The organism is Pseudoalteromonas sp. NZS71, from assembly GCF_015864715.1.
GTDB lineage: Bacteria > Pseudomonadota > Gammaproteobacteria > Enterobacterales > Alteromonadaceae > Pseudoalteromonas > Pseudoalteromonas arctica.
The window spans coordinates 1-57,552 of the sequence record NZ_JADYWS010000030.1 but is presented as its reverse complement, the minus strand read 5'-3'; the positions used below and the strand labels follow the sequence as shown (position 1 = coordinate 57,552).

Below are 57,552 nucleotides of genomic sequence, written 5' to 3'. Positions count from 1 at the left end.
ACTTGGATTTGAAACGCCTGCAAAATTGATGCAGGATCACTTGGCGGCTAAAGCCGCCTAAACGTTATGCACTTCAGATTTGAATCCGCGTATTTAATTAACCTGAGCTCTGGTTGAGATAGATTTATTATCCAGAGTTCAGGTTAACTAGTTAAAGTGTATAACTAAAACTTAGTTTTGCATTACGCTCTTCCCCTGGCATACCACCTAAAAACATTGCTTTTGAGTAATATTTTTTGTTAAACAAATTATTTAAGTTTAACTGCATATGCCATTTATCCGTTGTATACGATACCGCTGTATCGTAAGTCGTGTAACTTGGTACGTAACCATCAGGAATCGAGAACGAACTTGAATTAGTACTTCTGTTATCTACAAATGTAATACCACCACTTATATTTACAGCTTCAGGTAAGTTAAACATATCCGCGTAGTAGGTTACCCATGTACTTGCTGTTACGTAAGGCACACCTTTTTGGCGTGTGTCGTAACTGCTGCTGTTAGGATTACTTTTGTCACGTGCATCTTGATAAATACCGTTTACGTTTACTTTCCATTTATCATTTAAGTAAGCGTTTAAATCAAGTTCAATACCTGTTGTTTCTTCTTTACCATCATAATAGCTTTCAGGTACATTTGAGCCTGATGTTAAAGCGTCATAAAGCGGATTTGCGTATTCTAAATTAGTACGAGAGCTTTCGAATATAACAACAGAAGCTAGTAGTTGATCATCAAACGCTTTAAATCTAAAACCTAAATCGTTACTCATTGATTCAGAATCTTCTCTGTCTGCTTCATTACCCGCAACTGAGCCTAATACACTATACGCTGTACGGCCTTTTGAATGATTTACAAATACAGATAAATCTTCAGATGGCTGGTACGTTGCACCCAGGTTATACGTTAAGCCTGAATCTGATGTACTCGCTTCAGGTGTAGGCTCTGCACGGCTTGAGCTATAGCGCTCATCTACACCAAAGTGCTCGTAAGTTTGCTCAATTCGGTTATATGCTACACCAATACGCGTTGTAAGCTCTTCAGTAAGATAACCAACATGTTGAATGCCTAAGCCCCATGCTTGTACTTTTTTATTGTAGTCGCTGGTTTTAAGTGGATCGAAGTCATCAAAGCTGCCAGATGGCCAATTTGGTTCTCTTATATCGTAAATATACGGCAATGAACCTTGGTACGTTACATCACCAGCATCGTTTGTGAGTACGTAATCTTGATCCCATATTGAGAATTGTTTAAAACGAATATCTCTATCTTCGTAGTTTGCGTTAACAAGCAATTCGTTATCTACGTCGCCTAACATAAAGTCATAACGTAAATCTAAAAAGTACTGCCATGATTTTTCATCTGCTTCTACTTGGCGGTATTCTTGGCGGCGTGCTGCATACGGGTAAAGTACACCGTCTTCAACTAACGGAGCACGTGGGTCATTATTTATAATTCCATCACGAGTAGAGTAAACGTAGTTATAAGCACCTGTTTGGCGTGCAAAACTTGATGTGTAGTTACGGTACTGTAGCTGCTGGTTTAAAAACAAATCGTCAGTAATGTAATAGTTATGCGTTAATTTAAAACGCAGTTCTTCACCTTCGTTAGCATCAGCCATTGGTGAAATAATACCATTTGTGCCAAAGCTATAAGGTGTTAATCCATCAGATGAAGATAGCGAATTAGCAAGTTGGTCGCGTTGTGCATCACTTAACTGTACGCCGCTTCCTGTCGGATCGTTTACTAAATCGGCACCGGTTACTTCACCCGCGCTTAAACCATTTGCAGTTTCTGCATTGTAAATACGAATAGGGTGACCAATAGAATCAACCGCTATTTCATCTTTTATATATGCTGCAGAAAGCATGATGTTTTGTCTGTCGTTTAGCACGTATTTAAGCGAGGTATAAATTTCGTCGCGATCTTCTTTTAAATCGCGAAAGCCGTCACTTGACGCTGTTTTAGCCATTACACGATAGGCCAAGTCATCTGTTATAGCGTTAGTGCTATCAAACGATAATGAATAGCTATCCCACTGGCCAAGCTCAGCCGATACTTTGTGTTTCTCTTCAAATTCTGGCTTTTTCTCTATTAGGTTAATTACGCCACCCGCACTACCAATGCCATATAAACCTGTTGCTGGGCCTTTTAAAACCTCAACAGATTCAACATTTGTAAGTGAACGAGTTGGGTTAAATGTATTACCCAGGCCTGCACCACCATACATACCATCGTAGGTGTAGTTTGCATCTAAACCACGAATTACTAAGTTATCACCAATACCGTAGTTATTACCTGCTTGTGTTAAACCACTTACGTTTCTAACTAAATCTTGTAGGCTATCTACACCTTGAGATTCAATAAGTTCACGGTCAATAATCACAACCGGTGCAGGTGTTTCCATTAAAGACATGTCTGATTTAGTAGCAAGACCTGAGCTCATCACCACGCGGTTTTGTTTTTCGTATACGCTGATGCGTTCAATATCAGCATCAACTTGTGTATTTTGGGCAAATGCCATATTTGCATTTAAACAAGCAAGAGTAATAAGAGAGTACTTAAACGTTTTCATAGAGTGATAACTATTCGCGTTATTGAATTTGCGCGAATGATAATGGTTATTGTTTTTAAAGTGAATAGAAAGTTCATTTTATTTGATTAAATAAAACTGTTCGAATAATTAATAAACAAAACCAAGCCTAATAAAGGTACGGTGTACATTTTATAGGATATTTGAGATGGGTGAGGGGTTTATTAAGGCTAAGTAAGCTCAGCCTTAATAGCGTGTATTTACAATTGGTTTTTATAAACAACACCTGCTTTCATTACGAAGGGTACTGACTCTAAGGTTTTAATGTTTTTAAGAGGGTTTGCTTTTACAGCAATTATATCAGCTGCAAATCCGGTTTTAATTTGTCCTAACTGAGTATCCATTTTTAATAACTTAGCGCTATTAATCGTGGATGCTTGAATTGCTTGTAGTTCTGTCATGCCAAATTCAACCATTCGGCTAAACTGTTTTGCATTATCTCCGTGCGGGTAAATTGCTGCATCGGTACCGAACACCATTTTAACGCCCGCTTTTACAGCACGGTTAAAGCTATCACGTTGCCTTTTTGATACTTGGCGTTCTTTATTTAGGTTTTCTTCGTCAACACCATTTTGCTCGCCATAAGTTAGCGTGTATTCGGTGTTATAAATATCCATAGAAAGCCAAGTTCCATGCTCTTTGGCAAGGGCTATGGCCTCGTCATCTAAAAAGCTGGCGTGCTCTACGCTATCAACACCTGCTTTAATGGCCGTTTTAATCCCACTTGTACCGTGTGCATGAGCTGCAACAGGTAAATCTCGCATATGGGCTTCATCAACGATGGCTTTCATTTCTTCAAAAGAATACTGCTGTGCACCTACTTTAGTCCCTTTTGAAAATACTCCACCTGTGGCGCAAAACTTAATAGCGTTTGCCCCGTATTTAATGTTTTCGCGTACTTTTATACGCGCAGCCCATGGACCGTCTGCGACGCCACTTGAAGTATATTTAAGCTCAGGAGGTAGGCGGTTGTTATCACAGTGCCCGCCGGTAATTCCGAGTGATGGCCCCGAAGCCCAAATACGAGGGCCAACTATGTCACCCGCATTTATGCCGTCACGCACCGCTATAACGCTGTAACCTTCTGCGCCAACATTACGAACTGTTGTAAATCCGGCTTCTAAGGTTCTTTTAGCAAAATGAGCCGCTTTAATTGCCATTCTAGGAACTGACTGGCCTAAACGTTCACTGCGTGGAACGGTCGGATCGCTTGTTAAATGCACATGCATATCCATTAAACCTGGCATAAGGGTTAAATCAAGTAGTTGAATATGTTCATCATCTTTAGTCAGCGTTGGTTTTTTATTTTGTTCAATGTTTGTAATTACGCCATCATCAATAGTAATCAAGGGCGATTTAATGAGCGTGCCATCTTCCACATTAACCATGGCTTTAGCCGATAGGTATGTAACGGCATGGGCATTAAAAGTAGTTAAACACAGTAAGGCAATAGAGGTGCTGAGTAGTTGTTTTTTCATTTTATTTTTCTTTTAAATCATATTTGAATTAATAGAAATGTAACAAGCTCAGATAAAAGTGCAAATTTAATACGATGAACGCAATCTATCGTAATTACTTTATTAAGTAAGGCTTAATGCGCATAATCAAAAAACGATATTAAAAAGGATTATCATGAAATCAATTAAATTAGCATTAGTTGCCAGTGGCGTTATGTTTGCTTTAAGTGGCTGTATGAATACTGAGCTTAGTACACACACTAATACCAGTGCGCAGTCAAACACCGTTAACGCATCGGCAGGTATTGTTTCAGAGCTTTCGGCAGAGCAACAGCTCGATGTACTTGTTGCACAGTATTACGATGAATCGCTTACATATAGCCCCATCAGCGCAACGTATAATGGTCGTAATGAGTTTAACGATCAATTTACGCCTGTGATTTCAAAAGAAAATAGAGCTAAAAAAGCGGCTTTTTATAAAAAATATCAACAGCGTTTAAACTTTATAGATAAAGCACAGTTAACAGGGCAGTCGCTTTTAAGTTTTGAAATATTAGAGCGCGACCTTGCACTTAAATTAGAAGGCATGCAGTTTCCTGATTATTTACTACCAATTAACCAAATGGCGGGTGCGCATAACACCTTTGCAGGTTTTGGTTCAGGTCAAAGTGCTCAGCCGTTTAATAGCGTTGAAGATTACACGACTTTTATGTCGCGCAGCGAAGGTTTTGTAAAATGGCTAGCTAGTGTAGAGCGTTCAATGGCGCAAGGCATTAAACTAGGTATTACGTTACCAAAACCACTTGCTGAAAAACTGCAGCCACAATTTGCAGCTCATGTAGTTAAAAATGCCGAGGACTCACTATTTTGGGGACCAATTAAAAAATTACCAGAATCGTTTAGCGCACAGCAAAAGCAAAAAATTACAGCGCAGTATCGTGAATTGATTATGCAGCACTTAGTACCGGCTTATAGAAGCATGAGTGACTTTTTAGCTAATCAGTATATTCCTAATAGCCGAGAAAGCGTTGGTTATAGTGACTTACCAAACGGTAAAGCATGGTACGAATACCAAATTAAGAAAAACACGACGCTTAGCTTATCTGCAGATGAAATTCATGACATTGGTTTAAGTGAAGTGTCGCGTATTTTAAGCGAAATGAAAAAAGTAAAAGAAATCGTAGGCTTTAAAGGTGAGTTATCTGAATTTTTTGACCATTTACGCGATTCAGATGAATTTTACTACGACACGCCCGAGGAGTTAATTGCGGCATATGAAAACGTTAAGAAAAAAATAGACGCGCGCTTACCTCTGCTTTTTAACATCGCCCCCAAAGCACCTTACGTTGTAAAAGCTGTTGAAGCATACAGAGCGCAGTCTGCAGCAGGTGCATCATATGCATCTCCGGCGCCTGATGGCTCTCGCCCTGGTATTTTTTATATCAATGCTTATAACTTAAAAGCGCAGCCTAAATTTTTACTCGAAACTTTATCGATTCACGAAGCAGCCCCAGGTCATCACTTTCAAATAGCACTTCAGCAAGAAATAGAGGGCTTACCTGATTTTCGCAAATTTGGTGGTTACACTGTGTTTGCAGAAGGTTGGGCGCTTTATGCAGAAAGCTTAGGCAAAGAGCTAGGTTTATTTACCGACCCTTATATGTGGTACGGACGTTTATCGGATGAGCAATTACGCGCTATGCGTTTAGTGCTTGATACTGGTTTTCATGCAAAAGGGTGGACGCGTCAACAAGGTATAGACTACATGCTTGCAAATTCGTCTATGGCTAAAAGTGACGTAATTGCTGAAGTAGAGCGCTATATAGCATGGCCAGGCCAAGCGCTTTCTTACAAGTTAGGGCAATTTAAAATTCAAGAATTACGTGATTTTTCTAAAAAAGAACTCGGCAATAAATTTGATATTAAAGCGTTCCACACGCAAATATTAATTGATGGCGCATTGCCAATGCCAATCCTTGAGGAAAAAATTAAGCGTTGGGTTAAATCTCAAAGCTAATTTGTAGCGCAAAGCCTGTACTTTGAAAGGGTATTGGCTTTGCGCCATTTACAGCAATACGGTAGAATGCGCGCTCTTTAGGGGGCACGAGTAAACTATGTTTGATCAACAATTAGCAAATACACAATTTTGGCTTAAAAAAAGCTTAAGCGACATGAGTCAAAACGAATGGGAAGCCATTTGTGATGGATGCGGAAAATGTTGTTTAAATACGTTTATTGATAGCGAAGATGAAGACGAATTTACCGCCACCGATCAGTTACGCGAAGGTGAGCAATTAATATTTACTAATATTGTATGTCAGTATCTTGATAACAACACCTGTGGTTGTAGCGAATACGAAAACCGCCAAACGCTTGTTCCTTCTTGTGTAAAACTCACAAAAGAAAACCTTAAAGACATCTTTTTTATGCCACAAAGCTGCAGTTACCGTCGTTTACATGAAGGCCGGGGTTTGGCTTCTTGGCACCCATTATTAAACAGTGGCGATAAAACAAAGATGCATGAGCTAGGTATTTCTGTAAAAGACAAAACAGTAAAAGATTGCGATGTAAAGCTAGACGACTTTGATTTGTACATCGCAGAGTGGCCAACAAAGGACGCTGAGTAATGAGCAAACAACAAGCGGTAATTGGTTTAATCAATCCTAAAAGCCCGACTAATGTTGGCGGTGTATTGCGTGCAGCAGGTTGTTACGATGCCAAACAAGTGTTTTTTACAGGTAATCGTTACTTAAACGCTAAAAAGTTTCATACCGATACTAAGAACGCACTTGAGCGTATCCCTTTAACTGAAACCAATAGTTTAGAAGCGGTAAAACCAGAGGGCGCAACCGTTGTTGTTATTGAGCTTATTGAAGGTGCAACACCTTTACCTGAGTTTAAGCATCCTGAAAATGCGTTCTATGTTTTTGGCCCTGAAGATGGCTCTGTGCCAAAAGACGTTTTAAAGTGGTGTGATGAAGTGGTATATATTCCAACTATTGGCTGCATGAACTTAGCGGCTACCTGTAATGTTGTTTTGTATGATCGCTTAGCTAAATTAGGCGGCGTTGAGAGTAGTGACGATACTATTATTAGCTCACGTGATACAAACAATAAAATGAGGTGGCAAAAAAGCTGATTAGTTAAGGTTTATTTGTGCAAAAATGTTAGTTTTGGCTAAACTTAAAAACACTATAAATCATAAATAGATACTAAAATGCGCTGGTTTTATTTTATATTATTACTGACAAGTAGTAATTGTTTTGCTGAAACATCAGTTGAGTATTATCAAAATGGTACTCAACATGTTTTAACTGGACATTACCACAAATCAGGAGTGCTCTATGAAGCGAAAAACCCCAAACAAACACTCCATTTAGCCACACTCGATTGGCCTCCTTATATTGGTAATAATTTATGTAATAAAGGCTGGGTTTATCAATTTTCAATTGCTCTATTAAATAGTAAGGGCTACAGCGTATATATTGAATTTTTGCCTTGGGCTAGAGCTGTACGAAATGTAGAACTAGGCAAAGCTGATATATTAATGCCTGAATACTTTATAGAAGATACAGCCCCCTCCGATTATGTTACTGGTAAAACACGTCGAGAATTACTCGGTTTATCTAATTCGTTTAAAGGTGGCGAAATTGCATTTTTAAAAAGGAAAGGCGATATAGACCGTTTCACTGGAAACTTAAAATCGCTTAAAGGGCAAAAGATTGGTGTTGTTCGTGGGTATCAAAATACGCCTGAGTTTGATGCCATGATGGACAATGCTGAGTTTGAAGTTATTACCTCTGTTGATGATTTACAGCTTGTTCAGCTTCTGGTTGCTAAACGTGTTGATTTGATTATAGGCGACCCTCAAGTTCTTAAATTCTCTGTAACTTATTCTTCTTTAACTAAACCTGAAAAACAATCTTTGCTTTCTTCCATTGAACAAGAAAGCATTCCTCTGCAATACAACCCTTTATATTTTGCTATTAGTAAGCTTACACCTAAATGGCTTTTAGTATTAGAGGATATAAACGAAGGGCTTTATCAGTTTCATAATAGTGGCGAGATAGACCGTATTATCAATACGACAAATACTCAATGCAAGCCATAAAATTGGAACGTTCCTTTGTTGCGCTGACTAATTTATATATAAACATGTAGAATCGTTTTCAACTTGTTAATGGAGTGAAAACGACGTGAGTGAAATAAATACAAATCAATCATTCGCGGTCAACGAACAGCCAAATAAAAATTATCTGTTTCCACTGACTGCAATGACGACCCTATTTTTTTTATGGGGTTTTATTACTGTTTTAAACGATGTACTAATACCACGATTAAAAGGCGTATTTGATTTAAGCTTTTTTGAAGCGATGCTAGTACAGTTTTGCTTTTTTGGTGCTTATTTTATTGTTTCTATCCCTGCGGGGATTTTAGTTAAGCAGTTTGGTTATAAAAAAGGGATTTTAACTGGTTTAATCGTCGCTTCAATTGGCTGTATGTTGTTTTATCCTGCTGTTGTAGTACATGAGTACTGGCTATTTTTGAGCGCTTTATTTGTACTTGCCGCTGGTGTAACGGTGCTTCAGGTTTCTGCCAATCCTTATGTTGCTGCTCTTGGGAGCGAAAAAACAGCTTCTTCTCGTTTAAATTTGGCACAAGCACTTAATGCGCTTGGTACTACCGTTGGGCCTTATGTAGGTGGTTTATTATTTTTTGGTACAGCAGGTAGTCTAGCTGCTTCTGCAGCAACTGCTGAGTCTGTAAAAGTGCCTTATTTAATGCTTGCTGGTGCCTTATTACTTATCGCTATTATATTTGCCTTTATAAAGCTTCCAGAAATTGAAGCCCATAAAGAGGAAAATAATGCTGCAGTAGAATCTCGTTCATTAACTCAAGCACCGCACTTAACTATGGGTGTACTTGCTATATTTTGTTATGTAGGTGGGGAGGTTGCCATTGGCAGCTTTTTAGTTAACTACTTTGGTGAGGCGCACATAGCAGGACTTGAAGAGCATACTGCGGCTGCACTTATTAGTTATTACTGGGGCGGGGCAATGGTAGGGCGTTTTATTGGCTCTGTATTATTACAAAAAATAGCGCCTTCTAAGGCGATCGCATTTAATGCATTTAGTATTATTGCGCTATTGCTGATCACCATTTTTACTCAAGGTGACGTCGCTTTATATTCAGTATTGGCAATTGGTTTATTTAACTCAATTATGTTCCCGACTATATTTTCAGTTGCAATCGAGCGACTAGGATCATTGACCAGTAAGGGTTCTGGTTGGTTGTGCTTAGCTATTGTAGGTGGTGCACTTGTACCATTACTGCAAGGGTTTATAGCTGACACAGTAAATATACAGCAAAGCTTTTTTGTTCCAATGCTATGTTATGTATTTATTGCATGGTACGGATTAAATGTTGTTCGCTTAGCAAATAAGTGGAAATAACAGACTATACAAGAGTGACTGAATACGTATTCAGTCACTTATAAAGCTACATTTAATAGGAACGTTCCATAAGTAATTAATACGAGTCACAATTTATTTCAATATTAGTCAGTTACCCCCTACAGCCATTTTTTTTTAATCCTTTATCCTTATTTTTATCTAATAACCTAGTCACAAGCCTTATTTATTAGGACATTTAGCTAAATTTTTGCTAAAACTGTATGGATAATAAAGATAAATAATAAAAAGGATGTATATGCTTAACTCGTTAAAATTCACTTCCAAAGTGACTATTGCAGCCTCTTTAATTTTGGTTTTGGTGCTAGGGTTATTTACTTTTAATAACTACATTGCGATGCGCAAGCAAACCGAGCAGCAGTTAAGCCTAGTATTACAACAAAATTCCGAATCTGTTTCACAAAATATAGCGAGTTGGTTAAATGCAAAGTTGGCGATTGTTATATCAATTGCTAAAACCCATAAAGCTAATGATTCTAAAGCACTCACCCTTTCACAATTAAATACTGCAGAGCTTGCCGGAAGCTTTAAAAATACGTATATAGGTAAATCCAGCGGCACGTTTATATTAAACGATCAATCAGTTGTTTTACCTGCTGATTTTGATGCGACCTCTCGCCCTTGGTACAAATTAGTCGAAAACAAATCAAATACCGCTTTTACAACTCCCTATATTGATGTAACAACTAACGAGCTTACAATTTCAGCGGTAGTACCCATGCTACAAAATGGCCAGTTTAGCGGCGTTGCAGGTGCCGATATTGATATGCAAACCGTGACTAAAATTATTAACGATATTGATTTTTTAGGTCTCGGTTATGGTTTTTTACTCGATAACAAAGGTCAAGTGTTAAGCCATCCTAATGCTAAGTTAAACTTAAAAAATACATCAGACATTTTTGGTACTAATACGCCCTTGCAAAGTGAGTTTACCCAATACGAGATAAACGGAGAGTCTAAGCTTATCTCGTTTACAAAAATTAGTGGTATTGAAAACGTAGATTGGTACCTAGGTGTTGTCATAGATAAAGATAAAGCGTATGTCAGCGTTTCTAACTTTGGCCAAACCGCGGCTGTATTTATGGTGATAGGGATCATTACTATCATTATTATGATGCAGCTTTTATTACGCTATTTAATGCAGCCTATGAACCGCTTAAATGATGCCATTAAAGATATAGCACAAGGCGAAGGCGATTTAACAAGGCGCTTAACCGTTGAAAATGATGATGAGTTTGGCGACTTAAGCCATTCATTTAATATTTTCATCGAAAAAATTCAGCATTCAATAGAGCAAGTAAAAGAGTCCACAGAGCAATTAGATACAGCAATTGAGAGCTTGGTATCACAAACACATTCATCGCTGTCTATGTATGATGATCAAAGTAAACGAACCGATAGTGTTGCAGCGGCTATTAACCAGTTTTCAGCTACATCAATGGATATTTCAAATAATGCAGAGAGTGCATCGCAGCTTGCTAAAAATGCAGATGAGCACTCAACACAAAACCAAGAAGCATTAAGTCACAGTGTTACAACCATCCACCAGCTTTCAGCTAATATGGAGAAAGCTCAGCAAACTATAAACAGTTTAAATACGCACACAGCCAGTATTGGGCAAGTGCTTGAAGTTATTAAAGGTGTAAGCGAGCAAACTAATCTATTGGCACTAAATGCAGCAATAGAAGCCGCTAGAGCAGGAGAGGCAGGACGCGGTTTTGCCGTTGTAGCAGATGAAGTACGCCAATTAGCACACCGCACTCAACAATCAACGCAAGAAATTGAAGACACGGTGAGCCAGTTACAAAAAGGCTCAAACCTTGCTGTAGAGCTTATGAAAACAAGCCTTCAAGACAGTGAAAAAAGCGTACAACAAGCAGATGCCGTCGGCAATTTAATGAGCCATGTTATACAAGCTATTAAGCAAATTAACGATGCAAATCATTCTGTAGCCAGTGCAACCGATGAGCAAAACCAAGTTGTTAAGTTATTAGATACTGATATTCAAACAATTAGTGCGCTTTCTATACAAGGCAAGGCTAACTTAAATGACACGCTTAACGAATGTACCAAACTAAAACAGCAGTTTAGTGCCTTAGAAAATATGGTTCAAAAGTTTAAAGTATAAAATTAATGACTAAAAAAAATGTGAATAAACCAAATTGGCTCAGTCTAATAAATATCGACAGTGTTTATAGCTCAGACATGCAACGCAAAGCGTTTTCTTTATTTACCATGATTGGGATATCAATTGTGGTGATTGCTGTATTAGTGTTTTTGAATTATAAGGTTTACTCACCGATACTCACTGCTTCATTAATTATCGTTAACATTACAAATATAAGCTGTTCCATCTACTTTATAAAAACGGGTAATCTTCAAGTAGTGGCATTAATAAGTATGAGCATTGTATGCATGATGTTTGTTGCACTTGTTTATACCGGTGGTAAAGACAACACCGCGCTATATTGGCTAATGTTTTATCCTGTAGTGACGTTTGCATCTTTAGGGGTCAGGTTAGGTGCTTGGTTAGGTTTTACTTTACTGTTTTCTTGTATTGTTATTTTATACGGCCCTGACTTTGGTCAAGTTAGCTATGGCAATGTAGAAAAAACACGGTTTATAGCGTCCTTTTCTATGGTGTTTTTATTCTCATTTATTGGTGAGTATTTTAGGCATAAAAGCCACATGGCTATTGCCGATATTACACTAGAGCAAAAACAAGATGCTTATACCGACCCCCTTACTGGTATAGCAAACAGACGTTTCATTACCTCTCATTTTTTAAAGCTTGCCCAAACACGCCCAGAGCAGTACTTACCTTTTTCAATTTTGTTAATTGATTTAGATAACTTCAAGTCTTTAAACGATACGCATGGTCACGATTTTGGTGATACGGTATTGATTGAATTTACCAAGCTCCTTGAATCTCAGTTTTTGGCAACTGCGTTAAAGGCCCGTTATGGCGGTGAGGAGTTTGTTGTTATTTTACCGCAGGTTACTGTTTCTACAGCCACTGTAATAGCAAACAAATTTCGAGAGGCTGTTGCAGGGCACGTTATATTTACTGATGACAAGCAGCGTATTTCAATCACCTGTAGTATTGGTATTTCCCAAGTAAATAAAGTAACTGATTATGATGATTCGTTAAAACAAGCTGATGAAGCTCTTTATAGTGCAAAGGCTGCTGGTCGTAATAGTGTCGTCTCGAACTAGTTGAAGGATTAATATGTCTCAAAGTAAATTAATATATGTTCATGACCCAATGTGTAGCTGGTGTTGGGGTTACTCACCAACCTGGCTTAAGCTAAAATCAGAGCTTGCTGGTAAAGTAGCAATTGAATATAAAGTAGGTGGATTAGCACCTGATAGCCAAGACCCAATGCCACAAAATATGAAAGAGATGCTTGAGGGGACTTGGCATAAAATTTCAGCGCAGTTAGGTACGCAATTTAATTATAACTTTTGGCGCGATTGCCAGCCAAGGCGTTCAACGTATCCCGCATGTAGAGCCGCACTTATAGCGCGCAAAGCAGATAAAGAAGCTCAAATGGTGGCTGCAATTCAAAATGCTTATTACCTAAATGCGCAAAACCCGTCTGATGAAAGTACATTAATTAGTTTGGCTGAAAAAATTGGCTTAGACAAAAATGAGTTTACCGCGCAGCTAATGTCAAGCGAGCTTAATGATGAATTTAATGCTGAGTTATCCTTTGTTCGTACACTACCAATCCAAGGTTTTCCCTCACTAGTGCTTATTAAAGGTAACAAAGCATACCCAATTGAAATAAATTACACTGATTGGCACTATTCTCTTAATCAAATTAATTCAATTTTAAAATAACCCAGCCTGTTTATAGGGCATTTGGTTAACAAATGCTCTTATCATCTTAAAAACCCCCTCGTAAGTCTTAATTATTACCACTGTCATAAAAGCGACTTTTTTGCGCAACATCCTTGTCATGTTTCATCTATAAACTCCTGCTCATTGAAATTATTAAGTCATAAATTATTTATATAACAAAGTTTATGACCTAAAAAAACAAACTAGCAAATCCGCTAACTAACGAGTAAAGGTGTATGCGATGAAAGGCGTTAAACCATTAATCTTAGCTGGTATTGTGGCCGCAAGTGCAGCAGTACACGCAAACGATTTAGATAAGGTTATTGATAAAAGCAGTGAAATTAATAAATCAGCTGCGCAATCACAAACAAAAATAGACAAGATTGCAGATTCAATGCAAGGACGTTTACAGCAATTTAAAACCCTCAATAAAGAAATTGACGGTTTAGCTGTTTACAACGCTCAGCTAACTAAACAGTTAAATAATCAAGTAGAAGAGATGGAATCTTTAAACCTGTCTATGGATCAGGTTTCTATTATTGAACGTCAAATTACACCTTTAATGATGCGTATGATCACAGGCCTTGAGCAGTTTGTATCACTCGACGTGCCATTTCTACAAGACGAGCGAGCAAAACGTTTAGCCTCATTAAAAACTATGATGGATCGCGCTGATATCACCTCAAGCGAGAAATTTCGCCGTGTTCTAGAAGCTTATCAAGTGGAAGTTGATTACGGGCGTACCATTGAAGCATATACCGCTCTATTAGAAGTCAGTGGTAAAGAGCGAGAAGTAGACTTTTTACGCATTGGTCGTTTAGAGCTTATTTATTTAACGCGAGATGGCAAGCAAGCAGGTAGTTGGGATACAGACACAAAAACGTTTGTAGCGCTTCCTGACTCTACTATAAGCCAAATTAACAAAGGTCTTCGCATAGCGCGTAAGCAACTTGCCCCAGATATGTTAACTCTGCCAGTACACGCAGCAGAATAAGAGGTTAAAAATGAAATTGTTTACTCAAATGACAAAAACGGCTCTTTTTGCTGCAAGTCTTACATTAAGCCTAGGTTTTACAGGTAATAGTATCGCGGCAGAGTCAATGAATCTTGACTCGTTACTTAAATCAATTGAAGACGGGAAATCGGTTCAAAGCGCACAAAACAAACAACGAGAGCAAGAATTTACCTCGCGTCAAAACCAACAAGTGCAAATGCTAAAAGATACACAAGCAAAACGCAGTCAAATGCTTGGTGAGTCAGAGCGATTAGAAACACAGTTTGAAGAAAACGAAGTTAAGCTTGCTAATTTAACCGACACTTTATCAAAGCGTATGGGATCACTTAAAGAACTATATGGCGTTCTTCAGCAAGTTGCTGGTGATTCAAGCAATAAATTTGCAACATCGGTTGTATCGGCAGAAATTCCGGGGCGAAGTGCTTTTATGGACGATCTCGCTCAAAAAATGGGCTCAACATCAAAGCTTGCTTCAATCGACGATATTGAAAAAGTGTGGTACGAGCTGCAACGCGAAATGACCGAGCAAGGCAAAGTAAGTCGCTTTAATACTACGGTTATAGTCGAAGGTGGTAATAAAGCACAGCAAGAAGTTGTTCGCGTAGGTGCTTTTAACCTTATATCGGGCGGTAAATATTTAGAATACAACCCAGGTACGAATACACTAAGCGAACTAACTCGCCAACCAGTATCGCGCTACACATCAACAGCGGGCGATTTACAAGAAGCTAAAACAGGTGTTGTGCAGTTTGCACTTGACCCAACAGGTGGTTCAATTTTAGGTTTACTCGTTCAAGCCCCAGATACTGCAGAGCAAGTACATCAAGGTGGCGCTGTTGGTTACGTAATCTTAGGTGTAGGTTTACTTGCATTATTAATTGCAATTGAGCGTTTTGTATCGCTATTACTTGTTGGTGGGAAAATTCGCCGCCAGCTAAAAGACAGCGTAGCGAGAGATGACAATCCACTAGGTCGTGTTATGAAAGTTAAAGATGACTACCCAAATGTTGCCTACGACACGTTAGAGCTTAAATTAAGCGAAGCTATTTTACGCGAAATGCCAAAAATTACGCGTAACTTAACACTTATCAAAATTATATCGGTAGTTGCACCGCTATTAGGTTTACTTGGTACGGTAACCGGTATGATCAATACCTTCCAAGCAATTACACTATTTGGTACTGGCGACCCTAAACTAATGGCTGGTGGTATTTCTCAAGCACTAGTAACAACCGTATTAGGCTTAGTTGTTGCAATACCAACCGTATTTATTTACACGCTACTTAATACTCGCTCAAAAGGTTTACTGCTTATATTACAAGAGCAAAGCGCCGGTATTATTGCAGAGCGAAGTGAGAAAGGAGAATAAGCCATGGTGCTATTGATTGACTCAATCAATGCTATCCGTGATTTTCTCGACACTGGTGGCCAAGTTCTCTTGGTCATTGGGGTGTTAATCTTCGCGATGTGGTTATTGATACTCGAGCGATTTATTTATTTTTTTAATGGTTTTCGTGGTTATAAAAAAGACGCTAAAAGCACATGGAGTTCTCGCTGTGAGCGTAACAGCTGGAATGCAGAGCAAATTCGTCAAGCGATGATCTCGCGTGCAAGTATGCGCCTAAATACTAATTTACCGCTTATTAACGTAATGGTTGCGTTATGCCCGTTACTTGGCTTATTGGGCACAGTAACAGGAATGATTGAAGTATTTGATGTGATGGCAATTACAGGCACAGGCAGTGCGCGCTCAATGGCATCGGGTGTATCTAAAGCAACTATTCCAACAATGGCGGGTATGGTAGGTGCGTTATCGGGTGTATTTGCATCAACGTATTTACAACGCAAAGCTAAGCGAGAAGTAGAGCTACTACAAGACAGCATGGTTTTAGACCATTAAGCAAAATTTTGATAAGCGGCCCATTTAAAGCCGTTCATCCTAGGAGAATAAAAAATGAGAGCCCCTTTAGGTAATTTAATGCAAGAAGACGAAGCTGAAGAAATAAACATGACACCTATGTTAGATGTTGTATTTATCATGCTTATTTTCTTTATTGTTACAGCCTCGTTTGTAAAAGAATCGGGTATTGACGTAAACCGCCCTGAAGCAGCAACAGCTGTTAAAAAAGAACGTGCAAACATATTAGTGGCGATTTCTGACACGGGTGAAATTTGGATTAACAAACGTCAAATTGATATACGTGCAGTGCAAGCCAATATTGAGCGTTTAAAAGCTGAAAACCCGCAAGGTAGTGTTGTTATTCAAGCTGACAAAAAATCAACAACCGATACTTTAATAAAAGTAATGGATGCAGCACGCGCAGCAGGTGTGTTTGATGTGTCGATTGCGGCTCAAGAAGCATAAGGGCAGGCAATGCGTTATTTAGTAGCATTAGTAATAGCCGGTGTAGTGACCTTTATGTTGTTTTTAGGCATGCAGGCACTTATTACTGGTGGCGAAGGTGTAATGAGTGAACCCGCCAAGGGTAATGTTCTTGATTTTGTAAGGCTTAAAAAAGAAGAAAGCGTGCAAAAAAAAGAACGCAAACCACAAAAACCACCAACGCCTAAAGAGCCACCTCCGCCAATGGAATCGCCGCAAATGCAAAATAGCGACGCGACTGCGAACGCTAATAACTTCGACTTTGGCGCCAATGTGGATGCAGATGTAAATTTAGCCGGTGGTTTAGCGCTTGAAACAAGTGATGGTGAGTATTTACCTATTGTTAAAGTGGCGCCTGTTTATCCTCGTCGCGCATTATCACGTGGCATTGAAGGCTACGTTATTGTTGAATTTACAGTAACTAAGCAAGGTACGGTGCGAGACCCACAAGTGATTAAAGCAGAGCCTGAGTCTCTCTTTGATAGAGCGGCGATGGATGCAGCCCTTAAATTTAAATATAAACCGCGCGTAGTAAATGGTGAAGCCGTTGAAGTTGCGGGTGTTCAGAACAAAATATCTTTCCAAATTAGCGGTTAATTTAGTAATTAACCACGAGTAAACGGACAGAAATGCGAGGCGATTATGAAATTACTACCTATAGCTAAATTTTTAAAATTAACACTATTTTGTACTGCTGCGATCAGTACAAGTATTGTTGCACCAAGTGCCCTAAGCCTAATACCAGGGTTAAATGTAGCTACGGCATATGCAGAGCAAGAGCAAAAAACAAAACGTGTACCAGCGCTTCGCGAAAAGGTCTACAGCCAACTCGCACGTGCACAAAAACTCGCTGATGATGGCGATGTTAAAGCAGGCCTTGAAGCGCTTGATAGCATTCAAGAGCGAGCTTCGAGCATGAACTCGTACGAAATTGCGATGATGCATAATTTTTATGGGTTTATTTATTACAACGAAAACTATTTACCAAAAGCGATAGCTTCGTTTGAAAAGGTCGTAGCAGAGGAAGCCATTCCTGAGTCGCTTCGTTTAAGCACTACGTTTAGTTTGGCGCAATTAGCTATGGCTAATAGTGATTACACTAAAGTTATCGCATTTTTAGATGACTGGGACAGTATTAACACTAAGCCTAAAACAGAAGGCTATTACTTGTTAAGGGCTCAAACATACTATCAGTTAAAGGATTATAAAAAAGGGCTTGAGTACATATCTCAAGTAATTGCTTTAAGCGACAGCGAAGGCAAAATCCCTAAGGAAAACTGGTTAGTACTACAGCGTGCAATGTATTACTCACTTAATCAAACTGACAAAGTTGTTGAAGTACTTGAGCGCATGGTAAAGCTTTATAACAAGCCTGAGTATTGGGTACAGTTATCGGGTATGTATGGTGAAACAGGGCAAGAAAAGCAGCAGTTGGCGGTAATTGAAGCGGCTTATCAGCAAGGATTTTTAACCTCTAAGTCTGATTTACGTCAATTAGCGCAAGTGTATTTATATAACGGCTTAGCATTTAAAGCCGCAGACGTTATGAGCGATGCGATTGAAAAAGGGATTGCAGAGCAAAACGCTAAAAACTATGCCTTTGTAGCTGAGGCGATGATTCAAGCAAAAGAAGACGAAAAATCAATAAAATACTTTGTGAAAGCAGCCGATTTATCACCCAGTGGTAAGTATGATCAACGATTAGCTGAAGTATATGTTAATACTGAGCAATATGAAGAAGCGGCCGACGCAGCGCGTAAAGCACTTAATAAAGGCTCACTTGATTTTGAATCAAATGCATTTGTAGCCTTGGGTATGGCTCAGTACAACTTACAAAATTTTGATGCCTCAATTTTAGCGTTTGAACAAGCCGAAAAACATAAAAAATCACAGCGTTTAGCGCAGCAATGGATTAAATATGTAAAGCGCGAAAAAGTGCATGCAGAAACATTAAGAACGGCACTGCTTTAAGCTTTAGTAATAACGTTTAAATATAATTTCATAATCGCAAATCCAAACCACACTATTTTTAGTGTGGTTTTTTTATGTTTTTAATAAATTAACCACTTGAATTTTATGTAAATAACTTTGTCATCTTATGTTTATTAAAGTGTAACTGTAATGTCATATAGCTACCGTAAGGTAGGCGCTGCTGATAACTCAAGTGACCTTAAAGCATTACTTAATGTTTTAAGGTGACTTGAGTTTATTTAAAGCACTTAACAAAATAATTAAATACTTTAACGGAGTGAACAATGAAATTATCTGACTTATTTAAAGTTAGTTTGATTGCAACTGCAGTATCTTTAGCGGGTTGTGGTGGTGACTTAGTAGTATCTGAAGGCGACACAACAATAAATGAAGGCGACACAGTTACTAATGTTGTTGAAGGTGGCAGTGGTACAGTAGATGAAACATCATCGCGTGATGATTCTCAAAATGGAACTACGGGTTTCCCTGCTGATATCGACAATGCACTTGTTCAAGGCTTAGCAACGGATGTCTCAAGTGAATTTCCAGCAATAACAGATAAACCAGTGTATCGCTTAAGTGCTGATACAACATTGATTGCTGATGTTTCACTAACTAATGATGCACATTGGATTGTGAATGGTCGTACTGCTGTGGGTAATGACCGCGCAGATAGTACAACGCTTTATATTCAGCAAGGTACAACGATTATTGGTGAATCAGGTGATGACTTTTTAGTTGTGCGTCGTGGTTCCCAAATTGAATCAGTCGGCACTGCAAGCCAGCCAATTACGATGACATCAATTCAAGATGTTACGGGTAGCGAGACAGCAATTGGCCAATGGGGTGGTTTGGTATTACTTGGTAATGCACCTGCAAACTCATGTGGAGACCAACAAGGTGAAGCAACAGCTGATGAACTTGCTAATTGTGGCGTGTCAGCTGAAGGTGATGCAGGTCAGTTCGGTGGAAATATCAGTGATGATAATTCAGGTACTCTAAAATATGTACTTGTTAAGCAAGCAGGTAAAACGCTTGGTAATGGTGATGAGTTAAATGGTATTACGTTTGCCGGTGTAGGCTCTGCAACTACGGTTAATTATATCCAGGTTCATGAAAACCTTGATGATGGTATCGAGTTTTTTGGTGGTACGGTTAATGTAAGTAATGTAGTGCTGACTAACATTGGTGATGATTCACTTGATTGGTCTTTTGGTTGGACGGGTTCGGCTACTAATGTTTACATTCAACAAGCCGCTAACGTAGGCGATAACGCTATTGAAGCTGATAACTCTGAGTTTGATTCAAGCGCCACGCCATTAACACTGCCTACTATATCTAACGTTACAATCGTCGGTGCAGAAGGTAATAATGGTATTCGTCTACGCGCTGGTACTGCGGGCGCTCTTAAAAATGTATTTGTAACGGGTCCTGCTACTTACGAAAACTGTTTACGTGTAGGGTCTGATTCAGTTCCTCGCGCTGAAGATGGCACACTAACGATTGTAAACTCTATTGTGGCGTGTCAAACAACGGCAAATAATTTTGGTAGTGAAGTAATTAACGGTGGCGACGTACAATCTTGGTTTGAAGGACAAGATGGTAACCAAGTACTTACGCCTGCAGAGCTTATGCTTGCTGATGACGGTTACACGCCACTTGCTGGTTCACCGCTTATCGCAAATGGTCAAATTGGTGCTTTTGATGGATCAACTAACTGGATGGAAGGTTGGACTGTCGGTATTAATGGCGGCTTCCCTACTGATATTGATAACGCGCTTGCACAAGGCTTAGCATCAGATGTTTCTAGTGAATTTCCAGCAATTACAGATAAACCAGTATACCGTTTAACTGAAGATACAACGTTCACAGCAGATGTAACGCTTACTAACGATGCACATTGGATTTTAAATGGTCGTACTGCAGTTGGTAATGACCGTGCAGATGCAACTATATTATATGTTCAAGCGGGTACAACGCTAATTGGTGAAACAGGTGATGACTTTTTAGTTGTACGTCGTGGTTCACAAATTAATGCCAATGGTAATGCAACTGCGCCAATCACTATGACATCTATTCAAGATGTAACAGGCGCTGAAACAACGATTGGTCAATGGGGCGGCTTAGTATTATTAGGTAATGCACCCGCTAACTCGTGTGGCGATCAAACCGGTGAAACGACAGCTGAAGAATTAGCTAACTGTGGTGTATCAGCTGAGGGTGACGCTGGTCAGTTTGGTGGTGATATTATCGATGATAACTCAGGTGTTCTTCGTTATATTGTTGTTAAACATGCAGGTAAAACGCTGGGTAATGGCGATGAACTTAACGGTATCTCATTTGCAGGTGTTGGTTCACAAACGAAAGTTGAATACATTCAAATTCACCAAAACCTAGATGATGGTGTTGAGTTTTTTGGTGGCACAGTTAATGTTCGTAACATTGTACTAACTGATATTGGCGACGATGCATTCGATTGGTCATTTGGTTGGTCGGGTCGTGCACAAAATATCTATATTCAACAAAGTTCAGTTGAGGGTGATAACGCAATAGAAGCTGATAACTCAGAATTCGATTCAAATGCGACACCATTGACTAAACCACTAATTTCTAACGTAACAATTGTAGGTGCTGATGGTACTAACGGTGTTCGTTTACGTGCAGGGACAGCGGGCGTTCTACGAAATGTTGTTATAACGGGACCTGAAGGTTACTCAAACTGTTTACGTGTAGGCTCAGACTCTGCTGCTAATGCAGAATCGGGTGAGTTGTCTATCGAAAACTCAGCTGTTGCATGTAATGAAGATAATAACTTTGGTTCACAAGCAATTGGTAGTGGCAATGTGCAGTCTTGGTTTGAAGGTCAAACGGGTAACTTAACGCTTACAGCTTCAGCACTTAATTTAGCGACAGACGGCTTTACACCAAAATCGGGTTCACCTTTATTAGGTGCTGGTGGGGATTCATCTGAGCTTGACTCGTTCTTTACCAAAACAGATTACATCGGCGCATTCGATGGCGATAATAATTGGATGGATGGTTGGACAGTTGCTATTACACCAAGCTTTCCTGACGATATTGCTAATGCATTAGCACAAGGACTTGCAACAGATGTTTCTGCTAGCTTCCCTACAATTACAGACAAACCTGTATATCAATTAACCTCTGATGTTGTATTTACATCTGATGTAACACTGACTAACGATGCGCATTGGGTTTTAAAAGGACGTACAGCCGTTGGTAATGACCGCGCTGACAACACTACACTTTATGTTCAGTTTGGTACAACGTTAATTGGTGAGTCGGGTGATGACTTCTTAGTTGTTCGCCGTGGTTCTAAAATTGAAGCGGTAGGCAGTGTAAATCAACCAATTACTATGACGTCAATCCAGGATATGACGGGCGGCGAAACTACGATTGGTCAATGGGGCGGTTTAGTATTATTGGGTAATGCACCTGCTAACTCATGTGGCGACCAACAAGGTGAAGCAACAGCAGAAGAACTTGCCAGTTGTGGTGTATCTGCAGAAGGCGATGCAGGCCAGTTCGGTGGTAATGACCCTGAAGATAATTCAGGTACGCTAAAGTATGTTGCAGTTAAGCAAGCGGGTAAAACGCTCGGTAATGGCGATGAACTTAACGGTATTACACTTGCGGGTGTTGGTCGTCAGACTGAACTAGATTACATTCACGTTCATGAAAATCTAGACGATGGTGTTGAATTTTTTGGTGGTACTGCAAATATTAGTCACCTTGTTTTAACAAGCATAGGCGATGATTCACTTGATTGGTCGTTCGGTTGGACGGGTAAAGCGCAATATGTACTGATTAAACAATCAGACTCTGAGGGCGACAATGCAATTGAAGCTGATAACTCTGAGTTTGATTCAAGTGCAACGCCACTAACAATGCCAACTATCTCTAATGTAACAATTATTGGTAATGTGGGTGTAAATGGTATCCGCTTACGTGCAGGTACTGCGGGTATGCTTAAAAACGTAGTGGTTACAGGTGGTGCAGACTATTCAAACTGTTTACGAGTAGGCTCTGATTCAGCGCCGCGAGCAGAGGACGGTACATTAACTGTTACTCACTCAATCGTTGCGTGTGAAACCGCTAACAACTTTGGTACGCAAGCAATTGGTACAGGGAATGTTGAATCTTGGTTCTTAGGACAAACAGGCAATTCAGTTCAAGTAGCCGCTGACCTTGGGCTTGCAGATAATGGCTATATGCCAACTGCTGAGTCGTTATTACTTGGTAATGGCTTTGATTCATCAAGCTTAGATAGTTACTTTGATTCTGTAGATTACATTGGTGCGATGGATGCACAAACAGACTGGACAGCAGGTTGGGTAAAAGTAGGCCTTTAACCCACACCACATTATAGCCGAGCGAAAGCTCGGCTAATGTCTTGTTTTGTTTCGGAGTATAAAAATGAAATCTTTTAAACCCTCTACACTTGCTTTATCAAAATTAAACTACGCTGTAATGGCTGCGTTACTTGGTTTATCAGTAAATACAGCCACGGCTGCTGAGCAGCAAGTAGAAGAGCAAGAAATAGAAGAAGTTGTTGCTGTAGGGCAACGATTAAAGGGCAGTGCGGGTGCTGTACTGCAAGAACGTCAAAACCAAGCGTTTGTTGCTGATATTATGGGTGCAGACCAAATATCACGTACTGGTGATGGCGATGCCGCCTCTGCACTTCGTCGTGTTACTGGTTTAACGTTAGTCGATGGCAAATTTATTTATGTGCGTGGTTTAGGTGAACGCTATTCTAGTACTCAGCTAAATAGCATGTATGTACCAAGTCCTGATCCTACTCGCTCAGTGGTTCCTTTGGATTTATTTCCATCTGAAATTATTGAAAGCTTGAGTGTACAAAAGTCATTTTCACCGGATATGCCAGCGCATTTTGGTGGAGGTAATGTAAATATTCGCACTAAATCAATTCCTTCTGACTTTTTATTAAAAGTACAAGTGGGTACATCGTACAATACTTCTAATAGCGATACCGGTTACTTTTACAGTGGCGGTGATGATGACTGGATGGGTCGAGATGATGGTTCGCGAGCATTATCGGATGTGTTTACTACTGCGCTTACCAGTGATGCTGGTCTTGAGGGCAATATAAACACTACGTTAGCTGAGCGTAAAAACCTGATTCAATCGCTTGATTGGGATGTAGGTATTTCAGAAAAGGATGTTGACCCTGCTATGAACTTCTCTATTGCCTTAGGTGATAGATTTGAAAGTGAGGTCGGTACTTTTGGTGTGCTTGCAGCCGTATCTTACGATAACGAGTGGGAAGTAGTTCAAGAGCAAAGCGGCTCAAGCCTTGGTAGCTTAGGCTGTGAAGACAAATGTTTTGCCCAGTATTACGATGGTACATCGACTGAGCAAAATGTACGTTGGAGCGGCACATTAAATTTAGGATATGAGTTAAGCTCAAACCATAAGTTTGAGCTTACTAATATTGCACTTCATGACATGAGTGACCGCGTACGTAACCGCGATTACTTTGATGCAAATGAAACCGAAGAAGGTGTCACCGAATTACGCCGAGTAGATATTACGTACGAAGAGCGCGAAATGTTTTCGACTCAGCTTAAGGGGACGCACAACTTTCCAGAGCTAAATAATTTATTTTTTGATTGGTATGGCGGTTTAAGTCGAGCAAACCGTAATGCACCAGGTGGTTTAGATGTTGTTTATCAGCAAAACTTAGTTGATGGCGTGCTTGAATCTGAACAACTGCAAGATGTAGCTGCAACAAATATCACCCGTGAGTATCAAGTATTACACGACGATGTTGAAACATTTGGTTGGAATATGGGTATGCCTTTTTATGGTGACGGCTATGAGCTTGAGTTAAAAATAGGCGGCGATTTTTCAGAGAAAAAACGTGATGCAAGTAATGTGAAGTTTGGCATTACGCACCGTGGTATAAGCGATGAGTACTCGTTCGGCTCTAACGTAAGCGATATTTTTGCTGATGAAAACACGGCGAATGACGCTTTTTATGCAAGTGTAACCGGCTCAGGTATTTTTGATGACGGCACCACTGATGGTGATAAGTACAGTGCAGCGCATAAATTAGATGCTTATTATTTTATGGCGGATTACTTATATCAAAACACTTGGCGTTTTACTGGTGGCGTTCGATGGGAAGATTTTTCTCAAGTATCAGTCGGTTATGAAGCGCATACTAATTTCTTTGAAAATACGTTACAAGAAATCCAAGATGTAGCTATTAATGAAGATAACTTTTTTCCTTCTTTAGCTGTTACGTACATCATGGATGAAGAAATGCAATTTCGCTTAAATTTAAGTGAAACAACCATTCGCCCTGATCTACGTGATGTAAGCTCTTCTTTCTTTGTTGACCCGTTAACTGAGTTTCTGGTGAGAGGATCACCTAGTTTACAAAGTTCTAATTTAAAAAATGTAGATTTTAGGTTTGAATGGTATATGCCATCAGGTAATAACCTTTCTGTTGCATTGTTTTATAAAGACATTGAAAACCCAATTGAAATGGTTGAGCTTGCGGGCGTAGGTGGTGCATCTCCACAGTTATTAACAGCAAATGCTCAGTCGGGTAAATTGTCGGGTATTGAAGTTGATTTTTTAACTGACTTTGGCTTTATAAATAAAGATTGGTCTTCAGCATTCTTGTCAGGCAACGTTACGCTATCTGACTCAAGTGTTAATTTGGGGATTAATGATTCAGACGGTGTTGACTCACTGTTTGAAACACAGCTTAAAGAAGCCCTTGAGGCCGATACAGTATCGAATATTGTAACTAACAATGAGCGTCGTTTAGTTGGTCATTCTGAGTGGGTTGCAAACTTACAAATGGGCTATGACTCGGATGATGGATTTCATTCTACTTCACTAATTTATAATGTGTTTGGCCCTCGTATAATTGTACCTGGTACACGTGGTAATGAAGATGCCGAAGAAAAGTCGTTTCACTCAGTTGATTTAGTTTATTCTTACTTCCCTAACTTTAACTCTAAAGTTAATTTTAAGGTTAAGAATATGCTTGGCCAAGAAAAAGAAATTGAACAAGAAGGTCTTACCCTTTGGGGACAAGACACCGGCACTGAGTTTAGTTTAAGTTATAGCTATGAGTTTTAAGCTTTATTTAAAATAAAACTCAAGGAATGAAATAATAAACTTCACTATCTATTAGCTCTGTATTTTAATACAGAGCTTTTTTGTGTTTATGCTCAGTATGAAAAATATTTAAGTTCTGTTTTATTCGCTAGTTTTAGCCGTCTACGAGTGTTAGTTTAGCGTTAATGAAAATTAAATCTCACGCAATGAATTTAATTTTTAATGTATTAAGGCATCTTTTATGAATCAAACAGTGGAACAAACAATGAAAAAAGTAGGATTAGTCGGTTGGCGTGGCATGGTTGGCTCTGTGTTATTAGAACGTATGCAGCAGCAAAGTGATTTTGCCCATATCGACACCACCTTTTTCACCACCTCACAAGCGGGTCAACTAGGCCCAGATATAGCAGGCGACGCAAAACCATTACTAGATGCAAGTGACATTAGCGAACTTGCTAAAATGGATATTATTGTTACTTGCCAAGGCGGCGATTACACCAATGCGGTATATCCAAAACTTCGAGAGTTGGGTTGGGATGGTTACTGGATTGATGCAGCTTCAGCACTGCGTATGAGTGAGGACAGCATTATAGTGCTGGATCCCGTAAACAAAGATGTTATTGAACAAGGCTTAGCGCAAGGCGTTAAAACCTTTGTGGGCGGTAACTGTACTGTATCGCTGATGCTACTTGCATTAGGTGGTTTATTTGAGCAAGACCTAATTGAGTGGGTAAGCCCAATGACTTACCAAGCGGCTTCGGGCGCTGGTGCACGAAATATGAAAGAGCTTATTGCACAAATGGGCGCTATTCATGCAAGTGTTGCAGATAAACTAGATAACCCAAGCTCTGCTATTTTAGAAATTGATAAAATAGTAAGCGAAACAATGGCGTCAAATGACTTACCACAAGACCAGTTTGGTGTGCCATTAGCGGGCAGTTTAATCCCGTGGATTGACGTACCTATGCCAAGCGGTCAGTCTAAAGAAGAATGGAAAGCACAGGTTGAAGCGAACAAAATTTTAGGTTCTTCTAAGCAACCAGTGCCAATTGATGGTTTATGTGTACGTATTGGCGCTATGCGTTGTCACTCACAAGCGATGACCATTAAATTACGTGAAGATATTAGCGTAGAAAAAATTGAAGAAATTTTAGCGTCTCATAACGAGTGGGTTAAGATTATTCCTAACGAGCGTGAAATTAGCGCAACAGACTTAACACCCGTTAAAGTAACAGGCACTTTAAGCATTCCTGTTGGCCGTATTCGTAAATTAGCGATGGGGCCAAAATACATCAGCGCATTTACAGTAGGCGATCAGCTTTTGTGGGGAGCGGCAGAGCCACTTCGTCGTATGCTACGCATAATTGTTAATGGTGAGTAATACCAATTCGCAATAATACTTAATCAATTTGAGGGGTTAAATCTGACGCTAACTACGTTAAATATTTCTGATATAGAACAACTAAATAACGAAATTTTTGCCTTGTTATCGACACGATTTTCTCCTCTCAAAATAGATCACTTAATTAAGCGAATTGGTATAATATATAATCAGTATTAACAAAAGGGGTTGGCAATTTGCCAGCCCTTTTTAGTTTAATGGCTTATAAAACCGCTTAAGAGGCTTAAACAATACTTTTTTATGAATGTTCACTGTTGTTTATTATTGAACTTAAGTAAACTGTTTACATTGTGCAACAGCCTATTCAAGTAACATTAATGACCTCTCACATAAATAACTTTGCCAATAAGCGATTAGCATTTGTTAGCTCCTATTTTAGTTCTGCAATTGCTATAAACACGGTTGTTTCTTGTTTTCTTATTTTTAGCAGTATTAACCACAGCGCCTCGCAAGAAAAACTTTACTGGCTTTTTACATTATCATTTATTTCATTACTTCGAATAGCCAGCCATGTATTTGTTAACAACACCCATGCTTTTAAATATCATCTGTATTTTATAGGTTTATTATTAACGGCTTTAACATGGGCTGCTTTCCCCATTTTATTTTATGAAAATATGCAAATGCAGGAGAAGTTTGTATCACTCGTTGTTTTTAGCTCCCTTGCTGGTGGCGGTGTAAATGTTTTAGCTTCTGATATTCGTTCCTCCTTGTCGTATATAACCTGTTTACTGGTTCCTTTTAGTATCTTATTACTTTTACAGCCTATTGAAGATGAGAATGTACTAGGTATTTTAGGGCTCGTTTTATGGTTTATTTTGTGTTTTGTTACTGCTGTACGTTCTGCCAAAGATGTAAAGTCATCAATTAATAATGAACTTAAGTTAGATCAATTTATTGAAAACTTAGAAAACGAAGTGCAACTTCGTACCGAACAAATAATCCTTTTAGAGCAAAAAGACAATTTAACTAAATTGTTTAATAGAGGGAGCTTTGTTTCTAATGTCGAACTTGATTTAGCCAATCAAAATGATGATATTAAAGCCGTTTTATTTTTAGATATGGATGACTTTAAAATCATCAACGATAAATACGGTCACGATTTTGGTGACTTTGTGCTGGCCCAAACAGGTAAACGATTAGTTGAAACGCAAACTCAAGGCGATTTTATTGCTTGTCGTTGGGGAGGGGATGAGTTTATTTTTTATTCTCGTAGTAACACCGAAGACGAACTTTTTGACTGTGTTTTTAGATTAGTTAAAACTTTAACGAAAACAGTAAGCATGGATAGCTATCAAGTAAACCCTTCTTTTAAAGTTGGGCTGTATTTTACGCGTGAAAATTTTAACCTTGAAGACGCGATTAAATATGCTGATGTTGCTATGTATGAAGGTAAGAAAAGCCGTAATGAAATATCGGTATTTGACGAGCGAATGCATGAATCGCTTAAAAGAGAAGAAGTACTTCGTAGCTCAATTAAAGAGTGCGTAGAAAAAGGTGACTTTCATCTGTGTTATCAACCTATTGTTGATATAAGTACAAATGAAATAACCACGTTTGAAGTACTACTTCGTTGGCAGTTTAATGATGAATTTATTCCCCCTTCAGAATTTATAGATATTGCAGAGCGATATGGAAAAATTAATATATTAGGTGAATTTGTACTAGAGCAAGCCATTGCGAGTTTAAGTAAGTTAAACGCTGTGAATAGTAAGATTGGATTGTCGATTAATGTGTCGGTGTTGCAACTAGAAAACCATAATTTTTTAGATTTTTTAGTTGCTCTTCTAAATAGATATGCTGTTAAACCATACAATGTGCATTTAGAAATAACAGAAACAGTGATGATTAAAAATTTACCGTATTTGTCAAAAGTGATTACGGCCATAAAAAATACCGGTGTGCGTATCTCTATTGATGATTTTGGTACTGGGTTTTCTTCTATATCGGTTTTAAAAGAGCTGTCAGTTGATTACATTAAAATAGACAAATCTTATATTGATAATATTTGTGAGTGCTCAAAAGATAAAAGTATTGTATCTGCGGTAACTAACATGTCGCATATGATTGGTTGCCAAGTAATAGCGGAGGGCGTAGAAAATACAGCTCAGTTAACGTTATTACAAAGCTTACAAATTGATAAGTATCAAGGTTTTATATTCAGTAAACCAGTTAGATTTGATCAAGCATTTTCACTTATAAATTAAAGGGATACACTCGCTTTATATTCAATTAAGCATTGCTGTATAAATTACATTTTACAGCAATGTCTTATTTTAAATACTGGATTTACATCATTTTTTCAGAAAAACTTAAAATCTATATTGCATTTTACTACCTTAGAATATTTCCCTACTCGTACTTTTGAATCTTCATATTCATCGTTCACTCTTAAAGTGGTATAACCTTTGCTTTTAATAAGTAGATTAGCCTGTTTAGCTACAATGAGGCTACCAACGATGTATTTTAAATGCGATCTACGTAGTGTTATTACAATTTTGCGTAATTCTTACATGTTTAAAATGCTCATTTGAAAGTATTAGGTAAAGGAAATTACAATGAGCTCGGTTTCTAATGTATTTCAAAGCAAATGGTTTAACTCATTAGCGGTTATTTTATTAGTCATTATTATTGCCAGAATAGCCGCACCTTATGCGCTTCAGCAGTACGTAAATTATCAGCTAAAACATACGCAAGGTGTTACGGGGCATGTTGGTGATGTAGATTTGTTTTTATATCGCGGTGCCTACGCGATTGACGACGTTGAAATTTACGCTGTTGATGCAACTTCAGCTCCTAAGCCTTTGCTGAGTATTCAAACTCTCGATTTTTCACTCGCGTGGTCAGCCCTTTTAAAGGGTAATTTAGTAACAAATATGGCATTCACGCGTCCTAAAATAGTTATTTATGATAAAGACCCCAATGCCTCTGAGCAAAATAAACAAGTAAAAGACGAAACTACTTGGGTAGGGCTCGCCAATAATTTAGTACTGTTCTCTATTGATACCTTAACAATTGAGCAAGGCAAATTAACTTTAGTTAACTCAACGAATAGTGGTGAAAAACCCACTTTTATATCAAATATCAACGCTCGAATTGAAAATATAACCAACGCGCAAAACCTATCAAAAACACTAGTGACTACTCTAAGCGTAGAAGGTGCATTAATGGGGGAGGCCGGATTAAAGCTTGATGGCAAATTAGATCCCTTTAGCAAACAAGCCAATTTTGATTTTAACGCAGAGGTACAGCGTTTCTCTGTTAAAAATTTAGACACTGTATTTAAGGTATACACGCCTTTTGATATTGAAGCGGGTGGCATTGATGGCGCTATGGAACTTGTAGCTAAAGACAATAACTTAAATGGTTATGTAAAAGCGGGCGTTCAAAACTTGAGTGTGTTCTCGTGGCGCGAAGATATAGAAAAAGATGACGACGGCATATGTACGGCCATATTTGAAGGCAGTGTTGATTTACTGGGCTCTATACTCGAAAACGATGAGTCAAAACTTGTTGCTGCACGTATTCCTATAGAGGGACAACTAGATAATACGGATGTTTCGACTTTTCAAGCTGTGATTTCGGTATTAGAAAACGCATTTTTTGATGCGTTTAAAATGAAAGTAGATAACGTTATTTCTTTTGAAGATACGGATGAAAAACCTGATAACGAGGAAAATTAAAGCTCTTTGGTAATTCTATTTCAATTAGATCTTTAAATTGCACCCACTTTTTAAACTTTAAGTGGGTGCTTTAGTACTCTTATCAGATTAGTTTTTGCGGTTACTCAATAGCTCTTTAAGCTCAGCAATTTGGGATTGTAGTTCGTTTACTTGCCCTTGCGTTGCAGGTAATGAGCTGTCGTCTGCGAGCTCTTCTCGCGCTTTGCGGTGCTCCTCACTCATAACTTCTAAAATGGCACCTACCATCATATTTAAAAATACAAATGCGGTTAAAAATATAAACGTAAGGTAATAAATCCAGCTTAGTTCGTACACCGCCATTGTTTCGTACATTATGTCGGTCCAATCTTCAAACGTCGCCACCCTAAACAAGGTAAGCATTGAGATTGATACGTCTTGCCAAAGTACGGGGTTTATTTCAGCAAACATCATGCTGCCCATTGCAGCGTATATATAAAAAATAACAAACATTAATAGGGCTATATAACCCATTTGTGGAATGGCTTTAAGTAATGAGTTAACTAATAAGCGCAGCTCAGGGATCATCGATACCAATCGCAGTACTCTAAATATGCGAAGTAGACGAGCAATTAACATAGTAGAGCCAGCAGCAGGATATAAACTGCCCAATACTATGATGGTGTCGAATATATTCCATCCTTTAGAAAAAAAGTGTTTTATGCCTTTACTTGCAATAAAGCGGATTACTAGTTCAATTAAAAAGAATGCGGTAATGCCAACGTCCATCCAATTTAGAGCAAGCTCTACGGTAGGATGTAGTGAGTAAGTGTGCGCACCGACTGTCAGGGCAGAAACAATAATTACAGCTATAACAAATGATTGAAATATCTTGCTTTTGTCTATACGCTGAAACAACTTTTGTAACTGCGACATCATAGAAATAGATCCTTTGGAGATTAAGATTTTATGGCGCTAATATACAATAATATTGTAATAATTTAACGCTTTTTCGATATAGAAAGTGTAAGGAAATTTAATGTTTATCAATAAACTAAAAAGTAGCGCATTACTTATTGTTGGATTATGTGTTTTAGCTGGTTGTAGCTCTGACGCGCGTTTTCATGAAGTTCAATCGGCGCGCCTTGATGAATGTAACTATAAAGCCGACAAAGAATATTACGAATGCCTAGATAAACAAGACTCTAACTACGAAGAGTTTAAAAAACAGCAACAAGCAGAAACTAAATAAGTAACCTTTATATTTATGACTAAAACTCAAAAGCAGCGCGATAAGCACATTCGACTAGCACTTACTAATGCATGCGAGGCAATAAAAGAAAGCGTAATTGGTTTTGATTATCTAACGCATACCATCGATTTAAATAACGAGGCCAATACGTTAAAAGTACAGTGCTATTTTAACGATGATATAGCCCTTGAAAGTGCAAAACCGCAACTTAACGAATTAACAGCTATTATACTTAACGAGTTAGCAGTTATTAAGTTGAACGCAAAACCAGCACATATTTCATTTTCCGCCAATTAACAGAGCTTTTGTTGGTTTGATAGCACATGGACGTTATAATTAGATAAATTATTTTTAGGGTTTAAATTATGGCTGTTCCTACGCGTTCGCAAATTTCACCAGGTACCACAGTAAATATTGTATTAAAAGAAGATCAACGCAGCGGCACATTAACTGAGGGTGTTGTTGAGCGCCTTTTAACAAAATCACCAAATCACCCACACGGCATTAAAGTACGTTTAGAAGATGGTCAAGTTGGCCGAGTAAAAGAGATTTTATAATGGCAGCGTTAACAGAACAGGCTTTTTGGGAATTAGTAACAACGCCTGATTTAGGGCTCGATCCGCAAAGTGTGAGCGATAGCCTAAAAACTAAACTTAATGATTTAAGCGATCAACACCTTATTGATTTTGATAAGCATTTTGGCATACATATGCGTAAGTGTTTTACCTGGGATTTGTTTGGTGCCGCCTTTGTGATGGCTGGATGTAACGACTATTACGGCTTTAGCGAATTTAGATGTTGGTTAATTTCGCGCGGTAAAACAGTATTCGAAAACGCCTTAGAAAATGCTGATTCTATAGCGCAGTGTACACCTGTTTATTACTTAAACGAGCAGCCTTATCCGTACATTGATGAGTATGACTTAATAGCCGGTTTATTATTTGAAGAACGTAACGAAGACGAATTGCCGTTTATCCCTTCTGGCAGTGATGAGCCCAAAGGTAAACGTTTTAAAGACAAACCTAAGTTTTTAAAGCAAAGCTACCCTTTATTATTTGCAAAGTACTGGCAATAAAATAAATACCAATTCGTATAACTAGTTAAATAATCTAATGAGTTCAATTGACCCTTACAATTAGGCGCATTGGTATAAATCGTTTTGTTGTTTAAGTACGTATTAAATAAAGTGCTTAACAACAAAATGGTTTGTAATGAGTATCTAGGGCATGTTTACCTTTGGTGGTTGAATTTGTTCAATCCAAGAAGGATTTAATCGCGGCGCGACATTTGTAACCTAGTGGGCTCGACAACTGCTCCTGCGTTATTCTAATGGCTTACATCCATGTAAGAATAATAAAAACCGAGCAAAGCTTCCGCGTCCTACTCACGCGCTTGCTCCTGTAATACGACTTCTCTCCTTTTATAGTAAATCTCTGTTATAGTTGTTAAAAGTTATAAAAGCTAAGTGATTAGGCATTTTGCTATTATTTAACACGCTGACTCACGAGGATACACCCACGAAATGAAATATTTAACACTCGCTTTATTAACTGTCGCTTTTACAAGTGCAAATGCTTTTTCTGAGCCGAGTAATAAAACACGATTTATACCGTTTTTAAAGTCAAAATTGGGGACATACGAAGTTGTGTCGACCAATTCAGGGTTATGCGTTAATAGCGATTTGAGTTTGACAGACGAAAGTGATTTAAGTGCAGGTTTTAAACTTGGAGAACAAATTGTATTTGGATCGCTCCACAATGGTACTCGCACTATTAAAAAACCAAACTTTTGTTTTATAACCAGTACGCTTAAATATAAAAGTGATGGCCTTGAAAACGGTTTAAGAATGAGCCGTTGTGAAAACCCTGCAAACGAAAAAACAATCAGTCAAAGTATCAAGTTTTTAGCTGATAACACACTAAAATACACATTAAGCGAACCTAGTGTAGAGTGCACATTTAAAAAAGCAGATGAAAGTAAATAAAGCATCTAGTAAGTAGCAAATCATTCGCAGTATATTTTAGGGATATCGCGCCAACGCGTGGTGTACTGCGGCGACAAAAAATCACGGTTCATGTGCCACCGGTCATTTAATTTACTACTAGCTAAACTAAGCATTCCTTTCCCATACCGTGTATTTATAGCATCTAGGCAACTCATTAATTGTGGGTTGTCAGTACGTTGGTTAAACAAATCACTTTGTTGAAATTGCTGTGACGTAAGTTCTAAAGCGCCTACACCACACTTGTAAAACCTAACTGCAGGTTGGTATATTTGATCAAATACCTCAGATACAGCATTAGCCATCACGCAGGTGTCGTTAGTGGGTGAGGGGAACTTATACACAAACGACTTTTTATAATATCTATTTTCGTGCGCGCCACTGGCTGCAAAAATATAAAGCTGGTGAGTGAGCGAACGTTGCACTCTTAGTTTATTAGCCACTGTGGTTACATGGTTAATTAGCGCCGTTTTAAGGGCTGTTGGCTCGCATATGCGCTCTCCAAAACTACGGGTCGAATAAATCTCCCGCTTGTCTTGTCGTACATCATCCCAGTTTAAACATGTTATCCCGTTAAGCTCGCTTACTGTACGTTCAACAACCACACTAAATGCACGGCGCATTGCTTTAGGGTTTTGCTGAGCAAGATCCCAAGCGGTGTGTATATTCATTATTTTAAGCTTTTTAGCTAGTCGCCGGCCTATTCCCCAGACATCTTCGCAGCTCATTCTTTGTAAAATAGCTTGGCGAGTTTGCTCGTTATTTATTACTGCTACACCATTAAAACCACTGAGCTTTTTAGCGGCGTGGTTAGCGGCTTTTGCTAAAGTAGGGGTCGGGCCAAAACCAACACCCACAGGAAGCTTTGTTTCGCGCCATACTGTGCGCCTTATTGTATGGCCGTATTCATGCCAGTCTTTAATTAATGATGTGTAGCCATTAAAGTGCAAAAACGATTCATCAATACTGTATATGTGCTGTGTATCGCAAAAGCGGCCAATAATATTCATCATTTTGTCGCTTAAATCAGCATAAAGCTCGTAATTGCTAGAACGAATAACAACGTTGTTTTGCTCAAGCAAATGCTTAACTTTAAAGTACGGGCCAAATTTAGGAATATTTAAGCGCCGAGCAATAGGACAAATAGCGCATACACAGCCATCGTTATTGGTAAGTACAACCACGGGTTTGGATCGAATAGCAGGGTCGAATACTTTTTCGGCACTGGCATAAAATGACACAGCATCAACTAAGGCATACATTTTAGTAACTCTGGGCTTTGCCTGTGCATTCTTATTGATAGCGTTACTACGCCTTCGAGCTGAAACTCGTCTGCAGAGGTTAGTTGTACAGGCTTATGTAAAGAAGAAGCTGAAAGCAGCCGCGCATTGGTTTTATCAAGCAGTTTGCATACAAAAAGACCATTTAAGTTAGCAACAATAACGTCACCATTTTTTACCGGCTCTGCACGGTCGATAACTAATAAGTCACCTTCAAAAATTCCGACTTCTTGCATAGAGTTACCCGATGCAATACCAATAAACGTAGCATCTGGATGCTTTATTAAAAGCTCATCAAGGGTTACACCTAGCTCGGTGTACTGCGCTGCGGGGGATTCAAAACCACACACGCCTGCTTCTATATAAATGGGAATGACAAACATAACACAACCTAAAACGCATGCACTGTATAAGTGTACAGTATATGCGTTTTGTGTAAGTTATGCCAAGAATGTATGGCTGATCAATCCATGTTTTTGATCATTTGTTGTGCGGTATCTAAAAAGTCTTTGATTTGTTGAGGGTTTAAGTTTTTACACATTTGATTATTTATTTTCTGCTCTGAGGCTAACAACTTATCAAAAAGAACTTTACCTTGCTCTGTGAGCGATAAAATAAAGCAGCGCTTATCGTGCTCACTTGCCTGTTTACTTATTAAATTTAAGCCAATAAGATCTTTAATTAAACGTGCTATTTGCGCTTTGTCGCGCTGCGTTTTAGTAACAATATCGTTAGCCGTACAGTTATTTACGTTCGCGATAATATGTATGCAGCGTACGTGCATAGCATTAATACCAAGTTCGCCTGCGTTAATTGCTTCACGAATTGTTACACGGTAATTTTGCATTAATTCAAACAGCGTATTTGATAAAGGTGTATTCATAGAACTCTCAATATAGTTGACAAAGTCAATTAACTTGTTGTAGTTGATTTTATCAACCAATGGGGCGTTGTGCAATACCTGCTTTTTATAGCAGGTTGGTATTAAAGTCTAAGTTTTGTAAAACGAGGTAATACATGAGTAAACAAGTTCGCAAAGCCAACGTATTAAGTACACAGCAAATCACACCCCACCTACAGCGTATTGTTGTAGGCTCTGATGATTTTAACGACTTAACCTCACAGTACATTGGTAACTATGTAAAAGTACTATTTCCAAAAAATGGTGAAGTAGATTTTAACTTAAAAACAGCGTGTATGCGATCTTACACAATAAGGCATGTAGATGCACAAACAGGCGCGCTAACGCTTGATTTTGTTATAAATATGCACCAAGGTCCGGCAACTGACTGGGCTAAAACTGCAAAAGTAGGCGACGAGCTAGGCATTGCAGGCCCAGGCCCTAAAAAGCTAGATAATTATGAGCATTCGCATTATGTATTACTAGGCGATTTAACATCGGTAAATGCAATAAAAGGGTATGCGCAGCAATTACCTTTAACTTCAAAAATTGATGCTTTTGTACATGCGCCCACTGAGCAAGACATTATTGATTTAGAAACAAGCCGCGATATTAATTGGCTTGTTACCGACAACGCTGACGAAGCGCTACTTAGCGCACTTCAAAATTTGCACATTACAGCAGAGCTTCCCATTGTATTTATGGCATTGGAGGCTGGGCTTGTACGTAGGGCAAAAACACTGCTAACAGAGCAATTTAATATACCGCGCAGTAATATTGTTTCCTCAGGATATTGGAAAAAAGGCGTGGATTCAGAAGGCTATAAAAAGCAGCGCCAACGTGATGCACAGCTTGCCTGAATACCTTAGAGCAAAATAACATATACCTATTTTGCTTTAATACCTCTGCCTAACTTGAATTGACCTAATAGCAGACCCATTTAAGTGTTTTATGCTAATGATGTAATCCATTATTAGCATGCATTTTTAGGAGCTGCTATTTTGTTAAATTCCATTCCTTTTTCGTTATTAGAACTTGCCCCCATGATCAAAGGGGACAGCGTTACTAACACTCTTCATAAAAGTACTAAATACGCACAACGCGCAGATGAGCTTGGCTTTAACCGCTTTTGGCTTGCTGAGCATCATAATATGCCAGGTATAATTTGTGCGGCCACTTCAATTTTGGTTGGTCACATTGCAGGCAATACTAAAAAGATACGGGTTGGATCGGGCGGTATTATGCTGCCAAACCACTCACCTTTAGTTGTTGCTGAACAATTTGGTACGTTAGAGAGCTTATATCCAGGGCGAATAGATTTAGGGCTAGGGCGTGCACCAGGTAGCGATCCTGTAACAAGTCGTGCACTAAACAACGATATGAGCCGCGCAGAAAACTTTCCAGGTGAAGTAACTGAGCTGCAAACATTGTTAGGTCCTTACAATGGTACGCATCCTATACGTGCTATACCGGGCGAGAACACAAACGTTCCTATTTGGCTATTAGGCTCGAGTTTATTTAGCGCGCAGTTAGCGGCGCAAAAAGGGTTACCGTATGTATTTGCAGGGCATTTTGCACCGCGTTTTGTGCACGAGGCAATAGCGCTGTATAAGCGTGAATTTAAAGCATCAAGCGTACTTGATAAGCCATACGTCATGCTTGCACTGCCTTTAGTAGCAGCAGACACCGACGATGAAGCGCAATACTTGTCGACTACTTCTAAACAACGTGTGCTCGAACTCATACGTGGTAACGAGCTGTGGCTAAAACCACCTGTTGAAAGCATGGATGGGTTGTGGAGCGAACAAGAACGCGCTCATGTAGAGAACTTTTTAAGTCTAAGCGTAGTAGGCGGACATGTAAGTATTAAACACAAGTTAGAGATGATAGCGAAACAACTAGAAGTAGATGAGTTTATATTTACCAATGATGTGTTTGATAGTGAAAAACGCCACCGTGCACTCGAAATTTTAATGGAAATAAAGCATTAGCTCAAAAACTATTAATTTAGATAGTGTAGTTAAGCAAGCGTACACCTTGCCTCTGTTAATGTTGCAGGCATCAATTAAAGAACATTCATTTATACATTGAATTAATTTATGTGATGTCTGCAAAGTTTAAAATCAGTCTTTTTTTAAATAACTAGCTTATAGTAAGTGGATTTAGTAACTATATAGCGTTCTATTTTATCAATCGAACTGATTTAAATAATCAATTTTAAGATATCACTTTTATTTTTTATAATGTATGTATTAAGCCAAACATCATTAAATAAAGGTAGGTTCACCGTGAAGTCTCTAAATAGCGCAACAGCTAATTCAGTTAACAAAACAGCGCAACCAAAAGTTGCACTGATTGCTGAAGGTGGCGGGCAGCGAGGGATCTTCACAGCTGGCGTACTTGATGCGTGGTTAGAGCAAGAATATGACCCATTCGATTTATTCATTGGCACCTCTGCAGGTTCGCAAAACTTAACTAGCTACTTAGCGCGTCAAAAAGGCTATGCCAAACGCCTAATTAGAGGGCTTTCGCGTAACAAACGTTTTTTTCAGCTTGGTCGCGGATTAGTGGGTAAACACATAGTTGATTTAGATTGGTACTTTGACAAAACCACCGAGGTAAAAAGAGCCATAGATTTTAAAACAGCTAAAACGAGTTTAGGCGCGCGTGAGCTACTTATAACAGCCACTAATGCACGAGACAGAAAAGCATATTACCTATCACCTACAGGTGAGAGTGGTCAATGGCGTGATTTGTTAAAGGCTTCTAGCGCACTCCCGTTTTTATACAAACAAGGTGTAAAGTTAACACCTTGGTTAAACGCAGAAGCAGCTAACGAAATACACCTTGCTGAAGAGCAAGTACAGAGCGATTTTTATCTAGACGGCGGTTTAGCCGCTCCATTACCAGTGCGTGAAGCTTACAACCGAGGCGCTCGTAAAATTGTTGTAATAAGAACGGTTGACGCTAATTTTCAAGCGCAATCTGCGTGGGTTCAAAAGCTAAAATCGCTTGCAACTGTATCAGGTTACTGCCCAAAAACTTTAGACTATTTATTACAGCACGAGCAGGCCTATTTGGATGAACTTGAGTTTATTGCAAACCCACCAAGTGATGTGGAAATAATACAAATCTTTGCAGACGAAAAGCTGCATAGCAAATTATTAGGTAGTTCAAATAACGATTTACGTTTTGATCATAAATTAGGCTTAGATGCTGGTCGCTCATACTTAGCAATGCAAAACTTACAGGTTAACAGTAATAACTATTACAGTGCACCTACACAATACAGCTATAACTAATTAAAAATAATTTAAAAATAGCGCATAACTTTATGCGCTATTTTTTTGCCATTCTTAATCCTCGTTACGCCTCATATAAACCTTACTGCATCAAAATAAAAACTATTGCATCTTGCACGCATACGCAAAACAAAACACTGAATATTAAAAAGATATTATTGATTTTTTAACTAATCAATATAAAGTGTAAGTGTGATTTATTATTCACATTTATAGAAATAAAATTCAGCACTAAATGTGCTTACTTACAAATTATTAAACATCAATACACACTTCACTATGGGGTAAAGCCAAACTTAAACACTATTATGTTTAATGCATAATGAGCTGCCGGATTTTTTAAGTTAAGTAGCGCCACATGCAGAGTTTAAAGTCGGTGCTAACATAAAGTAAAAGTATAAAATAAAAAGGGATTAGTAATGTTCGATACCGTCGTCAAAAGTGTAAACAACCTTTTATGGGGAGAAGGTCAGGTACTTATTTATATACTTTTGTTTACAGGTATATGGTTTTCGGTACGACTAAAAGCAATTCAAATACTTAAATTTAAACATATGTTTAGCCTTTTAAAAGGCAGCAGCAAATGTAAAAAAGACGACATTTCATCATTCCAAGCATTGTGTACAGGGCTTTGCGCACGAGTAGGTACTGGTAATTTAGCCGGTGTGGCAGTGGCAATTTCACTTGGCGGCAGCGGCGCTATATTTTGGATGTGGGTAATAGCCATATTGGGTATGGCTACAGGCTTTGCCGAAAGCGTACTTGGGCAAGTATATAAAGTGCGCGATAGTGGCGGTGAATTTAGAGGCGGCCCTGCGTATTATATTCAACAAGGTCTGGGTAGCCGGGCGTTTGCAATTGTGTTTGCCGCGTGTTTGTTTTTAGGTTACGGCTTTACGTTTAGCGCAATGCAAACGAACACAATTACCGACGCGCTTAACTACGCGTTTGAAGTTCCTACATTTTATTCTGGCCTAGTTATTACCGTACTAGCAGGCTCAATTATACTCGGTGGCTTTAAGGCAATTGCCCGATTTGCAGAGCGTGTTGTGCCAATAATGGGCATTGTGTTTGTACTTGCCGCCGTTATTATTACGATTATAAATTTCACGCAAGTACCCGCCATGCTTAAAGATATATTTTTATCGGCGTTTGGTTTACAAGAAGCCGGAGCGGGTGCAATGGGCGCTGCCATTAAAAACGGTATTCAACGTGGTTTATATTCTAATGAAGCCGGTGCAGGTAGTGTTCCGCATGCTTCAGCAAGTGCCAGCCCAATTCCTAATCACCCAGTAACGCAAGGTTACATACAAATGCTAGGCGTATTTTTCGATACAATAGTACTGTGTAGCTGTACCGCTGTGATCATTTTATTAGCCGATATAGACATAAGCGGTGAAATGGAAGGCATTCGTTTAACACAAAGCGCGATGACCGCTCATTTAGCACAAGGTGGTGTTTATTTTGTCGCAGCTGCTATTACCTTATTTGCTTTTACATCGGTGGTGGCAAACTACGCCTATGCAGAGAGTAACTTGCACTTATTTAAGCTCGATAACAAAGTAGGGCGCGGCATTTACACTTTGCTTTATTTATCAATGATGTTGTGGGGCGCGTCGGCCACATTAAAAGAAGTCTGGGATTTAGCCGATATTGCCTTAGGGTTAATGACAGTGGTTAACGTTATCGCTATTATACTGTTAACGCCGACTATTTTGTCTGTTACGAGCGATTACCACGCACAAAGAGACAAAGGTTTAGAGCCCGAATTTAAAGTAAAAGATGTAAAAGTACAGGGCAAATGCGAAGACGGCGTTTGGGATTAATTCACGTACTTTAAGCACACTTAACTATAAAAAGCGGTTTTATGGCAACATAAAGCCGCTTTTCATTTTGCATAAATATTCACTTTCAGTGTTGTAAAATAACTGAAGCAACCAAAATAAAAGGCACAATTTTTTAGATGATCGAGATTCACGCAGGGAAAACAGCGGCTAAAATTATTAACGAACAGGGCTTTAAACCTGAACTTTTCACCTCTTTTTTAGGTGCAAGTGGCGGTCCTAAATGGTTTACATTATTTGGCTTAGATAAATATATTTTTGGTGAATTTTTTAAAAACCGTACCCAACCACTTAATTTAATTGGATCATCTGCTGGCGCTTTTCGCTCTGCGTGTTTTGCACAAAACGATCCTGTTGCTGCGATTGAGCGCTTAGCAAAATCGTATTCGCAAACTCGATATTCAAGTAATAAACCAACACCTAGTGAAATAACAATAAAAGCGCGCGCATTACTTGAAGATGTTTTTGGCGATAACGGCGTAACCGAAATTATAAATAACCCAACATTTAAAGCGCACTTTATAGTAGCAAAATCGAATGGCTTTATTGCCAGCGAAAATAAATTAATACAGTTAATGGGTTTATCAAAAAGTTATATGTTAAACCGCGTTAACCGAAAATTATTAGGATCACAGTATGAGCGCTTTATATTTGGCCCAGCAACAAGTGACTTATCAATTACCGACAGCTACAATTTTAAAACGCAAAACATAGCGCTTACTCAAAATAATTTGAAAGATGCGTTACTTGCATCGGGTTCAATACCACTTGTTATGCAAGGCATAAAAAATATTGCAGGCTCACCTGTTGGCATGTATCGCGATGGTGGAATTATTGATTACCACTTTGATTTAAAAATTAATAATCCAGGACTCATTTTGTATCCGCATTTCAATTCAGAGCCAAAAGCAGGGTGGTTTGATAAAAACCTAAAGCGTAAAGTATCGCCACTTAATTACGACAACGTGGTAATGCTAGCCCCATCCAAAAATTTTGTAGCAAGCTTGCCGTACGGAAAAATTCCAGACAGAAACGATTTTACCGATCTTGATGCAGACACGCGTATTAAATATTGGAATATAGTTTTTAGTGAAACAGAAAGGCTAGCTGAAGCGTTTGATAAAAAGTTAAAAATGTTATTAATTTTTAAAAATAAAATATAGTTTTATTAGTTGCTATAAGAAGTCAGTTAACATAATTAATTTTAATCGTGTTAACAGACTTCTTCTATAACATTTAACCCAAGCTTTTAAAGTCGTAAGAATAGATGTAAATGGTTATTTAGATATCTCTTCAATGTACTCCTGAAGTTTATTTTCAGCATTATCCTTACCAAATAGAATTTGGCAGACTTCATGTAAACCAGGATCTGAAAGAATATCTTCTTTTCTTACAACCAGTGAAATTTTAGAACGTCGACGTAAAAAATCACTGAGTTTAGTTATCATTTCCCGCTCAGCAGCGTGTTCAATTTCCACACGTAAGTACTCCGAATTCTTAATAAGGAGTTCGCCTTTTTCAGGTGCTTCACGAATTTTTTCTAGCATGTTAATCGCATTTCTGCCGTAACGTCTCCAAAACCGCTTACTAAGTACCTCTGTAGATGTTTTAGGTGTTAAACCATCCAAATTCATTAATTTTGCACGATGCATGAACTCATTTTTAACGGTGTCGTCAGGTTCACCGTACCATTTGTAATCTTCATAAGGTAACTTAATACCTAATCCAGTGACTAAATCAGCCACTTCATCGCCTACATTAATACAATCTGTTAGTTTTCCGCCAAAGATAGAAAGATATTTTTGATCACTATTTGTATCTATAGCGTGCTTGCGCGATAATTGCACCCAGTCAGCCTTACCATTACCGTCTTTTTTAATTGCTAATGGTCTAACTCCACAGCGCTCGGCTATAATATCACTTTTTGTAATTGGCTTTTCTAACTCTAATAATTTGTTAGCATTATCAAGCACAAAGTTTCGATCCTCATCAGTCACTTGTGAGTGCGGACTATGAACTTGTGTATCGGTTGTACCAATACACGTTTTTGGGCCCATGGGGATCACAAAAAACAACCGACCATCATCTGCAAAAAACGTCAGTACTTTGTTACTGTTAGTTACCTTATCAACAATAAGGTGAATACCTTTTGAAAATACATGGTGATGTGCTGTGGTTTGACTATTTGTATTGTTAATAGGATCAACAAATGGGCCTGCTGCGTTAATAATAACTTTAGAGCGGATAGTAAACTTCTCTTTAGACATCTCGTCTACTGCATTTGTAGTCCAAATATCATTAGAGCGAGTAGAGCCCTGCGAACTTACGTAGTTAGCGGCAATACACCCATGGCTCATACTAGAGCGAATAAAATTGAAAACAAAACGAGCATCGTTATCCAATAAAAAGCTGTCTGAATATTCAAATCCAGCCTCTACATTTTTTGTGTTAATGACTGGCTCTGATGATTTTATTTTTTTTGCATTGAGGTATCTAGGAGATTTAGTAAAAAAACGTCCCATAAACCAATAGAGAATAGTACCTAAATAAACAAAGAATGCCGGAAATCTAAAGCCTTTTTGGATACTTGTAAAAAAGCGAATTTCTTTAACAGTAGAAGGATAGCTACGCATTAAATGGTTTCTACTTTTACAAAGTTTATTAACCAAATTATATTCATGACTTTCTAAATATTTTATGCCACCCCAAGCTAAATTTGATGAGTTTGAACTAGTGAAACCGGCAAAATCACCTTTGTCTATCAAGGCAACTCTAGCGCCCTTAGCGGCTAAAGCGGCAGCAGATACAGCACCGTTAATACCCCCTCCAATAATCAAAACATCATAAATATCTTGGGGAAGTTTTTTAATATTGTTGTCTCTAAGTTGACTCATTTGTTGAATTACCTATTTTAATATCAAGCTATTTAGACCAGCTCAATTAAATTTAAAGTATTAATGTCCTAAACGGTATTTATCGTGCTATCAAAACTTATACTAGGCATGCAGGTAAGTAAGTATACGAGTAATAATAAAAATACTTTCGATATTTTTATTATTTAACTCAAGATTTGTTACCCAACATTTAAGTACTTGACACAAGTAAGCCTTCAAACGAAATCAAAAATTAATTGATCTGATTAACAAGGATGACCAAGCTACTGCAGATAACTATTGTATTTTAAGACTCTGAATAGCTATAAAAGTACGAAGTTATTATTTACTTCGGTTTTCTTTTTATTAAAAATAACATTTAATAACGAACATTTGCAAACATTAAAGTACATAAATGAAAATTAGTCTAGCTATATCAAACCCACCGTAAAGCAATAAAAAACTTAGGAGTTTAATTTTTTCCGCTATAGTTTTTTGACACCCCATTAAATCAATAGTTACTACGGCGTTTTGATATCCGATAAATCAAGCAAGGCTGGGCCAGTTGGAGGTATATTGTTAGCTATCTTTATTTTTCTTGATACAACAGCTATTGCCGGCTGAAAAGCGCTTGTTATATCGATTGTATGTCTCTTTGGTTTCTTATTATTAAAGCCACAAATAGTTTTACCATCTATGGCTATAACGCCAACGTTTGTTGCTATATGTGCAGCCTGTGTCCAACGTATAAAATTTTGTTGTAATATCTATCCTATTAAAAGCATGATCATTTTATCTTCTTAAATAACTCTCTACGTTAAAAATTATTAATAGCTGACAGAATAGGGGCAGGAGGGGGAGCAATACAGGAAAATGCAGAGAGCAATTGGAGATAACAACTCTATGTCATAATTTTTCTTTGTTATCGCGCTATTTCCTCAGCGCTATAATAGATCACTAATTTAATACAATAGGTATGACTTTTCAGATGATATAGGTGAATAGTACCATCTATAGTGTTGTGAACTGGAAGACTACTTTCAAATGAGACATATTTTTCAAGCAAATCAATCTCATTATTAGCAACGTATTCAATGTTTTTCATCCATCTTCGGTGCAGATCACACCTACAACGAGAATGAATAAGATAGCATGAAGCTTATATTCGACTTTAGATTGCAGTTGTTCGTCGGATATTATTGAAAAATGTTCATCAAAAATTAATTGTATGGGACTTCTATTTATAAGAAACCTATTCGATCATGCTGTAGCTAAAATGGAAAGCTCATGATTTCCCCATGATGAGGGAAAATCTATTTAACTGTTATGTTAAGCTTTTACCGAGCGATATGCAGTTCGACATCGTGCTCATTGAGTAAAGTAAGTATACTTTCGGGTGGCTGAGCATCGGTAATAAAGTTATCTGCCTGTGAGATATTACCTAATTTTACCATCGCATACCGACCGAATTTAGAGTGATCTGCAGCAAGTAAAACTTTACGTGAATTTTCAATGATTGCCTGGGCTACGCGCACTTCACGATAGTCAAAATCAAGTAACGCACCATTTTCTTCTATGCCACTAATACCTATAATGCCAAAATCCATACGAAATTGTTTAATAAAATCCTCTGTGGTCTCACCAATAATCCCGCCATCTCTGTGCCTAACTTCTCCACCTGCGATAAGTACAGAAAAATCTTTCTTAACACCTAATATAGCCGCAACATTAAGATTATTAGTTACAACTTTCAAATTTTCATGACCAAGAAGTGCTTTCGCGATTGTTTCTGTTGTAGTGCCTATGTTTATAAATAAGGAAGAGCCATTAGGTATCATACTAACTACATGCTGTGCTATTTTTTGTTTAGCTTCTAAGTCCATGATTTTTCTAGTTTGATATGCTGTATTCTGAATGCTTGAAATGGCACTAGCGCCGCCATGATGACGTCTCAATTTATTTAAATTAGCAAGATAAGCCAGATCTCGTCTTATTGTTTGTGGTGTAACTTCATAATGACTTACTAGTACTTCAATAGAAATTGAATCTCTTTCTTTTAATAATTTTAGTATGGATTCGTGTCTTTGGTCTTGAGTCATTTTTTTCGCATTTTAAATTTAGTTAATAGTAAATTATAGGTTAAGAGCTAACAAATGAAAATCACATATAAATAATTATATATTAAAGTTGTATTTTTGTTGTATGTAGCAATTAATCCATGTAATAGTACAAAAACGAAAATAACCGAAAGTAAAAGTGAAAAAATAATGAATAACTATATCCTTTCAATTGATCAAGGTACGACAAGTTCTAGAAGTGTGCTATTTGATTTAAATGGTAATATTGCATACCTAGAACAACAAGAATTTGACCAGCACTTTCCAAAAGATGGTTATGTAGAACATAAACCAGAAGATATTTGGGCTTCTGTACAGCAAACAATGACAGCTGTAATGAAACACCTAGACCCTCAACACGATAAGGTTATTGCCATTGGTATTACTAACCAACGTGAAACGACAATAGTATGGGATAAAATTACTGGTGAGCCCGTTTATAACGCGATTGTATGGCAAGATAGACGTACGTCAGAGTTATGTAATGATTTAAGGGCCGCAGAAAAAGAAGAGTTAATTAGAAAAAAAACCGGCCTTTTAATAGACCCATATTTTTCTGCAACTAAAATAAATTGGATTTTAGAAAATTGTCCCGATGCTAGAGAAAAAGCAGAAAAAGGCGATTTAATCTTCGGTACTGTCGACACTTATTTATTGTGGAAATTGACAGGCGGAAAAGAGCACCGCACAGACGCAACGAATGCTTCGCGAACTATGCTCTTTAATATTCATACCCAAGAATGGGACGTGGAATTACTTGAACTTCTGAATGTGCCAATAGAGATGTTACCAGAAGTAATGGATTCATCAGATGATTTTGGTGTAACAGATGAACGCTATTTAGGTTACGAAGTACCTATTCTTGCAATGGCAGGAGACCAACAGGCAGCGTTATTTGGGCAAACTTGTTTTCAACCAGGAATGGCTAAAAGTACCTATGGTACAGGATGCTTTATGATGGTTAACACTGGCGATAAAGTACTTGAATCTGAAAATAGACTTCTCAGTACAGTAGCTTATAGATTAAATGGGAAACCAACTTATGCGCTAGAGGGGAGTATTTTTATTGCAGGTGCTGCAATTCAATGGCTTAGAGACGGTCTACAATTAATCCAAAAAGCTGAAGAAACAGAGTCACTTGCATGCAATACCTCACTAGATCACGGTATATATATGGTACCCGCTTTTACAGGATTAGGTGCTCCTTATTGGGATTCTAATGCGCGAGGTGCAATTTTTGGCTTAACCCGAGATACGGGTATAAAAGAGATCGTAACAGCTGGATTACAATCAGTTTGTTTTCAAACTAAAGACCTTCAAAAGTCAATGGAAGCTGATGGCGTAAGACCACAGGTACTAAGAGTTGATGGCGGTATGGTAATAAATGGCTGGCTTATGCAATTTTTGTCTGATGTTTTAGGAGCCGAAGTTGACCGTTCGACCATAAGTGAAACTACTGCTTTGGGTGTAGCTTACTTAGCAGGTTTAAAAGCGGGTGTATTCCCATCACTTGAATCATTAGCGACTAACTGGAATTGCGATAAACGATTTGTTCCTAACATGACTAAATCAAAACGTGATGAATTATATGCCGGATGGTGTAATGCGGTAAAAAAAGTACAAAGCGAATAATAAGCCGCTTAACTATAAAACCATAGCAACATATCTATTAAGGTTTATTAGTGGAGACTATTTTTATGATACCACTACATACTCCAAGCGTAAAAATAAATAAGTTGATACTTATCTTATGGTAATTTTCAGCTGTAAAAAAGTTTCAAAATATTCATGGTTTATACTTATGCAATAGATATCATTATTGAGGGTGGTTTTATGTTTATAATTAATAAGGAATATTAAAATGTCACCTTTCTTAGCTGAAATACTAGGAACTGCACTGCTTATTTTAATTGGGGGCGGGGTTGTAGCCAATGACATACTAAAGAAAACACTAGGCCATGGCGGCGGTTGGATGACGATTACCACTGCTTGGGGACTTGGTGTTTTTATCGGCGTGGTTGTTGCCGGTCCCTATAGTGGAGCACACCTTAACCCTGCAGTAACAATAGGCTTAGCCGTAGCTGGATCATTTCCATGGTCCGAAGTTCCAAGTTATATTTTAGCGGAATTTATTGGCGCGATGGTTGGCGCTTCGTTAGTTTATGCAGTTTATAAAGATCATTTCGATGCCACTGACGATCCCACCTTAAAACGAGCTGTTTTCTGTACATCTCCAGCTATACCAAATACGTTTAGAAATATACTTAGTGAAATAATAGGGACCTTCGTTTTATTAATTTGTGTTTTTTACTTCTCTTCAGCTGAAATTGACGATGGCTCTGGCGTAAAAATAGGCTTAGGTTCAATAGGCGCTATACCTGTTGCTTTTGTTGTTTGGGGTATTGGACTTTCTCTGGGTGGGACTACTGGATATGCAATAAATCCAGCTCGAGATTTAGGCCCGCGAATTGTACATTCTTTATTACCAATAAAAGGTAAAATTGATAGTAACTGGGGTTACTCATGGATCCCGGTAGTTGGTCCAATAATAGGGAGTGTTTTAGCAGCTTTATTATATATATTAGTTAAATAATTGAAATATAGTTATTTAATTTTACTAAAAAATGATTATACACAGACTACTTTTCTGAACACACAAAAGAAAAATATAATTTATATAAGCAATATAGTTAAATAAAAAAGGGCGTGTAGCCCTTTTTTATTTAAAGCTAAGGCTATTACCAATACAAAAATATAAATAAAAAAGTATAAAAAATTTATATATCGCGACGGCGGAATTATCGATTACCACTTTGACTTAAAAATTAATAACCCAGGACTTATTTTATATCCGCATTTTAATAGTGAGCCAAAAGCAGGGTGGTTCGATAAAAATTTAAAACGTAAAGTATCACCACTTAATTACGATAATGTGGTAATGATCACTCCATCAAAAGAATTTATAGTAAGCTTACCTTACGGAAAAATCCCAGACAGAAACGACTTTACCGATCTTGATGCAGATACACGCATTAAATATTGGAATACCGTTTTTAGTGAGACTGAAAAGTTGGCTGAGGCGTTTGATGAAAAATTAAATAATGAAAGTTTCGATTCAAAGCCATATTAGTAATTTAATAGCTGACTATTGTAAAGTTAATATAATAGTTAGAGGCATAATAAATCTATAAATAGATATATTTATAGATAAAAAGGTAATCATATAATAAAGTTACGGTAATATTAAAAGTGAAAACAATTCATGGACTTGAAACATAAAAAATTATTTTATATATGAATCAAAAATAGGGAATAAGATGGAATCAACACATAAGATTACTAGTATAGAAAAATTTAATAAAATTAGATTAGAGTTTATATTTAAGAATAGTAAAAATAAAATTTTTAACTTTAGAAAAAAAAATCATCTAGTACAAGGTGAACCTTTTGAGTACGGCTTCAAAATAACAAACATAGGAGATGAGTTGTTCTCTGGAGCTCTTCTAAGCAAATTTAAAATTACTCTTTGTTCAATGAACATGGTTGTAAGCTCAAATAAAAAGCCCAATATTAAACAGCTAAATCCTAATGAAAGTACAGAGATCTATTTTGACGTAGTTACAATGGCTATCTCTGGTCCAATATGGATAGAAGCTGAGTTTGAAGCAAAGGATAAAGAAGTAACCATTTATACATATCAATATGATGTAAATCATAAAAATGATGAGAAATATGACGTTCCTAATAAGTGGGCAATGAATGATTTTGTCCAAGGAAGACTTGAATTATTACAAACAAATACTAATATACAGATTTTAATTTTAACAATAATCACTGTTCTTGAAGCTATTTTTGGGCTTGAGAATATTATAAAAAAAACATTTAGTATTCTAGGTTGTATTTTTAAAGGCATATCAGATTTTTTCTTATATCTATCATGATGTAGGGCTTCACCTACAAAGGCTTAACTTTCTGTCCTTTCAGATATTTCACCAATAATAAGAAGTAATTGATCCTGTAAATCAAGTAAATATAAATCTTGGGTTTTATGGTTTTTACTTAAGAGTTTTGTACATAGATTGGATTTTCTAGCAGACCATTTCTAGCGTTGTACTAACTGAACATGAACATCAGAGGGTTTTACCTTTCCCCAAAGGTAGACATTGTTTGTGCAATAGCTATTGCCCATAAATTACGTTATGTTAAATTGAATGGATTTTAATAAAGCGAGCGTGATTATACAAACCAGCTCGCTTTTAGGAGAGTAATTTGGTGGTTAATTAAGCTCTGAATCAACCCAAAACTTAGTTCCTTTTAATACAGCTTGTAGTGCAAGGCCATTTTCGGTTACAGAATATACAGTAACTTGATCTGCAATCGCTTCGGCAACCAGTGCACCGCCTTTATCTTCATATTTTGCTGCTGCATCAGCGTTTCCGCCAAATGCCCAACCATGTTCAATAAATCTGTTTAATGCAGCTTGGTTATGAAAAACCATTACAACGTTAAAATCTTTAACGCCTAAGCCAAGTCCTAAACCGGCTTCGCCCATATTCATGTAAGTCGATTTACCTGTGAGATTATTTCTAACAACACCGTAACCACCGCCAAAGCTAGCAAGCACTACATTTACATTCGCATTATCGAATACAGCATAACCAGCAGAGTTAGCAATTTGTTTTTTAACATCAGGTTTTTCAGCGTATAATTTATCCAATGTGTTTGCTTTCATACTTTGTACAAGTGAACGTTTTTCGCTTGGTGATGCACTACCTGTAGTAGCACACCCAGTTAACGCAACTGTTAAAGCAAGTACGCTTAGTATAATTAGTTTTTTCATAATGTTTTCCTTAATAAGATATAGCAACCAACAACCATAGAATAATCACGGTATTAAAATAATTAGAACTTTACTATGTCCAATACTAGACAGTATCGGACTTTAACGTTATTCTGTAAGTCTATTATTTAATTGAATATTTATACATTATGCTTGTTGCTTTGGTTGATACGTTAAAACAATTAAGATATCAAATTGCCCATCTAGATGACGGTACTCTCAATTCAGAATACCCAGAACTTGCATCCTTTATACAGGAAATTGGCTTGACTGTAACTGAATCAAAAGCTGATCTGACATTCTTGTATCAGTTTTTATATGTTTATGGCCGAAAGTCAGAAGCCACTTATAGTCGTTTTCGAAATGAGCTTGAACGCTTTTATTTATGGTCATGGTTAATCGCAGAAAAATCAGTATTCGATTTAAAACGTGAAGATATTGAAGCTTACGTTGATTTTATGGTCGAACCCGATAAAGCATGGGCTGCAACTTCAGTGCAATGGCGTTATAAAGATGAACGAGGAATTCGTCGTTTAAACCAAAACTGGCGCCCTTTTATGCTTAAAGAATCCATTGCTAGTCAGCAAACTTTATCGTCTATGTTTACTGCTCTAAATGTATTTTATAAGTTTGCCTTATTAGAAGAAAAAACATTTGCTAACTTTGTCCCTGTTGTTAAAAAAAATAGTCCGTACTTAGTTGTTCAATCACAAATTCAAATTCCAGACACATTAAGCGATATTCAATGGGAATACGTTTTTGGTGTAACGCGTGATTTATGCGAACATAACCCTGATTTAGAGCGAAACTTATTTACGCTTGCCTGCTTAAAAGGTCTTTATTTACGAATTTCAGAATTATCTGAGCGCCCACAATGGTCGCCGGTGATGTCTCATTTTTGGCAAGATAATGATGGTTTTTGGTTTTTACGGATAATGGGAAAAGGTAATAAATTACGAGATGTAACCTTAAGCGATGATTTTGTTGAATATTTAAAACGTTATAGACTATACAGAGGTTTACCTGCCCTTCCCCGTGTTGATGAATCAGATCCTTTAGTTCATAAAATTCGCGGGCAAGGTGGTATGACCGTAAGGCAAATTAGGCGTTTAGTTCAACAAAGTTTTGATTATGCACAGCAATCATTACTTGATGATGGTTTTAAAGATGATGCTGAACAACTTGGCGCTGCAACTGCACATTGGCTTCGTCATACTGGTGCCACACATGATGCGCAAACCAGACCGCTTAAACATTTATCGGAAGATTTAGGCCATTCTAAAATTGCGACTACCGATCAAATTTATATTCAAACAAATATTAAAGAGCGAGCAAAGTCAGGACTTAAAAGGAAAATTTAATGGAGTATTTAGTAATAGCATTTATAGGCGGATTATTTTTAATTTATTCTTTAACACTTCGCCAGTTAGAAAAAACAGAAGTAACAGGCCCAATGTTTTTTGTTGTTGGCGGAATATGTTTAGCTTTAATGCTACCCAACGAAGGGGATAAAATAAAAGAAGGTGTTGATCTTTTATTACCATTTATAGAGCTTACGCTAAGTATATTTTTATTTTCTGATGCAGCTAAATCAAAGCTAAGTGTATTAAGGCATAGTTTTCAGTATCCTAGTTTACTATTGTTTGTTGCCCTACCCTTAACTTTGTTACTTGGTATTGCTGTTGCTTTATTTTTCTTTGCTGAGCTTTCACTTATTCAAGCGGCGTTGCTCGCTATTATTTTAACACCTACCGATGCAGCATTAAGTAAAGGGTTACTAGCAAGTACACAAGTGCCTGAAAAAATACGCGAAGGAATAAATACTGAAAGTGGTTTGAACGATGGATTATGCGTACCCATTTTTTTAATATTTATATTACTTGCTAAAAATCCTGATTCAGCAATTACTGCAACACAAACATTAAGTGTGTTTGGACGAGAGCTTGGCTTGGCTTTATTAATAGCTATTACAAGTATTGCTGTTTTCATACCGAGTTTAAACTTTGCAATGAAACGTCATTACTTTGCACAAAATACCAGTCCATTTTTATTACTCGGTTTTGCAATGGCTGTATTTTCTGTCACTCAGTATTTTCATGGCAGTGGTTTTATTGCGGTGTTTATTGCAGGCTTATTATTTGATAAATTTTCGACCGAAGAAGTTAGAACAGAATTAATTGAAGACTCAGAGCACATAGCAGATTTCACATCGTTAATGATTTGGTGCTTGTTCGGGTTTGTTTGTGCTTACTTAGTTATTCCTAAATTAAATACTGAAATTATAATTTACGCTTTGTTAAGTACAACATTGATTAGAATAATTCCAGTTATGCTGTCTCTGCAGTTTACGGCATTGAGTATTAAAGAGCGTTTTACATTTGCGTGGTTTGGGCCAAGAGGATTAGCATCAATTGTTTTTACATTGATGGTGATAGATACGCAAATAGAAAACAAATATCAAATAGCGACAATAGCAATGACGACTATTCTGTTTAGTGTATTTATACATGGTATTAGCACTAAACCTATTGCTGATAGTTTTGTTAAAAAATAATTATTTAAACTAGGTAAATTAAGAATACGTATTAAAAAAGGCGTAACGGTTATTTTCATCACTGATGAAGTTAATCGTTACGCCTTTTTGTATTTAATAAATAATTTACTAAATTTGTATTTAGATAAAACTATTTAAGTACCTCTTATATAAGTGATCTTATTTAAGTACTCTTATTTTATAAAGTTATTTAAGAACCTGTGCTAGTAATTCAATTGGGTGTTTTGGTTTAAACTTTTCAAAACGTTTAACTTGGCTACGACAAGAAAAGCCCGTAGATAAAAGTTGCTCAGATTTATTTTTATCTACAATTGGTTTCCAGCTCATTTCGTAAAGCGCACGTGAGTTATCTTGATTTTGTGCTTCGTGGCCGTAAGTTCCCGCCATTCCACAACAACCTGTATTTGTTGTTTTTAATGTTAAACCAATATCATTGAAAATTGTTTGCCATACATTTGCTGCTTTTGGCAGCGCAGTTGTTTCAGTACAATGACTCAGTAATGTAAATTCGGTATCTGTATTTTGCTTTGCGCTTAGTGATTTAAACGATTGTGTTTCTAGCCATTCATGAGCAAGCTGCACATTAAATTCGCCACGGTTATTTTCTAAAATTGTATTATATTCATCGCGATAACACATAACGAGTGACGCATCTAAACCGACTAACGGTGCATTAATATCATTTAATTTATTTAAAAACTCGGCTGCATTTTTAGCTGTAACTTTAAATTCATGTAAAAAACCTTTTACGTGTTGCGGTTTACCATTTGGTTTAAAAGGTAATAGCATTGGTTTTTTGCCAAGTTGGGTTATTAAAGTAATAAAACTTTCTACTAATTCCGCTTCGTAAAAGCTCGTAAATGGGTCTTGTACTATTAATACATACTCACTTTGTTGCTCTGCATTTAATTTATTTAATAAATCAAAATCAAATTTTTGTGTTTTAGTAACACGCTTTGAAAGTGCAGGAATACTCAACTGTGGTGTATCAACATAGCCAACCGTTTTTTTAATAACATTACTAACTAATGATGTTTTAACAATTGGATTTATAACTTTAGCGAACTTTGCCATTAATGGCGCGCTATTTTCTATGTTACCAACAAGGTAATCTTTTAGCGGACGTGCATAATAACTATGATAATAATTTAAAAAGCGCGAACGAAAAGTGGGTACATCTACTTTAATTGGGCATGCTGTTGTACATGCCTTACATGCTAAACATTCATCCATTGACGCTTTTACTTCGTGAGAAAAGTCGTAAATACCTTTTCGTTTTTCGCGGCTATGAACAAAACGTTCCCACCAGGTAATGACTTCACCTTTGTTAAGTTGCTTTTCTACTTCGAGCAAATCTACATTTTTTGACTCTTGTAGACGAAGCCATTCGCGCATTAAACTTGCGCGTCCTTTTGGTGAATTACGGCGATCGCCAGTTACTTTATACGATGGACACATAGGTGAATTTTCATCGTAATTAAAGCATATGCCATTACCATTACAGGTCATTGCGTTGTTAAAACTGGTTTTGACTTCTATTGATATTTGCTTATCGAAGTGCGATCTCTTTTGTCCATCTACACTAACTAGTGAGTCTTCACTATCGATAGGAGTGCATATTTTACCGGGGTTAATACGGTTGTTAGGATCGAAAGCTGTTTTTATTTTACGAAGTTGTGTATATAAATGCTCACCAAAAAATTCAGGACTATATTCACTTCGGTAACCTTTACCGTGCTCGCCCCACATTAAACCGCCGTACTTAGCGGTTAGTTTTACGACCTGATCTGAAATAGTTCTAAGTAGTTTTTCTTGTTCTGGGTCACACATATCAAGTGCTGGGCGTACGTGTAAAACGCCCGCATCAACATGGCCAAACATACCGTACTGTAAATTATGACTGTCGAGTAATGCTCTAAATTCGACAATATAATCTGCTAAATTTTCAGGCGGTACAGCGGTGTCTTCTGCAAAGGCGAGAGGTTTTTGGCTGCCTTTTACATTACCTAATAAACCCACTGACTTTTTACGCATTGCGTAAATTTTTAGTATATCGCTTTTATCACTGGTTAACTGATAACCAATAACGCCATTAGTTTGATTTTTTACGCATTCGTCTAGAAGCTTACAAAGCGTGTCTACTTTGTCTTTTATATCATCGTTTGATACTGCATTAAACTCGACCATGTTAAGGCCTTGCATATCTTTATTTGGTACGTCGGTTATTAAGTCCGATACTAAATTCCAAATGATATCTTCACGCGCCAAGTTTAAAACTTTGCTATCAACGGTTTCTACCGAGGTCGCGCGTGCATCGACTAAAAATGGTGAATGGCGAAGTGCTGAGTCAAAACTATCGTACTTAATATTAATAAGCGTTTTAAATTCAGCAATAGGCGTTAGGTTTAATTTTGCTTCAGTTACTATACCTAATGAGCCTTCTGAACCCGTTATTAGTCGGCTCATGTCAAAAGTAAGTAAGTCATCACTTAGCACATGCTCTAGGTCGTAGCCGGTTAAAAAACGATTTAACCGTGGAAACTTAGCTAAAATAGCAGCGCGTTCATTAACTGAAATATCTAAAACTGTTTTATATAAACTACCAATTAATGAGTCTTGATTAGCTATAATTTGTGCTTTGTCGATGTCTATTGGGGAGGTACACATAGGTGTGCCATCAACTAAATAAGTTGTTAGCCCTAAAACATGATCGCTCGTTTTACCGTAAACTAACGAGCCTTGCCCCGATGCGTCAGTACTTATCATGCCACCAATAGTTGCCCTGTTACTGGTAGATAAATCGGGTGAGAAGAAAAAGCCATAAGGTTTTAAAAAGTCATTAAGTTGATCTTTTATTACGCCGGTTTGAACGCGTACCCAGCCTTCTTCTACATTTATTTCGAGGATTTCGCGCATATAGCGAGACAAATCTACAACAATACCAGGTGTTAACGATTGTCCGTTAGTGCCTGTTCCACCGCCACGAGGACCAAAAGTTAATGATAAAAACGGGTCGCGAGATGCTGTTTGCAGTGCGAGCTGAATATCTTTTTCATTTTTTGGAAAAATAACACCTTGCGGTATTTGCTGATACACACTGTTATCGGTTGAAGCGGTAATACGCGTTGCATAACTTGCGTCGGTGTCTCCGATAAAACCTTGGTTTGCAATGGTATTTAGGTAGTTTGCGACAAGTTCTGTCGCGGCATCTTGTTGTGTAATTGTTGCTATCATGACGGCGATATTTTAGGGCATTTGACTAATTATATCATGGTGATGGCGAATAGAAATTGAAGATTTTACAGTTTGTAACACTCTTTTAGTCGATTTTAATGCAGCTTAAATTATACTCAAGTTAACAAGTAATAAGGTGTATTATATGAAAAAATTACTATTACAGATCAGTGGCGTGTTATTTATTTTGCTAGGATTATTTTTTGCGATTGTAGCTAGGGCGTGTTGACCTTTGGTTGTTGAATTTGCAGCAGTTTAGGCAAGGCAGAGCCTATGTAGTGTGGTTACTCCCCATAAATAGGCGATAACGCAGCATAAATACCAAACATGCGCTGCCCAATGGGTTCTTTCTAAGGACGAGTAACTCTTTGTTGCCTACATGGATGTCATAGGTAAGATCTTAAGAAATTGAGTTGAAGCTCAATTCATGATCAAATGGTTGTTACCACACAAACCACAG

General features: G+C 37.8%; 44 protein-coding genes and 1 pseudogene. 35 read left to right on the top strand and 10 right to left on the bottom strand.

The features are described from left to right. Nucleotides 1–151 precede the first annotated feature (151 nt). Together I6E85_RS17430 and I6E85_RS17425 are read right to left on the bottom strand one after the other, a co-directional pair. Nucleotides 152–2,572, bottom strand: coding sequence for a TonB-dependent siderophore receptor (locus I6E85_RS17430; protein WP_024591054.1), 2,421 nt, complete (start codon nucleotides 2,570–2,572; stop codon nucleotides 152–154). Nucleotides 2,573–2,790: 218 nt separating this feature from the next. Continuing rightward, the gene (locus I6E85_RS17425) at nucleotides 2,791–4,068 is read right to left on the bottom strand and encodes an amidohydrolase family protein (protein WP_197237186.1); all 1,278 of its coding nucleotides are present in this window, start codon (nucleotides 4,066–4,068) and stop codon (nucleotides 2,791–2,793) included. A gap of 154 nt (nucleotides 4,069–4,222) precedes the next feature. Here I6E85_RS17425 and I6E85_RS17420 point away from each other — a divergent pair, with 154 nt between their 5' ends. The 19 genes from I6E85_RS17420 to I6E85_RS17330 all read left to right on the top strand — a co-directional run bounded on the left by I6E85_RS17420 (nucleotide 4,223) and on the right by I6E85_RS17330 (nucleotide 30,935). Then, nucleotides 4,223–6,064 (top strand): DUF885 family protein, encoded by a 1,842-nt coding sequence (locus tag I6E85_RS17420; protein ID WP_197237185.1) that lies wholly within the window; start codon nucleotides 4,223–4,225, stop codon nucleotides 6,062–6,064. A gap of 97 nt (nucleotides 6,065–6,161) precedes the next feature. After that, nucleotides 6,162–6,674 carry a YcgN family cysteine cluster protein gene (locus tag I6E85_RS17415; protein WP_024591051.1) on the top strand — a complete coding sequence of 171 codons (513 nt, stop codon included), beginning with the start codon at nucleotides 6,162–6,164 and terminating at the stop codon, nucleotides 6,672–6,674. Next, entirely contained in the window at nucleotides 6,674–7,186 is a 513-nt protein-coding gene (locus I6E85_RS17410) for an RNA methyltransferase (RefSeq protein ID WP_007583259.1), read from the top strand. Before I6E85_RS17415 ends, I6E85_RS17410 begins: the two co-directional genes overlap by 1 nt. A 78-nt stretch (nucleotides 7,187–7,264) precedes the next feature. Continuing rightward, on the top strand, nucleotides 7,265–8,158 hold the full coding sequence (locus I6E85_RS17405; protein WP_197237184.1) for an ABC transporter substrate-binding protein: 894 nt from the start codon (nucleotides 7,265–7,267) through the stop codon (nucleotides 8,156–8,158). A gap of 85 nt (nucleotides 8,159–8,243) precedes the next feature. Next, entirely contained in the window at nucleotides 8,244–9,500 is a 1,257-nt protein-coding gene (locus I6E85_RS17400; RefSeq protein WP_007583255.1) for a sugar MFS transporter, read from the top strand. Nucleotides 9,501–9,756: 256 nt separating this feature from the next. Next, the gene (locus I6E85_RS17395) at nucleotides 9,757–11,646 is read left to right on the top strand and encodes a methyl-accepting chemotaxis protein (protein ID WP_024591048.1); all 1,890 of its coding nucleotides are present in this window, start codon (nucleotides 9,757–9,759) and stop codon (nucleotides 11,644–11,646) included. 5 nt (nucleotides 11,647–11,651) lie between these two features. Next, nucleotides 11,652–12,734: a GGDEF domain-containing protein gene (locus tag I6E85_RS17390; protein WP_101163502.1), complete on the top strand. Its 1,083-nt coding sequence runs from the start codon at nucleotides 11,652–11,654 to the stop codon at nucleotides 12,732–12,734. A gap of 13 nt (nucleotides 12,735–12,747) precedes the next feature. Beyond that, nucleotides 12,748–13,362, top strand: a complete 615-nt coding sequence (locus I6E85_RS17385) for a DsbA family protein (protein ID WP_024608111.1) — start codon at nucleotides 12,748–12,750, stop codon at nucleotides 13,360–13,362. Between the two features lie 241 nt (nucleotides 13,363–13,603). Further along, nucleotides 13,604–14,356 carry a DUF3450 domain-containing protein gene (locus I6E85_RS17380; protein ID WP_024591045.1) on the top strand — a complete coding sequence of 251 codons (753 nt, stop codon included), beginning with the start codon at nucleotides 13,604–13,606 and terminating at the stop codon, nucleotides 14,354–14,356. A gap of 10 nt (nucleotides 14,357–14,366) precedes the next feature. Then, complete coding sequence (locus tag I6E85_RS17375; protein ID WP_024591044.1) at nucleotides 14,367–15,746, top strand: MotA/TolQ/ExbB proton channel family protein; 1,380 nt, start codon at nucleotides 14,367–14,369, stop codon at nucleotides 15,744–15,746. A 3-nt stretch (nucleotides 15,747–15,749) separates the two neighbouring features. Continuing rightward, complete coding sequence (locus tag I6E85_RS17370; RefSeq protein ID WP_024591043.1) at nucleotides 15,750–16,277, top strand: MotA/TolQ/ExbB proton channel family protein; 528 nt, start codon at nucleotides 15,750–15,752, stop codon at nucleotides 16,275–16,277. 54 nt (nucleotides 16,278–16,331) lie between these two features. Continuing rightward, nucleotides 16,332–16,742 carry a biopolymer transporter ExbD gene (locus I6E85_RS17365; RefSeq protein WP_024591042.1) on the top strand — a complete coding sequence of 137 codons (411 nt, stop codon included), beginning with the start codon at nucleotides 16,332–16,334 and terminating at the stop codon, nucleotides 16,740–16,742. 9 nt (nucleotides 16,743–16,751) lie between these two features. Continuing rightward, nucleotides 16,752–17,357 carry an energy transducer TonB gene (locus I6E85_RS17360; protein WP_024591041.1) on the top strand — a complete coding sequence of 202 codons (606 nt, stop codon included), beginning with the start codon at nucleotides 16,752–16,754 and terminating at the stop codon, nucleotides 17,355–17,357. Between the two features lie 45 nt (nucleotides 17,358–17,402). After that, nucleotides 17,403–18,731: a lipopolysaccharide assembly protein LapB gene (locus I6E85_RS17355; protein ID WP_024591040.1), complete on the top strand. Its 1,329-nt coding sequence runs from the start codon at nucleotides 17,403–17,405 to the stop codon at nucleotides 18,729–18,731. Between the two features lie 284 nt (nucleotides 18,732–19,015). After that, the gene (locus I6E85_RS17350) at nucleotides 19,016–23,104 is read left to right on the top strand and encodes a hypothetical protein (protein ID WP_197237183.1); all 4,089 of its coding nucleotides are present in this window, start codon (nucleotides 19,016–19,018) and stop codon (nucleotides 23,102–23,104) included. Nucleotides 23,105–23,168: 64 nt separating this feature from the next. Continuing rightward, nucleotides 23,169–25,871: a TonB-dependent receptor gene (locus tag I6E85_RS17345; RefSeq protein WP_197237182.1), complete on the top strand. Its 2,703-nt coding sequence runs from the start codon at nucleotides 23,169–23,171 to the stop codon at nucleotides 25,869–25,871. A gap of 220 nt (nucleotides 25,872–26,091) precedes the next feature. Then, nucleotides 26,092–27,231 carry an aspartate-semialdehyde dehydrogenase gene (asd, locus tag I6E85_RS17340; protein WP_024591037.1) on the top strand — a complete coding sequence of 380 codons (1,140 nt, stop codon included), beginning with the start codon at nucleotides 26,092–26,094 and terminating at the stop codon, nucleotides 27,229–27,231. Between the two features lie 338 nt (nucleotides 27,232–27,569). Then, a complete protein-coding gene (locus tag I6E85_RS17335) occupies nucleotides 27,570–29,459 on the top strand; it encodes a bifunctional diguanylate cyclase/phosphodiesterase (protein WP_231388446.1) in 1,890 nt (629 codons plus the stop codon). A 351-nt stretch (nucleotides 29,460–29,810) separates the two neighbouring features. Then, nucleotides 29,811–30,935, top strand: a complete 1,125-nt coding sequence (locus I6E85_RS17330) for a DUF748 domain-containing protein (protein ID WP_024591035.1) — start codon at nucleotides 29,811–29,813, stop codon at nucleotides 30,933–30,935. A gap of 87 nt (nucleotides 30,936–31,022) precedes the next feature. Here the strand turns inward: I6E85_RS17330 and I6E85_RS17325 are convergent, their stop codons facing one another. Beyond that, nucleotides 31,023–31,832: an ion transporter gene (locus I6E85_RS17325; protein WP_007583228.1), complete on the bottom strand. Its 810-nt coding sequence runs from the start codon at nucleotides 31,830–31,832 to the stop codon at nucleotides 31,023–31,025. 100 nt (nucleotides 31,833–31,932) lie between these two features. Between I6E85_RS17325 and I6E85_RS17320 the strand changes: the two genes are divergently transcribed. The 5 genes from I6E85_RS17320 (at nucleotide 31,933) to I6E85_RS17300 (ending at nucleotide 34,129) form a co-directional block, all read left to right on the top strand. Next, nucleotides 31,933–32,145: a hypothetical protein gene (locus I6E85_RS17320; protein ID WP_007583226.1), complete on the top strand. Its 213-nt coding sequence runs from the start codon at nucleotides 31,933–31,935 to the stop codon at nucleotides 32,143–32,145. Nucleotides 32,146–32,160: 15 nt separating this feature from the next. Beyond that, entirely contained in the window at nucleotides 32,161–32,442 is a 282-nt protein-coding gene (locus I6E85_RS17315) for a hypothetical protein (RefSeq protein ID WP_024591034.1), read from the top strand. A gap of 68 nt (nucleotides 32,443–32,510) precedes the next feature. Continuing rightward, on the top strand, nucleotides 32,511–32,702 hold the full coding sequence (locus tag I6E85_RS17310) for a YwbE family protein (protein WP_007583223.1): 192 nt from the start codon (nucleotides 32,511–32,513) through the stop codon (nucleotides 32,700–32,702). Next, nucleotides 32,702–33,220, top strand: a complete 519-nt coding sequence (locus I6E85_RS17305) for a DUF4240 domain-containing protein (RefSeq protein WP_197237181.1) — start codon at nucleotides 32,702–32,704, stop codon at nucleotides 33,218–33,220. Before I6E85_RS17310 ends, I6E85_RS17305 begins: the two co-directional genes overlap by 1 nt. Nucleotides 33,221–33,667: 447 nt before the next feature. After that, the gene (locus I6E85_RS17300) at nucleotides 33,668–34,129 is read left to right on the top strand and encodes a hypothetical protein (RefSeq protein ID WP_101163507.1); all 462 of its coding nucleotides are present in this window, start codon (nucleotides 33,668–33,670) and stop codon (nucleotides 34,127–34,129) included. Nucleotides 34,130–34,149: 20 nt separating this feature from the next. On the opposite strand, the gene I6E85_RS17295 is transcribed toward I6E85_RS17300, so the two are convergent. The 3 genes from I6E85_RS17295 to I6E85_RS17285 all read right to left on the bottom strand — a co-directional run bounded on the left by I6E85_RS17295 (nucleotide 34,150) and on the right by I6E85_RS17285 (nucleotide 36,310). Next, nucleotides 34,150–35,409, bottom strand: a complete 1,260-nt coding sequence (locus I6E85_RS17295) for a Y-family DNA polymerase (protein WP_101163508.1) — start codon at nucleotides 35,407–35,409, stop codon at nucleotides 34,150–34,152. Further along, nucleotides 35,397–35,810: a S24 family peptidase gene (locus I6E85_RS17290; protein WP_007377584.1), complete on the bottom strand. Its 414-nt coding sequence runs from the start codon at nucleotides 35,808–35,810 to the stop codon at nucleotides 35,397–35,399. The genes I6E85_RS17295 and I6E85_RS17290 overlap by 13 nt, the downstream gene beginning before the upstream one ends. A gap of 80 nt (nucleotides 35,811–35,890) precedes the next feature. Then, complete coding sequence (locus I6E85_RS17285) at nucleotides 35,891–36,310, bottom strand: MarR family winged helix-turn-helix transcriptional regulator (RefSeq protein WP_024591031.1); 420 nt, start codon at nucleotides 36,308–36,310, stop codon at nucleotides 35,891–35,893. A gap of 134 nt (nucleotides 36,311–36,444) precedes the next feature. On the opposite strand from I6E85_RS17285, the gene I6E85_RS17280 reads away from it, so the two are divergent. From I6E85_RS17280 to I6E85_RS17260, 5 genes are all read left to right on the top strand, one after another. Further along, the gene (locus I6E85_RS17280) at nucleotides 36,445–37,188 is read left to right on the top strand and encodes a siderophore-interacting protein (RefSeq protein WP_024591030.1); all 744 of its coding nucleotides are present in this window, start codon (nucleotides 36,445–36,447) and stop codon (nucleotides 37,186–37,188) included. Nucleotides 37,189–37,329: 141 nt separating this feature from the next. Next, entirely contained in the window at nucleotides 37,330–38,319 is a 990-nt protein-coding gene (locus I6E85_RS17275; RefSeq protein WP_024591029.1) for an LLM class flavin-dependent oxidoreductase, read from the top strand. Between the two features lie 297 nt (nucleotides 38,320–38,616). Then, on the top strand, nucleotides 38,617–39,630 hold the full coding sequence (locus I6E85_RS17270; RefSeq protein WP_024591028.1) for a patatin family protein: 1,014 nt from the start codon (nucleotides 38,617–38,619) through the stop codon (nucleotides 39,628–39,630). 419 nt (nucleotides 39,631–40,049) lie between these two features. After that, entirely contained in the window at nucleotides 40,050–41,456 is a 1,407-nt protein-coding gene (locus I6E85_RS17265; RefSeq protein WP_101162776.1) for a sodium:alanine symporter family protein, read from the top strand. 137 nt (nucleotides 41,457–41,593) lie between these two features. After that, entirely contained in the window at nucleotides 41,594–42,637 is a 1,044-nt protein-coding gene (locus tag I6E85_RS17260; protein ID WP_024591026.1) for a patatin-like phospholipase family protein, read from the top strand. Between the two features lie 114 nt (nucleotides 42,638–42,751). Here the strand turns inward: I6E85_RS17260 and I6E85_RS17255 are convergent, their stop codons facing one another. Together I6E85_RS17255 and I6E85_RS17250 are read right to left on the bottom strand one after the other, a co-directional pair. Next, nucleotides 42,752–44,368, bottom strand: a complete 1,617-nt coding sequence (locus tag I6E85_RS17255; protein WP_024605636.1) for a glycerol-3-phosphate dehydrogenase/oxidase — start codon at nucleotides 44,366–44,368, stop codon at nucleotides 42,752–42,754. Between the two features lie 1,316 nt (nucleotides 44,369–45,684). Beyond that, nucleotides 45,685–46,446, bottom strand: a complete 762-nt coding sequence (locus I6E85_RS17250) for a DeoR/GlpR family transcriptional regulator (protein WP_024591024.1) — start codon at nucleotides 46,444–46,446, stop codon at nucleotides 45,685–45,687. Between the two features lie 168 nt (nucleotides 46,447–46,614). Here I6E85_RS17250 and glpK point away from each other — a divergent pair, with 168 nt between their 5' ends. The 4 genes and pseudogenes from glpK (at nucleotide 46,615) to I6E85_RS17230 (ending at nucleotide 50,405) form a co-directional block, all read left to right on the top strand. Then, nucleotides 46,615–48,096 carry a glycerol kinase GlpK gene (gene glpK / locus I6E85_RS17245; RefSeq protein ID WP_024591023.1) on the top strand — a complete coding sequence of 494 codons (1,482 nt, stop codon included), beginning with the start codon at nucleotides 46,615–46,617 and terminating at the stop codon, nucleotides 48,094–48,096. Nucleotides 48,097–48,325: 229 nt separating this feature from the next. Further along, a complete protein-coding gene (locus tag I6E85_RS17240) occupies nucleotides 48,326–49,057 on the top strand; it encodes an MIP/aquaporin family protein (protein ID WP_024591022.1) in 732 nt (243 codons plus the stop codon). A 186-nt stretch (nucleotides 49,058–49,243) separates the two neighbouring features. Next, a pseudogene (locus I6E85_RS17235) lies at nucleotides 49,244–49,594 on the top strand (patatin-like phospholipase family protein); the annotation flags it as partial. A 187-nt stretch (nucleotides 49,595–49,781) separates the two neighbouring features. Further along, nucleotides 49,782–50,405: a hypothetical protein gene (locus tag I6E85_RS17230; RefSeq protein ID WP_024591020.1), complete on the top strand. Its 624-nt coding sequence runs from the start codon at nucleotides 49,782–49,784 to the stop codon at nucleotides 50,403–50,405. A 335-nt stretch (nucleotides 50,406–50,740) separates the two neighbouring features. Here the strand turns inward: I6E85_RS17230 and I6E85_RS17225 are convergent, their stop codons facing one another. Continuing rightward, nucleotides 50,741–51,304, bottom strand: coding sequence for a YSC84-related protein (locus I6E85_RS17225; protein WP_007583197.1), 564 nt, complete (start codon nucleotides 51,302–51,304; stop codon nucleotides 50,741–50,743). 149 nt (nucleotides 51,305–51,453) lie between these two features. On the opposite strand from I6E85_RS17225, the gene I6E85_RS17220 reads away from it, so the two are divergent. Together I6E85_RS17220 and I6E85_RS17215 are read left to right on the top strand one after the other, a co-directional pair. Beyond that, nucleotides 51,454–52,665 carry a tyrosine-type recombinase/integrase gene (locus tag I6E85_RS17220; RefSeq protein WP_024590795.1) on the top strand — a complete coding sequence of 404 codons (1,212 nt, stop codon included), beginning with the start codon at nucleotides 51,454–51,456 and terminating at the stop codon, nucleotides 52,663–52,665. Continuing rightward, the gene (locus I6E85_RS17215) at nucleotides 52,665–53,858 is read left to right on the top strand and encodes a sodium:proton antiporter (protein WP_024590794.1); all 1,194 of its coding nucleotides are present in this window, start codon (nucleotides 52,665–52,667) and stop codon (nucleotides 53,856–53,858) included. The genes I6E85_RS17220 and I6E85_RS17215 overlap by 1 nt, the downstream gene beginning before the upstream one ends. Nucleotides 53,859–54,044: 186 nt before the next feature. Here I6E85_RS17215 and I6E85_RS17210 read toward each other — a convergent pair whose 3' ends face one another. Next, nucleotides 54,045–57,092 carry an FAD-binding and (Fe-S)-binding domain-containing protein gene (locus I6E85_RS17210; protein ID WP_024590793.1) on the bottom strand — a complete coding sequence of 1,016 codons (3,048 nt, stop codon included), beginning with the start codon at nucleotides 57,090–57,092 and terminating at the stop codon, nucleotides 54,045–54,047. Between the last annotated feature and the right edge of the window lie 460 nt (nucleotides 57,093–57,552).

Coding starts and splice junctions, on each gene's coding strand:
- I6E85_RS17430 (WP_024591054.1), bottom strand. CDS start 2,572: ATGAAAACGTTTAAGTACTCTCTTATTACTCTTGCTTGTTTAAATGCA.
- I6E85_RS17425 (WP_197237186.1), bottom strand. CDS start 4,068: ATGAAAAAACAACTACTCAGCACCTCTATTGCCTTACTGTGTTTAACT.
- I6E85_RS17420 (WP_197237185.1), top strand. CDS start 4,223: ATGAAATCAATTAAATTAGCATTAGTTGCCAGTGGCGTTATGTTTGCT.
- I6E85_RS17415 (WP_024591051.1), top strand. CDS start 6,162: ATGTTTGATCAACAATTAGCAAATACACAATTTTGGCTTAAAAAAAGC.
- I6E85_RS17410 (WP_007583259.1), top strand. CDS start 6,674: ATGAGCAAACAACAAGCGGTAATTGGTTTAATCAATCCTAAAAGCCCG.
- I6E85_RS17405 (WP_197237184.1), top strand. CDS start 7,265: ATGCGCTGGTTTTATTTTATATTATTACTGACAAGTAGTAATTGTTTT.
- I6E85_RS17395 (WP_024591048.1), top strand. CDS start 9,757: ATGCTTAACTCGTTAAAATTCACTTCCAAAGTGACTATTGCAGCCTCT.
- I6E85_RS17390 (WP_101163502.1), top strand. CDS start 11,652: ATGACTAAAAAAAATGTGAATAAACCAAATTGGCTCAGTCTAATAAAT.
- I6E85_RS17385 (WP_024608111.1), top strand. CDS start 12,748: ATGTCTCAAAGTAAATTAATATATGTTCATGACCCAATGTGTAGCTGG.
- I6E85_RS17380 (WP_024591045.1), top strand. CDS start 13,604: ATGAAAGGCGTTAAACCATTAATCTTAGCTGGTATTGTGGCCGCAAGT.
- I6E85_RS17375 (WP_024591044.1), top strand. CDS start 14,367: ATGAAATTGTTTACTCAAATGACAAAAACGGCTCTTTTTGCTGCAAGT.
- I6E85_RS17370 (WP_024591043.1), top strand. CDS start 15,750: ATGGTGCTATTGATTGACTCAATCAATGCTATCCGTGATTTTCTCGAC.
- I6E85_RS17365 (WP_024591042.1), top strand. CDS start 16,332: ATGAGAGCCCCTTTAGGTAATTTAATGCAAGAAGACGAAGCTGAAGAA.
- I6E85_RS17360 (WP_024591041.1), top strand. CDS start 16,752: ATGCGTTATTTAGTAGCATTAGTAATAGCCGGTGTAGTGACCTTTATG.
- I6E85_RS17355 (WP_024591040.1), top strand. CDS start 17,403: ATGAAATTACTACCTATAGCTAAATTTTTAAAATTAACACTATTTTGT.
- I6E85_RS17350 (WP_197237183.1), top strand. CDS start 19,016: ATGAAATTATCTGACTTATTTAAAGTTAGTTTGATTGCAACTGCAGTA.
- I6E85_RS17345 (WP_197237182.1), top strand. CDS start 23,169: ATGAAATCTTTTAAACCCTCTACACTTGCTTTATCAAAATTAAACTAC.
- asd (WP_024591037.1), top strand. CDS start 26,092: ATGAATCAAACAGTGGAACAAACAATGAAAAAAGTAGGATTAGTCGGT.
- I6E85_RS17335 (WP_231388446.1), top strand. CDS start 27,570: ATGACCTCTCACATAAATAACTTTGCCAATAAGCGATTAGCATTTGTT.
- I6E85_RS17330 (WP_024591035.1), top strand. CDS start 29,811: ATGAGCTCGGTTTCTAATGTATTTCAAAGCAAATGGTTTAACTCATTA.
- I6E85_RS17325 (WP_007583228.1), bottom strand. CDS start 31,832: ATGATGTCGCAGTTACAAAAGTTGTTTCAGCGTATAGACAAAAGCAAG.
- I6E85_RS17320 (WP_007583226.1), top strand. CDS start 31,933: ATGTTTATCAATAAACTAAAAAGTAGCGCATTACTTATTGTTGGATTA.
- I6E85_RS17315 (WP_024591034.1), top strand. CDS start 32,161: ATGACTAAAACTCAAAAGCAGCGCGATAAGCACATTCGACTAGCACTT.
- I6E85_RS17310 (WP_007583223.1), top strand. CDS start 32,511: ATGGCTGTTCCTACGCGTTCGCAAATTTCACCAGGTACCACAGTAAAT.
- I6E85_RS17305 (WP_197237181.1), top strand. CDS start 32,702: ATGGCAGCGTTAACAGAACAGGCTTTTTGGGAATTAGTAACAACGCCT.
- I6E85_RS17300 (WP_101163507.1), top strand. CDS start 33,668: ATGAAATATTTAACACTCGCTTTATTAACTGTCGCTTTTACAAGTGCA.
- I6E85_RS17295 (WP_101163508.1), bottom strand. CDS start 35,409: ATGTATGCCTTAGTTGATGCTGTGTCATTTTATGCCAGTGCCGAAAAA.
- I6E85_RS17290 (WP_007377584.1), bottom strand. CDS start 35,810: ATGTTTGTCATTCCCATTTATATAGAAGCAGGCGTGTGTGGTTTTGAA.
- I6E85_RS17285 (WP_024591031.1), bottom strand. CDS start 36,310: ATGAATACACCTTTATCAAATACGCTGTTTGAATTAATGCAAAATTAC.
- I6E85_RS17280 (WP_024591030.1), top strand. CDS start 36,445: ATGAGTAAACAAGTTCGCAAAGCCAACGTATTAAGTACACAGCAAATC.
- I6E85_RS17265 (WP_101162776.1), top strand. CDS start 40,050: ATGTTCGATACCGTCGTCAAAAGTGTAAACAACCTTTTATGGGGAGAA.
- I6E85_RS17260 (WP_024591026.1), top strand. CDS start 41,594: ATGATCGAGATTCACGCAGGGAAAACAGCGGCTAAAATTATTAACGAA.
- I6E85_RS17255 (WP_024605636.1), bottom strand. CDS start 44,368: ATGAGTCAACTTAGAGACAACAATATTAAAAAACTTCCCCAAGATATT.
- I6E85_RS17250 (WP_024591024.1), bottom strand. CDS start 46,446: ATGACTCAAGACCAAAGACACGAATCCATACTAAAATTATTAAAAGAA.
- glpK (WP_024591023.1), top strand. CDS start 46,615: ATGAATAACTATATCCTTTCAATTGATCAAGGTACGACAAGTTCTAGA.
- I6E85_RS17240 (WP_024591022.1), top strand. CDS start 48,326: ATGTCACCTTTCTTAGCTGAAATACTAGGAACTGCACTGCTTATTTTA.
- I6E85_RS17230 (WP_024591020.1), top strand. CDS start 49,782: ATGGAATCAACACATAAGATTACTAGTATAGAAAAATTTAATAAAATT.
- I6E85_RS17225 (WP_007583197.1), bottom strand. CDS start 51,304: ATGAAAAAACTAATTATACTAAGCGTACTTGCTTTAACAGTTGCGTTA.
- I6E85_RS17220 (WP_024590795.1), top strand. CDS start 51,454: ATGCTTGTTGCTTTGGTTGATACGTTAAAACAATTAAGATATCAAATT.
- I6E85_RS17215 (WP_024590794.1), top strand. CDS start 52,665: ATGGAGTATTTAGTAATAGCATTTATAGGCGGATTATTTTTAATTTAT.
- I6E85_RS17210 (WP_024590793.1), bottom strand. CDS start 57,092: ATGATAGCAACAATTACACAACAAGATGCCGCGACAGAACTTGTCGCA.